Source organism: Streptomyces sp. NPDC091289 (assembly GCF_044757365.1).
GTDB lineage: Bacteria > Actinomycetota > Actinomycetes > Streptomycetales > Streptomycetaceae > Streptomyces.
Window position 1 is genome coordinate 1 of sequence record NZ_JBIVUT010000004.1, and the last position, 56,291, is coordinate 56,291.

The 56,291-nt window shown below is 71.4% G+C and carries 53 protein-coding genes and 1 tRNA gene (1 of these 54 running past the window's edge); 28 read left to right on the plus strand and 26 right to left on the minus strand.

Features of this window, described 5'->3' with window-relative positions:
• Positions 1-171: 171 nt before the first annotated feature.
• Together ACIQPT_RS05830 and ACIQPT_RS05835 are read left to right on the plus strand one after the other, a co-directional pair.
• Positions 172-1,410 carry an MFS transporter gene (locus ACIQPT_RS05830; RefSeq protein ID WP_401153069.1) on the plus strand — a complete coding sequence of 413 codons (1,239 nt, stop codon included), beginning with the start codon at positions 172-174 and terminating at the stop codon, positions 1,408-1,410.
• A 525-nt stretch (positions 1,411-1,935) separates the two neighbouring features.
• Positions 1,936-2,520, plus strand: a complete 585-nt coding sequence (locus tag ACIQPT_RS05835) for a TerD family protein (RefSeq protein ID WP_401153071.1) — start codon at positions 1,936-1,938, stop codon at positions 2,518-2,520.
• A gap of 100 nt (positions 2,521-2,620) precedes the next feature.
• Here ACIQPT_RS05835 and ACIQPT_RS05840 read toward each other — a convergent pair whose 3' ends face one another.
• Positions 2,621-3,346, minus strand: a complete 726-nt coding sequence (locus ACIQPT_RS05840; protein ID WP_401153073.1) for a DUF5324 family protein — start codon at positions 3,344-3,346, stop codon at positions 2,621-2,623.
• A gap of 281 nt (positions 3,347-3,627) precedes the next feature.
• Between ACIQPT_RS05840 and ACIQPT_RS05845 the strand changes: the two genes are divergently transcribed.
• The gene (locus tag ACIQPT_RS05845; RefSeq protein ID WP_401153074.1) at positions 3,628-4,155 is read left to right on the plus strand and encodes a peptidylprolyl isomerase; all 528 of its coding nucleotides are present in this window, start codon (positions 3,628-3,630) and stop codon (positions 4,153-4,155) included.
• A gap of 143 nt (positions 4,156-4,298) precedes the next feature.
• Positions 4,299-5,201 carry a rhomboid family intramembrane serine protease gene (locus ACIQPT_RS05850; protein ID WP_401153076.1) on the plus strand — a complete coding sequence of 301 codons (903 nt, stop codon included), beginning with the start codon at positions 4,299-4,301 and terminating at the stop codon, positions 5,199-5,201.
• Positions 5,202-5,470: 269 nt separating this feature from the next.
• Here the strand turns inward: ACIQPT_RS05850 and crgA are convergent, their stop codons facing one another.
• Positions 5,471-5,725 carry a cell division protein CrgA gene (gene crgA, locus ACIQPT_RS05855; RefSeq protein WP_030575908.1) on the minus strand — a complete coding sequence of 85 codons (255 nt, stop codon included), beginning with the start codon at positions 5,723-5,725 and terminating at the stop codon, positions 5,471-5,473.
• A 142-nt stretch (positions 5,726-5,867) separates the two neighbouring features.
• On the opposite strand from crgA, the gene ACIQPT_RS05860 reads away from it, so the two are divergent.
• The 6 genes from ACIQPT_RS05860 (at position 5,868) to ACIQPT_RS05885 (ending at position 10,408) form a co-directional block, all read left to right on the plus strand.
• A complete protein-coding gene (locus ACIQPT_RS05860; protein ID WP_401153078.1) occupies positions 5,868-6,635 on the plus strand; it encodes a DUF881 domain-containing protein in 768 nt (255 codons plus the stop codon).
• Positions 6,636-6,665: 30 nt separating this feature from the next.
• Complete coding sequence (locus ACIQPT_RS05865) at positions 6,666-7,376, plus strand: class E sortase (protein ID WP_401153079.1); 711 nt, start codon at positions 6,666-6,668, stop codon at positions 7,374-7,376.
• Between the two features lie 78 nt (positions 7,377-7,454).
• Positions 7,455-7,643, plus strand: a complete 189-nt coding sequence (locus ACIQPT_RS05870) for a hypothetical protein (RefSeq protein WP_164612545.1) — start codon at positions 7,455-7,457, stop codon at positions 7,641-7,643.
• Positions 7,640-8,278, plus strand: a complete 639-nt coding sequence (locus ACIQPT_RS05875; RefSeq protein WP_401153081.1) for an aminodeoxychorismate/anthranilate synthase component II — start codon at positions 7,640-7,642, stop codon at positions 8,276-8,278. The genes ACIQPT_RS05870 and ACIQPT_RS05875 overlap by 4 nt, the downstream gene beginning before the upstream one ends.
• Entirely contained in the window at positions 8,275-9,648 is a 1,374-nt protein-coding gene (locus ACIQPT_RS05880; protein WP_401153082.1) for a class E sortase, read from the plus strand. Before ACIQPT_RS05875 ends, ACIQPT_RS05880 begins: the two co-directional genes overlap by 4 nt.
• A gap of 25 nt (positions 9,649-9,673) precedes the next feature.
• Entirely contained in the window at positions 9,674-10,408 is a 735-nt protein-coding gene (locus ACIQPT_RS05885; RefSeq protein WP_401153084.1) for a class E sortase, read from the plus strand.
• A gap of 105 nt (positions 10,409-10,513) precedes the next feature.
• On the opposite strand, the gene pknB is transcribed toward ACIQPT_RS05885, so the two are convergent.
• The 6 genes from pknB to ACIQPT_RS05915 form a co-directional block, all read right to left on the minus strand.
• Entirely contained in the window at positions 10,514-12,490 is a 1,977-nt protein-coding gene (gene pknB / locus ACIQPT_RS05890; protein ID WP_401153085.1) for a Stk1 family PASTA domain-containing Ser/Thr kinase, read from the minus strand.
• Positions 12,491-12,661: 171 nt separating this feature from the next.
• The gene (locus ACIQPT_RS05895; protein ID WP_401153087.1) at positions 12,662-14,119 is read right to left on the minus strand and encodes a peptidoglycan D,D-transpeptidase FtsI family protein; all 1,458 of its coding nucleotides are present in this window, start codon (positions 14,117-14,119) and stop codon (positions 12,662-12,664) included.
• Positions 14,116-15,525, minus strand: coding sequence for an FtsW/RodA/SpoVE family cell cycle protein (locus ACIQPT_RS05900; protein ID WP_401153089.1), 1,410 nt, complete (start codon positions 15,523-15,525; stop codon positions 14,116-14,118). Before ACIQPT_RS05900 ends, ACIQPT_RS05895 begins: the two co-directional genes overlap by 4 nt.
• A gap of 22 nt (positions 15,526-15,547) precedes the next feature.
• The gene (locus ACIQPT_RS05905; protein ID WP_401153540.1) at positions 15,548-17,047 is read right to left on the minus strand and encodes a PP2C family protein-serine/threonine phosphatase; all 1,500 of its coding nucleotides are present in this window, start codon (positions 17,045-17,047) and stop codon (positions 15,548-15,550) included.
• 129 nt (positions 17,048-17,176) lie between these two features.
• Positions 17,177-17,692, minus strand: coding sequence for an FHA domain-containing protein (locus ACIQPT_RS05910; protein ID WP_401153090.1), 516 nt, complete (start codon positions 17,690-17,692; stop codon positions 17,177-17,179).
• Positions 17,693-17,702: 10 nt separating this feature from the next.
• Complete coding sequence (locus ACIQPT_RS05915; protein WP_401153091.1) at positions 17,703-18,557, minus strand: FhaA domain-containing protein; 855 nt, start codon at positions 18,555-18,557, stop codon at positions 17,703-17,705.
• Positions 18,558-18,869: 312 nt separating this feature from the next.
• Here ACIQPT_RS05915 and ACIQPT_RS05920 point away from each other — a divergent pair.
• Both ACIQPT_RS05920 and ACIQPT_RS05925 read left to right on the plus strand, forming a co-directional pair.
• Positions 18,870-18,952, plus strand: a tRNA-Leu gene (locus tag ACIQPT_RS05920).
• A 302-nt stretch (positions 18,953-19,254) separates the two neighbouring features.
• On the plus strand, positions 19,255-20,058 hold the full coding sequence (locus ACIQPT_RS05925) for a ScbR family autoregulator-binding transcription factor (RefSeq protein ID WP_401153092.1): 804 nt from the start codon (positions 19,255-19,257) through the stop codon (positions 20,056-20,058).
• Positions 20,059-20,198: 140 nt separating this feature from the next.
• Here the strand turns inward: ACIQPT_RS05925 and ACIQPT_RS05930 are convergent, their stop codons facing one another.
• Positions 20,199-20,810 (minus strand): FMN-dependent NADH-azoreductase, encoded by a 612-nt coding sequence (locus ACIQPT_RS05930; RefSeq protein WP_401153094.1) that lies wholly within the window; start codon positions 20,808-20,810, stop codon positions 20,199-20,201.
• Between the two features lie 157 nt (positions 20,811-20,967).
• Here ACIQPT_RS05930 and ACIQPT_RS05935 point away from each other — a divergent pair, with 157 nt between their 5' ends.
• The 4 genes from ACIQPT_RS05935 (at position 20,968) to ACIQPT_RS05950 (ending at position 24,394) form a co-directional block, all read left to right on the plus strand.
• Complete coding sequence (locus tag ACIQPT_RS05935) at positions 20,968-21,318, plus strand: winged helix-turn-helix transcriptional regulator (RefSeq protein ID WP_401153096.1); 351 nt, start codon at positions 20,968-20,970, stop codon at positions 21,316-21,318.
• Positions 21,319-21,419: 101 nt separating this feature from the next.
• The gene (locus tag ACIQPT_RS05940) at positions 21,420-22,871 is read left to right on the plus strand and encodes a DUF2252 domain-containing protein (RefSeq protein ID WP_401153097.1); all 1,452 of its coding nucleotides are present in this window, start codon (positions 21,420-21,422) and stop codon (positions 22,869-22,871) included.
• 102 nt (positions 22,872-22,973) lie between these two features.
• Entirely contained in the window at positions 22,974-23,909 is a 936-nt protein-coding gene (locus tag ACIQPT_RS05945; RefSeq protein ID WP_401153099.1) for a J domain-containing protein, read from the plus strand.
• Positions 23,910-24,049: 140 nt separating this feature from the next.
• Positions 24,050-24,394, plus strand: coding sequence for a rhodanese-like domain-containing protein (locus tag ACIQPT_RS05950; RefSeq protein ID WP_010071374.1), 345 nt, complete (start codon positions 24,050-24,052; stop codon positions 24,392-24,394).
• 39 nt (positions 24,395-24,433) lie between these two features.
• Here the strand turns inward: ACIQPT_RS05950 and ACIQPT_RS05955 are convergent, their stop codons facing one another.
• From ACIQPT_RS05955 to paaA, 6 genes are all read right to left on the minus strand, one after another.
• Positions 24,434-25,618, minus strand: a complete 1,185-nt coding sequence (locus ACIQPT_RS05955; protein ID WP_401153100.1) for an acyl-CoA dehydrogenase family protein — start codon at positions 25,616-25,618, stop codon at positions 24,434-24,436.
• Positions 25,619-25,713: 95 nt separating this feature from the next.
• Positions 25,714-26,772, minus strand: coding sequence for a 2Fe-2S iron-sulfur cluster-binding protein (locus ACIQPT_RS05960; protein WP_401153102.1), 1,059 nt, complete (start codon positions 26,770-26,772; stop codon positions 25,714-25,716).
• Positions 26,773-27,270 carry a 1,2-phenylacetyl-CoA epoxidase subunit PaaD gene (gene paaD / locus ACIQPT_RS05965; RefSeq protein WP_401153104.1) on the minus strand — a complete coding sequence of 166 codons (498 nt, stop codon included), beginning with the start codon at positions 27,268-27,270 and terminating at the stop codon, positions 26,773-26,775. It abuts the gene before it with no gap.
• Positions 27,264-27,980, minus strand: a complete 717-nt coding sequence (paaC, locus tag ACIQPT_RS05970) for a 1,2-phenylacetyl-CoA epoxidase subunit PaaC (protein ID WP_401153105.1) — start codon at positions 27,978-27,980, stop codon at positions 27,264-27,266. The genes paaD and paaC overlap by 7 nt, the downstream gene beginning before the upstream one ends.
• On the minus strand, positions 27,977-28,267 hold the full coding sequence (gene paaB, locus ACIQPT_RS05975; protein ID WP_010060350.1) for a 1,2-phenylacetyl-CoA epoxidase subunit PaaB: 291 nt from the start codon (positions 28,265-28,267) through the stop codon (positions 27,977-27,979). The genes paaC and paaB overlap by 4 nt, the downstream gene beginning before the upstream one ends.
• On the minus strand, positions 28,264-29,382 hold the full coding sequence (gene paaA / locus ACIQPT_RS05980; RefSeq protein ID WP_401153107.1) for a 1,2-phenylacetyl-CoA epoxidase subunit PaaA: 1,119 nt from the start codon (positions 29,380-29,382) through the stop codon (positions 28,264-28,266). The genes paaB and paaA overlap by 4 nt, the downstream gene beginning before the upstream one ends.
• Before the next feature lie 115 nt (positions 29,383-29,497).
• Between paaA and ACIQPT_RS05985 the strand changes: the two genes are divergently transcribed.
• The 3 genes from ACIQPT_RS05985 to ACIQPT_RS05995 are packed head-to-tail and all read left to right on the plus strand — an operon-like array spanning position 29,498 to position 32,450.
• The gene (locus ACIQPT_RS05985) at positions 29,498-30,340 is read left to right on the plus strand and encodes a DUF5819 family protein (RefSeq protein WP_401153541.1); all 843 of its coding nucleotides are present in this window, start codon (positions 29,498-29,500) and stop codon (positions 30,338-30,340) included.
• Positions 30,337-31,734, plus strand: a complete 1,398-nt coding sequence (locus ACIQPT_RS05990; RefSeq protein WP_401153109.1) for an HTTM domain-containing protein — start codon at positions 30,337-30,339, stop codon at positions 31,732-31,734. The genes ACIQPT_RS05985 and ACIQPT_RS05990 overlap by 4 nt, the downstream gene beginning before the upstream one ends.
• Positions 31,731-32,450 carry a TrmH family RNA methyltransferase gene (locus ACIQPT_RS05995; RefSeq protein ID WP_401153110.1) on the plus strand — a complete coding sequence of 240 codons (720 nt, stop codon included), beginning with the start codon at positions 31,731-31,733 and terminating at the stop codon, positions 32,448-32,450. Before ACIQPT_RS05990 ends, ACIQPT_RS05995 begins: the two co-directional genes overlap by 4 nt.
• Positions 32,451-32,464: 14 nt before the next feature.
• Here the strand turns inward: ACIQPT_RS05995 and paaN are convergent, their stop codons facing one another.
• Complete coding sequence (paaN, locus tag ACIQPT_RS06000) at positions 32,465-34,165, minus strand: phenylacetic acid degradation protein PaaN (RefSeq protein ID WP_401153112.1); 1,701 nt, start codon at positions 34,163-34,165, stop codon at positions 32,465-32,467.
• 156 nt (positions 34,166-34,321) lie between these two features.
• On the opposite strand from paaN, the gene ACIQPT_RS06005 reads away from it, so the two are divergent.
• Positions 34,322-34,918: a TetR/AcrR family transcriptional regulator gene (locus ACIQPT_RS06005; RefSeq protein ID WP_401153114.1), complete on the plus strand. Its 597-nt coding sequence runs from the start codon at positions 34,322-34,324 to the stop codon at positions 34,916-34,918.
• A gap of 78 nt (positions 34,919-34,996) precedes the next feature.
• Here ACIQPT_RS06005 and ACIQPT_RS06010 read toward each other — a convergent pair whose 3' ends face one another.
• Positions 34,997-35,653: an Lrp/AsnC family transcriptional regulator gene (locus ACIQPT_RS06010; protein WP_401153116.1), complete on the minus strand. Its 657-nt coding sequence runs from the start codon at positions 35,651-35,653 to the stop codon at positions 34,997-34,999.
• Positions 35,654-35,876: 223 nt separating this feature from the next.
• On the opposite strand from ACIQPT_RS06010, the gene pdhA reads away from it, so the two are divergent.
• The 7 genes from pdhA to ACIQPT_RS06045 all read left to right on the plus strand — a co-directional run bounded on the left by pdhA (position 35,877) and on the right by ACIQPT_RS06045 (position 44,350).
• The gene (gene pdhA / locus ACIQPT_RS06015) at positions 35,877-37,037 is read left to right on the plus strand and encodes a pyruvate dehydrogenase (acetyl-transferring) E1 component subunit alpha (protein ID WP_401153118.1); all 1,161 of its coding nucleotides are present in this window, start codon (positions 35,877-35,879) and stop codon (positions 37,035-37,037) included.
• Complete coding sequence (locus ACIQPT_RS06020; protein ID WP_401153120.1) at positions 37,034-38,065, plus strand: alpha-ketoacid dehydrogenase subunit beta; 1,032 nt, start codon at positions 37,034-37,036, stop codon at positions 38,063-38,065. Before pdhA ends, ACIQPT_RS06020 begins: the two co-directional genes overlap by 4 nt.
• Positions 38,065-39,540, plus strand: coding sequence for a dihydrolipoamide acetyltransferase family protein (locus tag ACIQPT_RS06025; protein WP_401153121.1), 1,476 nt, complete (start codon positions 38,065-38,067; stop codon positions 39,538-39,540). The genes ACIQPT_RS06020 and ACIQPT_RS06025 overlap by 1 nt, the downstream gene beginning before the upstream one ends.
• Positions 39,541-39,656: 116 nt before the next feature.
• Entirely contained in the window at positions 39,657-40,583 is a 927-nt protein-coding gene (locus tag ACIQPT_RS06030; RefSeq protein ID WP_401153123.1) for a DUF6457 domain-containing protein, read from the plus strand.
• Complete coding sequence (locus ACIQPT_RS06035; protein ID WP_401153124.1) at positions 40,580-42,232, plus strand: molybdopterin-binding protein; 1,653 nt, start codon at positions 40,580-40,582, stop codon at positions 42,230-42,232. Before ACIQPT_RS06030 ends, ACIQPT_RS06035 begins: the two co-directional genes overlap by 4 nt.
• Positions 42,190-43,326, plus strand: coding sequence for a potassium channel family protein (locus ACIQPT_RS06040; protein WP_401153126.1), 1,137 nt, complete (start codon positions 42,190-42,192; stop codon positions 43,324-43,326). Before ACIQPT_RS06035 ends, ACIQPT_RS06040 begins: the two co-directional genes overlap by 43 nt.
• A gap of 31 nt (positions 43,327-43,357) precedes the next feature.
• Positions 43,358-44,350, plus strand: coding sequence for an NAD(P)H-quinone oxidoreductase (locus ACIQPT_RS06045; protein ID WP_401153128.1), 993 nt, complete (start codon positions 43,358-43,360; stop codon positions 44,348-44,350).
• Between the two features lie 149 nt (positions 44,351-44,499).
• Here ACIQPT_RS06045 and ACIQPT_RS06050 read toward each other — a convergent pair whose 3' ends face one another.
• The 6 genes from ACIQPT_RS06050 to ACIQPT_RS06075 form a co-directional block, all read right to left on the minus strand.
• On the minus strand, positions 44,500-45,048 hold the full coding sequence (locus tag ACIQPT_RS06050) for a bacterial proteasome activator family protein (protein ID WP_401153130.1): 549 nt from the start codon (positions 45,046-45,048) through the stop codon (positions 44,500-44,502).
• A 110-nt stretch (positions 45,049-45,158) separates the two neighbouring features.
• On the minus strand, positions 45,159-48,020 hold the full coding sequence (locus tag ACIQPT_RS06055) for an FtsX-like permease family protein (protein WP_401153132.1): 2,862 nt from the start codon (positions 48,018-48,020) through the stop codon (positions 45,159-45,161).
• The gene (locus ACIQPT_RS06060) at positions 48,017-48,817 is read right to left on the minus strand and encodes an ABC transporter ATP-binding protein (RefSeq protein ID WP_401153133.1); all 801 of its coding nucleotides are present in this window, start codon (positions 48,815-48,817) and stop codon (positions 48,017-48,019) included. Before ACIQPT_RS06060 ends, ACIQPT_RS06055 begins: the two co-directional genes overlap by 4 nt.
• 59 nt (positions 48,818-48,876) lie before the next feature.
• A complete protein-coding gene (locus ACIQPT_RS06065; protein WP_401153135.1) occupies positions 48,877-49,500 on the minus strand; it encodes a PadR family transcriptional regulator in 624 nt (207 codons plus the stop codon).
• A 70-nt stretch (positions 49,501-49,570) separates the two neighbouring features.
• Entirely contained in the window at positions 49,571-50,347 is a 777-nt protein-coding gene (locus ACIQPT_RS06070; RefSeq protein ID WP_401153137.1) for a hypothetical protein, read from the minus strand.
• Positions 50,348-50,513: 166 nt separating this feature from the next.
• Positions 50,514-52,157, minus strand: coding sequence for a protein kinase (locus tag ACIQPT_RS06075; protein ID WP_401153139.1), 1,644 nt, complete (start codon positions 52,155-52,157; stop codon positions 50,514-50,516).
• A gap of 360 nt (positions 52,158-52,517) precedes the next feature.
• On the opposite strand from ACIQPT_RS06075, the gene ACIQPT_RS06080 reads away from it, so the two are divergent.
• Positions 52,518-54,122 carry a protein kinase gene (locus ACIQPT_RS06080; RefSeq protein ID WP_401153141.1) on the plus strand — a complete coding sequence of 535 codons (1,605 nt, stop codon included), beginning with the start codon at positions 52,518-52,520 and terminating at the stop codon, positions 54,120-54,122.
• Between the two features lie 71 nt (positions 54,123-54,193).
• On the opposite strand, the gene ACIQPT_RS06085 is transcribed toward ACIQPT_RS06080, so the two are convergent.
• The 3 genes from ACIQPT_RS06085 to ACIQPT_RS06095 all read right to left on the minus strand — a co-directional run.
• Positions 54,194-55,225 (minus strand): phosphotransferase, encoded by a 1,032-nt coding sequence (locus ACIQPT_RS06085; protein ID WP_401153542.1) that lies wholly within the window; start codon positions 55,223-55,225, stop codon positions 54,194-54,196.
• A 139-nt stretch (positions 55,226-55,364) separates the two neighbouring features.
• A complete protein-coding gene (locus ACIQPT_RS06090; protein ID WP_401153142.1) occupies positions 55,365-55,817 on the minus strand; it encodes a pyridoxamine 5'-phosphate oxidase family protein in 453 nt (150 codons plus the stop codon).
• A gap of 88 nt (positions 55,818-55,905) precedes the next feature.
• Positions 55,906-56,291 carry the 3' portion of a response regulator transcription factor gene (locus ACIQPT_RS06095; protein WP_103532177.1) on the minus strand. Its footprint extends 274 nt past the window's final position, so the window shows 386 of its 660 coding nt (coding positions 275-660); the start codon falls outside the window, past its right edge; the stop codon is at positions 55,906-55,908.

Below are 56,291 nucleotides of genomic sequence, written 5' to 3' on the forward strand. Positions count from 1 at the left end.
TCGGGCAGCTGCTGGAGCTTCGTCGGGCCCATGCTCGTGGCCGTGAACCGGGCGTGGGGCGGGCCCCCCCCGGCCGGCCGCGCCCCGGCCGGGGGGGGGGGGGGGGGGGGGGGGGGGGGGGGGGGGGCGGGGCCCCCCCCCCCCCCCCCCCCCCCCCCGCCCCGGGCGGGGTTGCTGCGGGAGCGGGGGTTCCGGCTGTACTGGAGTGCCCAGAGCGTCTCGCTGGTCGGCGACGAGATCAATATCCTGGCGATCCCGTTGGCCGCCGTGCTGTTGCTGGACGTGGGTGCGGCCGAGATGGGGTGGCTCACGGCGGCGGCGCTGCTGCCCTCGTTGCTGCTGTCGATACCCGGCGGGGCGTGGGCGGACCGGCAGGCCGACCGGCGCAGAGCGATGATCGTTGCGGACATCGGGCGGTTCGCCGCGGTCGCCTCCGTACCGCTGGCGTATGCGTGCGGGGCGCTGACGCTGGCGCATCTGTATGTGACGGAGCTCGTCGTCGGGGCGCTCACCGTCCTGTTCCGGGTCTCCAAGCATCACGTGTACGCGTCCGTGGTCGCGGCCGATCGGTACGTGGACGGCAACGCGCTGCTATCCGGGAGCAGGTCCGTGGCCTCGGTCGCCGGGCCGAGCGCGGGTGGAGCGCTGGTTCAGGCACTGTCCGCGCCGTTCGCCCTGCTGATGGACGCCCTGACCTATCTGGTTTCGGCGGCGTGCCTGGGACGTATCAGGGGAGCCCGGGAGGCGCCGCCCGCGCCGCGTGGGCAGGGCGGGACGGCGGACGGGCTGCGCTGGGTGAGGGCGCACCGCGCTCCGGCCCTGCTGCTCGCCGGGGTCGCCATGTTGAGCTTGTTCCAGACCCTCACGGCAACGCTGTTCGTGCTGTACGGAACCACCGAGCTGGGACTGACCCCCGGGTGGATCGGGGCGGTGTTCGCCGTGTTCGGGCTCGGCGGCCTGGCCGGTGCGTACGCCGCGCCCCGTGCGGTGCGGCGGATCGGCATCGGCCCGGCCATCGTCACCGGCTTCCTGGGCCTCAGTCTGCCCCTGCTGCTGGTGCCTCTGGCCGACGGGCCGGCGCCGTTGGTGATCGCGACGCTGGTCGCCGCGCACCTCGGCGCCGGCTGCGGGGTCGCGGTCCTGGACATCTCGACCAACAGCTATCTGATCGCCGTCATCCCGCAGACGCTGCGCTCCCGCGTGATGGGCGTGGTGCAGACGGCCAACTTCGGGGTGCGCCCGGTCGGCGCGGTGCTCGCCGGCCTGCTGGGCACCGCGCTCGGCCTGCGGACCACTCTGTGGATCGGCACGGCCGGTGCCGTGTTGAGCGTGTTGTGGGTCACCGCGTCCGGGTTGGCACGCCTCAGGGATCTGCCCGAAAGCTCCGTGCAACGTACTGAGACGGAGTGAGGGTTCGCCTGAGTGCTCATGCTCTGTCCGTTGTGATCGCTCGATTTGGCGGGCGCTGCGCGGGACGATGTATGCGGGTTCATGGCATGGCTGCAACGGATGGCGGGTCCGTACTGACATGTCAGTACGAGGGCCGGACCGGGCAGCGCGTGGCCCCGGGGCCGTACGGATCAACTGCCGTCGGCGAAGGGCGCTCTTGAGGTTCTCGAGGTCGGCACCGAGCCCGCTGCGAGCGGGCGGGGAGCGGGCGACGAGCGATGACGCAGCCATGGTTTCCCTTCGCTGTTCCTCCCGGCTCCGTCCTCCGGGGCTGAAAACAGCGTGCGGGGGCCGCTTCCTCCTCGGTCCCGTCTGCTTCCCCCGCCTTCCCCCGCCGGAACTGAGCGAGCCCGCGGCACGTCGCCGGGGCCATGGAACGTCTGGATGCCAGGAGTCGTTTCCAGACAGGCCGCCTCCGGGCACCGAGTACCGGGGGCACCAGGCACACTCATACGTAAAACAGTCGAGCCACCAAAGGACTCAGGCATGATCACGTTGACGAAGGAAGACGGCCCGGCGGACCTCGGTGGGGTGACCCACCTGTCCATCGGGGCGTCCTGGGACCCGACCGTCGGGAGCAGCGGTGGCCTGATGGGGAAGATCAAGCAGAAGGCCGGCACGGACCTCGACCTGATCGCCATCGCGCTGCAGGGCGGGGACCCGGTGCGGCTGGCCGGCCTGGACTCCCTGGACCCGCTGGGCAACGGCTCGCTGGTGCACAGCGGCGACAACCAGACCGGTCACGGGGACGGTGACGACGAGACGGTGACCGTCGAGTTCGCGAAGATCCCTTCGAACATCACGTCGATCGTCTTCATCGCCGCCGCGTACAAGAAGCGCAGCGCGTTCAAGAACGCGCGCAACATCAGCTTCAAGGTGTACGACGCGACGGGCGGCAGCACGCAGCAGGTCGCCGACATCTGGCCGAGCATGCTCACCCAGGACAACGGCGTCGCCGTGGCCAAGGCGGTCCGTGAGGGTGCGGGCTGGAAGCTCCAGGTGATCAACGAGACCGGGAAGATCAAGCAGGGCGACGAGCAGGCCCTGATGCGCTTCGCCGTGAGCCGGTAACGACCGGACGAACATGCGGCTGCGGTGACCGCCCGGGCGGTCACCGCAGCCGCGTTCGTTCTTTCAGGGGCCGGACCCGGGTTTCAGGGGCCGGACCCGGTCAGGGTCGGTCGTCGAGGCCCGGGGTGTCCCCGTTGCCCGGTTCGGCCTCGGCCTCGGCCTGCTTGGCCTGGACCTCCGGGTCGAGGTCGGCCCGGCGGCTGCCGTCGACCGAGCTGAGCGGCGAACGCTCGTCGCCCACCTCGGTGGCGACGGGCGGCTCGACCAGCCAGTCCGGGTTGGCCTGCTTGTCCCACCAGCGCCAGGCGGCGTACGCGCCGCCCGCCAGGACGCCCAGCACCAGGAACCCCTTCGCGGCCCGGCCGGCCTTGGCCCGACGCTGGTGCTTCCTGGCCAGCTTCTGGATCTCCTTGGCCGTCACCTGGGTGCGCAGCGCCGCCAGGGCGGCCGCGCTGCGGGCGGACGCCTGCTCGGCGACGGGCAGGGCCACCGACCGGGCGTGCTCGACGCGGGGCGCGGTGTAGTCGGCGGCGCTCCGTGCGGCCTTTCGGGTGGAGACCGCGGCGCGGTGCGCGGCCTCGTCGACCCGGGGCGGCACGTGCGTGCGGGCCTGTTCGAGGCGCGGTGCGAGATGGGACGCGTACTGGACACGGGCCTGCTGGGCCGCCTTCGTCACCTTCGGCGCGAGTCGTACGCGCGCCTCGTGCGCGTAGTGGGCCGCCTGCTCCTTGGCCGTGTCGGCGTAGGGCGCCACCACTTCCGCGGCGTGCTGCGCGCTGTCCTTCGCCGAGTCGGTTGCGGCGCGCACGCTGTCGATGCGGGTCACGGGATCCTCCTCCTTGGTGGCGGGTAGGTACTCCGCCTGTCCGCCCAGTTCGAAATCATGCCTGTTACGGCCATGCCCGGCATGCGGGACAGGCATCCGGGTCATGATCGTCATTTGCGGTCAAAACGGTTCATGTGAAGTGTGCCGACGACAATGCCATGGTTCGGTGGCGAACGCGCCGTTTCGCCCGGCATCCGGCCGTACATTTCCCGGTCCGTGGGAGGATCGGCGGACGCCGGCGAAGGATTTGACGGCAGGCGAAGGACGAAGGAAGGCAGATCGTGGCCGAGCAGCTTTACGCCACCTTGAAGACCAGTCAGGGCGACATCGAGATCCGGCTCCTGCCGAACCACGCCCCCAAGACGGTCCGGAACTTCGTCGAGCTGGCCACCGGGCAGCGCGAGTGGGTCAATCCGGAGACCGGTGAGAAGTCCACGGACCGGCTGTACGACGGCACCGTCTTCCACCGGGTCATCAGCGGGTTCATGATCCAGGGCGGCGATCCGCTGGGCAACGGCACCGGTGGCCCCGGCTACAAGTTCGCCGACGAGTTCCACCCGGAGCTGGGCTTCACCCAGCCGTATCTGCTGGCCATGGCGAACGCGGGCCCGGGGACGAACGGCTCGCAGTTCTTCCTGACCGTGTCCCCCACCGCCTGGCTGACCGGCAAGCACACCATCTTCGGCGAGGTGGCCGACGAGGCCGGGCGCAAGGTCGTCGACGCCATCGCGGCCGTCCCGACCAATCCGCGCACCGACCGTCCGCTGACCGACGTGGTGATCGAGTCCGTGGTCGTCGAGACCCGCTGACGGACCGCTTCCCGGCGGGCCTTGCGGGAGACCTCCATGGGAACCAACCGCCCTGCCCGTCCGTACTTCTTACCGAGCGGACCAGCGGGGCGGCCCCGTCCGTGCCGCCCGAGCGACGAGGACCGAGAGGCAGGCCAGGACCGATGGACCAGCAGCCGCCGGGAGGCCGTGAGGCCGCGGGAAGCGGTGTGCCGACGCCGACCTGCTACCGCCATCCCGACCGCGAGACCGGCATCAGCTGTACGCGCTGCGAGCGCCCGATCTGCCCCGAGTGCATGGTCAGCGCCTCGGTCGGCTTCCAGTGCCCCGACTGCGTACGCCAGGGCTCGGGCACCGGACACCACCCGGCGGCCAGTCGGCCGCGCACGCTGGCGGGCGGCGCGGTGGCCGCCGATCCGCGCCTGGTCACCAAGATCCTGCTCGGCATCAATCTCGCCGTCTTCCTCCTGGTCAGTATCCGCCCCGAGCTGGTCAACGATCTGACGCTGCTCGGGCGGGCCTGGGACCCGAGCCCGCCGCCGGGATCCATCGAAGGCGTCGCCGAGGGCCAGTGGTACCGCCTGGTGACCTCGATGTTCCTGCACCAGGAAGTGGTGCACATCGGGTTCAACATGCTGGGGCTGTGGTGGCTCGGCGGACAGCTGGAGGCCGCGCTCGGCCGGTCCCGCTATCTCGCGCTCTATCTGCTGTCCGGCCTCGCGGGCAGCGCCCTGACGTATCTGATCGCCGCGCCCAACCAGGGGTCGCTCGGCGCGTCCGGCGCGGTCTACGGGCTGTTCGGCGCGACCGCCGTCCTGATGCGCCGGATGAACTACGACATGCGTCCGGTGCTGGTGCTGCTGGCGCTCAACATGGTCTTCACCTTCACCTGGGGCGGCATCGCCTGGGAGGCGCACGTCGGCGGTCTGATCGCGGGCGTCGCCATCGCCGTCGCCATGGTCCACGCCCCGCGCGAACGCCGTACGGCGGTGCAGGCCGGCACCTGCGCGCTCGTCCTGCTGGTGACCGTCGGCATGATCGTCGCCCGGACGATGGCGCTCACCTGAGCGGAATGGGGCCCTCCACCCCCAGGCGGACCAAAGTTGTCCACAGTGTGCGCAGAATCTTGTGCATGGCAAGAGGAACAGTCGTTCCCCTTGTCGCTGAGCTGGGTCTTTCCGCCCGGACAACGGGGTGCAGCCCCCCTCGATGAGGGAGGCTGCAGTCACACCGGCGTCAACTTGAGTGGAGGTTATCCACAGATCGTCTGACCTTTTCCCCCGACTGTGGATAACTCTGTGGGTAACTCAGGGCAAGGCTTGCGCGGAGGTGGTCGTCACTTCCACTGCGTCGACACGGCGAAGCCGCCGGCGATGAAGCCGAAGCCGACCACGATGTTCCAGTTGCCCAGGGCGTCGACCGGCAGATCACCTTCGGTCACGTAGAACACCACGATCCAGGCCAGCCCGATGAGGAACAGGGCCAGCATCACCGGAGCGACCCAACTGCGGTTGGTCAGCTTGATGGACGTTGCCTGCTTCGCCGGGGGCGGCGTGAAGTCGGCCTTCTTGCGGATACGTGACTTCGGCACGAGGGACTCTCCTGTCGATGCGCTGCGTGACCGCGCAGGGATCTGTGGCGGGCGCCGGGGGCGGGATGCCAGGGGGAATGCTGCCTCCCCCGAGCGTCCGTTAGCGTAGTGCTTCTCTGGCGCCTGATGAGATAAGGGTACGTTGAGCAATTCTGCCGACTCCCCAGAAGGCCCGGCCCGGCGCACCTCCGCGTGGGCGGTCCGGGGGCTCACCGCTGCGGTATTCGCCCTGGCCGGACTCATCTTCGTCACCAGCGCCAACACCGCCAAGGGCACCAATCTGCGCAGTGACTCCTCCCTGCTCAAGCTCTCCGACCTGATCAGGGAGCGCAGCGAGAAGAACGGCGAGCTGAACGACTCGGTCGCCGGCGCCCGCGCGGACATCGACGCGCTCGCCCAGCGCGACGACGGCTCCACCGAGGCCGAGGACGCCCGGCTGAAGGCCCTGGAGAAGGCGGCCGGCACCACGAAGATCACCGGCGACTCCGTCAGCGTGACCCTCGACGACGCGCCCCCCGACGCCACCGCAAACCCCGGCTACCCCGAGCCCCAGCCCAACGACCTGGTCATCCACCAGCAGGATCTGCAGGCCGTGGTGAACGCGCTGTGGCAGGGCGGGGCGCGCGGAATCCAGGTGATGGACCAGCGGCTGATCTCCACCAGCGCCGTCCGCTGCGTGGGCAACACCCTGATCCTCCAGGGCCGCGTCTACTCCCCGCCGTACAAGGTCACCGCGGTCGGCGACCCGGGCAGGCTCAAGCGGGCGATCGACGACTCCACCGCGATCCAGAACTACCTGTTGTACGTGAAGGCGTACGGGCTGGGCTGGAAAGTCGACGAGAACGAGGCAGTGACTCTTCCCGGGTACTCGGGCACAGTGGATCTCCACTACGCACAGCCTGTGGAGTGAGCCCGAGGCGATCCCCGGGGAGGCCGTCCGGTGTCGGTGCGACTCGTCGTCAGAACCTTCAGCGAGCTCTGCATCACCGTGGGCGCGCTGATCGTGCTCTTCGTCGCCTACGTCCTGTTGTGGACGGGGGTGAAGGCGGCCGACGCGGCCGAGGGCGAGATGGACACGCTCCGGAGCCAATGGGCCCGTGAACCCGTGACGCCGGCCCCGCCGCCCGCCTCCTCCGAGCCCTCCTCCGAGCCCTCCGCCCCGGCGGCCCCGGTCCCGTACCGCGACGGGAAACCCTTCGCGACGCTGCACATCCCCCGCCTCGGCGCCGACTGGGAGTGGCCCGTCCTGGAGAACACCGAGGCCAGGACCTTGCAGAAGGGGCTCGGGCACTACCGCGGAACCGCCCGCCCCGGTGACACGGGCAACTTCGCGGTGGCCGGGCACCGGCGGACGTACGGCGACCCCTTCAAGGACTTCCCGAAGCTGCGCCCCGGGGACGCGGTGGTCGTCAACGACGGAACGACCTGGTTCACGTACCGCATCGTGAAGAAGCCGTACCGGACCGTGCCCACCGACACCGCCGTCGTCGACCCGGTGCCCCGCGGCTCCGGCTTCGAGGGCGCCGGACGCTATCTGACGCTCACCACGTGCGAGCCGGAGTGGGGCAGCAGCCACCGGCTGATCGCCTGGGCCCATCTGGACGCGACGCGGCCGGTGAGCGACGGGAGACCACCGGCTCTCTCCCGCTGACCCGGGCTTTTCCACAGCTGACCCACTCCCCGGCCGCGGCCCTCTAGTCTGGTGCGGGTACCGAATGGAGGGGTCAGCATGTACGGCTGGATCTGGCGGCATCTGCCGGGCAACGCATGGGTGCGGAGCGTCATCTCGCTCGTGCTGGTTCTGGCGGTCGTCTACGCGCTGTTCCAGTACGTCTTCCCGTGGGCGGAACCGCTGCTTCCGTTCGGTGACGTGACCGTCGACGGCGCGAGCGCCGGTGGAGCAGGGGCAGGCCAGTGAGCGCACGCATCCTCGTCGTGGACAACTACGACAGTTTCGTCTTCAACCTCGTCCAGTACCTGTACCAGCTCGGCGCCGAGTGCGAGGTGCTGCGCAACGACGAGGTGACCACCGCCCACGCCGAGGACGGCTTCGACGGCGTCCTGCTCTCGCCGGGACCCGGCACGCCCGAGCAGGCCGGGGTCTGCGTCGAGATGGTCCGCCACTGCGCGGACACCGGCGTTCCGGTCTTCGGCGTCTGCCTGGGGATGCAGTCGATGGCGGTCGCGTACGGCGGGGTCGTCGACCGGGCCCCCGAGCTGCTGCACGGCAAGACCTCCCCCGTGACCCACGAGGGCAAGGGCGTCTTCGCCGGGCTGCCGTCGCCCTTCACCGCGACGCGCTACCACTCGCTCGCCGCCGAACCCGGCGCGCTGCCCCCGGAGCTGGAGGTCACCGCCCGCACGGCGGACGGCATCATCATGGGGCTGCGCCACCGCGACCGGGCGGTGGAGGGCGTGCAGTTCCACCCCGAGTCGGTGCTCACCGAGCACGGCCATCTGATGCTCGCCAACTGGCTGGAGCAGTGCGGGGACCAGGGGGCCGTCGCGCGGTCGGCGGGGCTCGCGCCGGTGGTGGGCAAGGCCGCCGCGTGACCGCAGGCCGCCCCGGACCCGGCGCCGGACCGGAGGGCCCCGACGCGCAGGGGGCCTACGGGGCCGACGGCGCGTTCGTGGCGGCGGTGGACGGCCTCGCGGATCCGCTCAACGATCCCCTGCCCGGCGGGCACGCCTCGCCGTGGTTCCGGGCGGACAACATCCCGGCGGCGGAACCCGCGTACGGGGACGGGCACGCGATCGGGCACGAGACCGGACACGCGACCGGACACGAGGCCGGGTACGCGCCCCACCAAGGGCCTCAGCAGCCCCAGGGAGCCCCGAACGAGTGGTACGACCCCGTCGGGTACCAACGCGACTGGTACGGCTCCCAGGAGCCGTCTGCGCGAATAGCTCCGGCAGCGGCTTCCACCCCGGCCGCTCCGGCGGTTCCTTCTTCTCCGGCGGTTCCGGCTGCTCCGGCTGCTCCGGCCGAGGAGCGGGCCCCGGCCCCGGATCTCCTCGACGAACCCCGCACCGAAGTCATCGCCCGCATCCCGGCCGAGCCCGCTCCCGAGCCGGTCGCCGATCCCGCTCCCGAGCCGGCCCCCGCGCCTCCCTCCGGCGGGCGGGCCGAAAGACGGCGGGCGGCCAAGCGGGGCGGCCGTCGGCACCCGGAACCGGTCGCGGAGCGGCCCGCCGCGGCCGCCGCCCCGATGTCCCGTGTGGAGGCCCGGCGCGCGGCGAAGGCGGCGAAGGACAGCCCGGCGGTCGTCGCCAGCCGGGCGGTCGGCGAGGTGTTCATCTCGCTGGGCGTTCTGATGCTGCTGTTCGTCACCTACCAGCTCTGGTGGACCAACGTCCGGGCCGAGCAGATCGCCGGCAGGGAGACCAACCGGATCCAGGACGAATGGGCCAAGGGCGACCGGAAGCCCGGCGCGTTCGCGCCCGGCCAGGGCTTCGCGATCATGCACATCCCCAAGCTGGACGTCGTCGCCCCGATCGCCGAGGGCATCGACAAGGAGAAGGTCCTCGACCGGGGGATGATCGGCCACTACGGCGAGGGCAAGCTCAAGACGGCGATGCCCTCCGACAAGCAGGGCAACTTCGCGGTGGCCGGCCACCGCAACACCCACGGCGAACCGTTCCGCTACATCAACAAGCTCAGCCCCGGCGACCCGATCGTGGTCGAGACGCGGGACACGTACTACACGTACGAGATGGCCGGCATCCTTCCGCAGACCTCGCCTTCCAACATCTCCGTGATCGAGCCGGTCCCGGTCGGTTCAGGGTTCAAGGGGCCGGGCAAATACCTCACGCTGACGACCTGCACCCCGGAATTCACGAGTACCTACCGGCTGATCGTCTGGGGCAAGATAGTCGACGAACGGCCGCGCAGCGAGGGAAAGCCCGACGCGCTCCTCGGCTGAACATCCTCACGACAGGGACGGTGCGGTGGCAGCGAGGACCGAGCACGACGAGCGGACCGACACGTCCGCGTCCCCGCCCCCGGCACGCCGGCGCGGCCGCCACCCCGTCGCGACGGCCGTCAGCGTCTTCGGCGAACTGCTGATCACCGCGGGCCTGGTGCTCGCGCTGTTCGTCGCGTACTCCCTGTGGTGGACCAACGTCCTCGCCGACCGTGAGGCCGACCGGCAGGGCGACACGGTCCGCAGCAAGTGGGCGGACGGGCCGGGCGCCCTGGACACCAAGGACGGCATCGGCTTCCTGCACGTGCCCGCCATGAAGAACGGCGAGGTGCTGGTCAAGAAGGGAACCGACCCCAAGACGCTGAACAACGGCATCGCGGGCTACTACACCGACCCCGTCGAGTCGGCCCTCCCCTGGGACGACGAGGGCAACTTCACGCTGGCCGCGCACCGCGACGGGCACGGCGCGAAGTTCCACAACATCCACAAGCTGAAGAACGGTGATCCGGTCGTCTTCGAGACCAAGGACACCTGGTACGTCTACAAGGTCTACAAGGCGCTTCCCGAGACCTCGAAGTTCAACGTCGACGTGATCCAGCCGGTTCCGGAGGAGTCGGGCGTGAAGGAGCCCGGCCGCTACATCACGCTGACGACCTGCACCCCGGTCTACACCTCGAAGTACCGGTACATCGTGTGGGGCGAGCTGGAGCGTACGGAGAAGGTCGACAAGGACCGCACGAAGCCGGCCGAGCTGCGCTGAGTCACCGCGCGGGCGTTCGCGCGGGCGTTCGCGCAGACGGGAAGGGCCCCGGTCACCATCGCGGTGACCGGGGCCCTTCGCCGTACGGGGCGGGTGTGCGGGGGCTCAGTCGCCCCGGCCTCCGAAGAGGCCGCCCCCGCCGTCCTCGATGGTCACGAGCATGACGGTGCTGCCCTTGTCCGCCTGGGTGTTCGGAGCCGGGTTGCTGGTGATCACCTTGGCTTCCGGCTTGTCGACCGAACCCGGGGCGAGCTGGACCACGAAGCCGAGCCCTTCGAGCTGGCCCTTCGCGTCCTGGTACGACTTGCCGGCGATGTCACCGGGGATCTGGACCTGCTCCGGCTGCGCCGGGCCCTTGGAGACCTTCAAGACGATCTGCGCGTCCTTGGCCTGCTTGCTCGGGCCCGCGGGGGTCTGCTCGACCACCTCTCCGGCCGGCTTGTCCGAGTCCACGTCGGTCCGCGAGACGTTGGTGAACCCGAGCTGGTTGAGCTGGGCCACGGCGGCGTCGTACTGACGGGTGCGCACGTCCGGCATCGGGTCGGTCGTCTGCACGGCCACGGTGATGGTGATCTCGGCCCCGGCCTCGGCCTTGTCGCCGCCCTTGGGGTCCTGTTCGATCACGGTGCCCTCGGTCTTCTCGGACTCCTCCGTGGTGACGTTGACCGTGAAGCCCTTGTCCTCCAGGACCTGGCGTGCGCCGTCCTCGGATTTCTCCAGGACGTTGGGGACCTCGGTCTTCGGCGCTCCGGTGGAGACGACGACCGTGACGGTGCCGTCCTTGTCCATCATCGCGTCGGCCGACGGATCCTGTGAGCAGATCTCGCCCTTCTCCTGGTCCTCGCACGGCTCCTCGGCGCCGACCTTCACGGTGACGCCGGCGTTGGACGCGAGACTCTCCGCCTTCTTGAAGGTGGAGCCCACCAGGTTCGGGGTCTTGATCCGGCCGTCGTCGCTGTTCGGGGCGAAGACCACCCGGCCGATCAGGATCGCGCCGACGAGCACCAGGATGCCCGCGACGACCAGCAGGATCGTCGAGGTGTTGCTCTTCTTCTGCTGGCGCCGGCGGCCCTGGCGGTCGTCGTAGCCGTAGCCGCCGTCGTCCGGGTTGACCGGGGGCAGCATCGAGGTCTGGGCGTTGTTCGGGTCGGCCGGGCGCAGGGCGGTGGTGGGCTGGTCGCTGTTGTAGCCGTCGTAGCCCCCGTACCCCGCGGCGCCCATCGCCGCCGTCGCCGCGACCGGCTGGCCGTCGAGGCAGGCCTCGATGTCGGCCCGCATCTCGTCGGCGGACTGGTAGCGGTAGTCCGGGTCCTTGGTGAGGGCCTTCAACACGATCGCGTCCATCTCGGGCGTGATCTCGGGGTCGAAGTTGCTCGGCGGCTGCGGCTCCTCGCGGACGTGCTGGTAGGCCACCGCGACGGGCGAGTCCCCGACGAACGGGGGCCGCACGGCGAGCAGCTCGTACAGCAGACAGCCGGTGGAGTACAGGTCGGAGCGTGCGTCGACCTGCTCGCCCTTGGCCTGTTCCGGGGAGAGGTACTGGGCGGTGCCGATGACCGCGGCGGTCTGCGTCATCGTCATGCCGGAGTCGCCCATGGCGCGGGCGATGCCGAAGTCCATGACCTTGACCTGACCGGTGCGCGTCAGCATGACGTTCGCCGGTTTGATGTCGCGGTGGACGATCTGGGCGCGGTGGGAGTACTCCAGGGCCTGGAGGATGCCGACCGTCATCTCCAGCGTGCGCTCGGGGAGCAGCCTGCGACCGGAGTGCAGCAGTTCCCTCAGCGTCGACCCGTCGACGTACTCCATCACGATGTACGGGATGGAGACCCCGTCGACGTAGTCCTCGCCGGTGTCGTAGACGGCGACGATCGCGGGGTGGTTGAGCGAGGCGGCCGACTGGGCCTCACGGCGGAACCGGGCCTGGAACGACGGGTCACGGGCCAGATCGGCCCGGAGCGTCTTCACAGCTACGGTGCGGCCGAGCCGGGTGTCGTGCGCGAGGTAGACCTCGGCCATGCCACCACGACCGAGCACCGAGCCCAGCTCGTACCGGCCGCCGAGGCGACGCGGCTCTTCCATAACTGTTCCAGCCCTCTCCGTCAGTCCCGACCGCACCCGTGTGTGGTCCGCGGCGGTGCGCTGTTCGCGCATACGCTACCGGGCACGGGTGACGTGATCAGCCCGCACCCGTCAGCCGATATCCGACCGGTATCCGATGTCCGGTATGACGGGCGGCCGCCGTGACAGGTCTCACTTCTTGCTGTCGATGACCGCTTTCATCACGTCGCGCGCGATGGGGGCGGCCAGGCCGCCACCGGAGATGTCGTCCCGGTTGGCGTTGCCGTCCTCGACCACGACGGCGACGGCGACCGGGGAGCCGTTGTCGGTCTTCGCGTACGAGATGAACCAGGCGTAAGGCTTCTCGCTGTTGTTCAGACCGTGCTGTGCGGTACCGGTCTTGCCGCCCACTGTGACGCCGGGGATCTGCGCGTTGGTTCCCGTGCCGTCCTTGACGACGGTCTCCATCATCTGCTGGACCTTCTGGGCGTTCTCGCCGGAGAGCGCGCGGCTGAGCTCCTTGGGTTCGTGCGTGTAGACGGGGTCCAGGTCGGGGGCCTGGCGCTGGGCGACCATGTACGGCTCCATCAGCTTGCCGTCGTTGGCGATCGCGGAGGCCACCATGGCCATCTGGAGCGGGGTGGTCCGGTTGGACGCCTGGCCGATGCCGGCCATGGCGTTCTGCGGCCTGTTGTCCTCGGGGTAGATGCTCGCGTCGGCGCGGACGGGCGTGAAGACTTCCTTGTTGAAGCCGAACTTGTCCGTCTGCTCGATCATCTTCTTGTTGCCGAGGTCGTCGCTCATCTTCCCGAAGACGGTGTTGCACGACACCCTCAGGGCCTCGCGCAGCGTGGCGTTCTCGCAGGGGATGTTGCCCTCGTTCTGGAGCGGCGTGGTGGACTGCGGCAGCGTCCAGGGCAGCGGCGACTGCGTCTTGGCGTCGATGTCGTCGTAGAGCCCGTTCTCCAGGGCGGCGGCGGCGGTGACGACCTTGAAGGTGGAGCCCGGGGGGTAGGTCTCGCGCAATGCCCGGTTGAGCATCGGCTTGTCCTTGTCCTTCAGGAGCTTCTGCCGGGCCTTGGAGTCCTTGTCGGAATTGCCTGCGAAGACCGAGGGGTCGTACGAGGGGGTGCTCGCCAGCGCCAGGATGGCACCGCTCTCCGGATCGAGGGCGACGACGGCGCCCTTCTTCTCGCCGAGCCCCTTGAAGGCGGCCTTCTGGGCGTCGCCGTTCAGGGTGGTGACGACGTTGCCACCCCGCTTCTTGTCCCCGTTGAACATGGAGAGCGTGCGGTTGAAGAACAGCTGGTCGTCGTTGCCGGTGAGGATGCCGTCCTCAAGGCTCTCCAGCTGCGAGGAGTCGAAGGCCTGTGAGGAGTAGCCGGTCACGGGGGCCCACAGGGGCCCGTCCTTCCAGACCCGCTTGTACTTGAAGTCGCTGCCGTCGGTCTCGACGGAACCGGTGACCGCCTTGCCGTCCACGATGATGTCGCCGCGCTCGTGGGCGTACCGCTCGATGCGGATGCGGCGGTTCTCGTCGCGGGAGTTGAGATCGTCGGCGCGGACGTACTGGATGTAGTTGGTCCGCACCATCAGCGCCAGCATGAGGATGCCGCAGAAGATGGCGATCCGGCGCAGCGGCTTGTTCACGGTCGGACCACCTGGGTCATCTCGGCGTCGGTGGACGGTGCGGGATCGGGCGCCGGCCTGCGGGCGGTGTCGCTGATCCGGATCAGGATGGCGATCAGCGCCCAGTTGGCGAGCACGGACGAACCACCGTACGCGAGGAACGGCATCGTCATACCGCTGAGCGGGATAAGGCCCATCACGCCGCCGGCGACCACGAAGATCTGGATCGCGAACGCTCCGGAGAGGCCGATGGCGAGCAGCTTCCCGAACGGGTCGCGGGCGGCCAGAGACGTACGGACGCCGCGCTCGATGATCAGGCCATAGACCATCAGGACGGCCATCATCCCGGCCAGGCCCAGCTCCTCGCCGACCGTGGAGAGGATGAAGTCGGCGTTGGCGGCGAACATGATCAGGTCGGAGTGGCCCTGGCCAAGACCGGTGCCGAGAGTGCCGCCGGAGCCGAAGGACATCAGGGACTGGGCGATCTGGTCGCTCTGCGCCAGCGTCGCCTTGGAGAACGGATCCAGCCAGGCGTTCACGCGCTGCTGTACGTGGGACTCGAAGGATGCCACACCGACCGCGCCGACCGCCGACATCAGCAGACCGAAGACGATCCAGCTGGTCCGCTCGGTGGCGACGTAGAGCATCACCACGAAGAGGCCGAAGAAGAGCAGCGAGGTGCCGAGGTCGGTCTCGAAGACCAGGATGAGAATCGACAGGGCCCAGATCGTGATGATCGGCCCGAGGTCCCGTCCACGCGGCAGATACATCCCCATGAAGCGGCGGCTGGCCAGCGCCAGCGCGTCGCGCTTCACCATGAGATAGCCGGAGAAGAAGATCGCGATGAGGATCTTGGCGAACTCCCCCGGCTGGATCGAGAACGGACCCAGGCTGATCCAGATCTTTGCGCCGTTCACGGCGGGGAAGAACATCGGGATGATCAGCAGGATCAGCGCGACCACCATGGAGATGTAGGTGTAGCGCTGCAGGATGCGGTGGTCCTTCAGGATCACCAGCACCGCGACGAAGAACGCGACGCCGATCGCCGAGTACAGCAACTGCTTGGGGGCGTCGGGGCTGTACGAGCCGTACAGGAACTCCGCCCGCTGGATCAGCCGGGGCGACTGGTCCAGCCGCCAGATCAGCACCAGGCCCAGTCCGTTGAGCAGGGTGGCAAGCGGCAGCAGCAGTGGGTCCGCGTACGGCGCGAACTTGCGCACCACGAGGTGGGCCACGCCGCCGAGCAGGATGAGCCCGGCTCCGTAGCCGAACATGCCCGACGGCAGTGAACCGTCCAGGGCAAGCCCGACGTTGGCGTAGGCGAACACCGAGATGGCGACGGCGAAAACCAGCATCAGCAGCTCGGTGTTGCGACGGCTCGGTGCGTCGATCGCGCCGATGGTGGTCGTGTTGGTGACAACGCTCATGGTGCTGAAGGCCCCCTACGGCTTACTGCTTACCGCACTGCGGGACCAGCTTCTTCTCTTCCTCCGAGAGGCTGGGGCCGGGAGTGGGAGCGGTGGTCGGCTTGGTCCCCTTGGCGGAGGACGTGGCGGAAGTCCTGGTGGCGGGGGCCCCGGCGGTGCCGCCGGCCTCGCCCTCGCCCGTACGGGCCCGGTTCTCGGCGTCGGCCGCGCGGCGCTGCGCGTCCTTCTTGCAGGCGGAGGCCTGGGCGGCGAGCTCGGCGATCTTCTCGCGGGCGTCGGTGATGTTGCCCTCGGCGATGGTCGACTCGACCTGCTTGCGCTGGTACGGCGGCAGGTACTTGAGCTCGATCTCGGGGTGGTTCTTCTCGACCTTCGAGAGCGAGACCCAGGCGAGGTCCTGGCTGATGCCCTGGAACAGCGCGACGTTCTCGTCCTTCGCGCCGACGTAGTACTGCGTCTGCGTCCAGCGGTAGCCGCCGTACAGACCGCCGCCGATCACGGCCAGCGCGAGCACGATGTAGACGGAACGCTTCAGCCATTTACGACCGCCGCGCGGTTTGACGAAGTCGTCGTCCGTATAGGCGTCGTAGGAGCCGTCCGGCATGCCGCCGTAGCCGACGTCGCCGCTGCCGGGCGGGCCGAAGCCGCCGGCGGGCGGGGGCACGGGGCGGCCGAGACCGGCCGCGCGGCCGGCGGGCGTCTGCATGGCCCCGCCGTCGCCCAGCTGGGCCTGGTTCTCCGCGACCGCGCCGACGACGACCGGGGTGTCGTTGAGCTGCCCGGCCAGGGTGTCGTTGCTGTCGACGTCCAGGACGTCGGCCACGATGCAGGTGATGTTGTCCGGGCCGCCGCCGCGCAGGGCGAGCTGGATCAGCTCCTGGATGGTCTCCTGCGGGCCCTGGTAGCTGGCGAGGGTCTCTTCCATCGTCTGGTGCGAGACCACGCCGGAGAGGCCGTCGGAGCAGATCAAGTAGCGGTCGCCGGCGCGGACTTCGCGGATGGAGAGGTCCGGTTCGACATGGTCGCCGCTGCCCAGCGCCCGCATCAGCAGGGAGCGCTGCGGGTGGGTGGTGGCCTCTTCCTCGGTGATCCGGCCCTCGTCGACGAGGCGCTGCACCCAGGTGTGGTCCTGGGTGATCTGCGTCAGGACGCCGTCGCGCAGCAGATACGCGCGGGAGTCGCCGACGTGCACCAGGCCGAGGCGCTGACCGGTCCAGAGCAGGGCGGTGAGCGTGGTGCCCATGCCCTCCAGCTGGGGGTCCTCCTCGACCATGACGCGCAGCTGGTCGTTCGCCTGCTGCACGGCGGTGCCGAGCGAGGTCAGGAGATCGGATCCCGGTACGTCGTCGTCGAGCGGGACGAGCGTGGAGATCACCTCGGAGCTGGCGACCTCACCGGCCGCCTGACCGCCCATGCCGTCGGCGATGGCGAGGAGCCGGGGACCGGCGTAGCCGGAGTCCTCGTTGCCCTCCCGGATCATGCCCTTGTGCGACCCGGCGGCGAAGCGCAGCGACAGACTCATGCGCACCTCGCCCGTCGGCTCGGGGTACAGCCTGTCTCGAGCCACACTGCCCACCCTCCGGTCGGGAACCGGGCAGCGTCCGCCGTCGGGACCGCCGCGGCTCGCTCGCTCCGCTCGCTCATTGTCGTACTACTTCCGCAGCTCGATGACGGTCTTGCCGATACGGATCGGCGCGCCCAGCGGAACTGGTGTCGGGGTGGTGAGCCGGGTCCGTTCCAGATACGTGCCGTTGGTGGACCCGAGATCCTCGACGATCCACTGGCCGTCACGGTCCGGGTAGATCCTGGCATGCCTGCTGGACGCGTAGTCGTCGTCCAGCACGATCGTTGAATCGTGGGCCCGGCCCAGGGTGATGGTCTGGCCCTGGAGCGCGACCGTGGTTCCCGTGAGGGTGCCCTCGGACACGACCAGCTTGGTGGGCGCCCCGCGGCGCTGCCGGCCGGGCGTCTGGCGCTGCTGGGGCGGCGCCGCTTGTTGTTGGCGGCCCTGCTGCGGGCGCGGGTCGGCGGCAGTGCGGCGTGAGCCGCGCTGCGTGACGCGCGTTCCGAACAGGTCGCTGCGGATGACCTGTACGGCCACGATGACGAACAGCCACAGAACAGCCAGGAAACCTAGCCGCATGACCGTCAGGGTCAGCTCTGACATTGCCCCCGCTTCACCCTTCGGCTTGCCGGTAAACGATGGTGGTGCTGCCCACGACGATCCGCGAGCCGTCGCGGAGCGTAGCGCGGGTGGTGTGCTGCCCGTCTACCACGATGCCGTTGGTAGACCCGAGATCCTGGATCGTCGAGGGCGTTCCGGTCCGGATCTCACAGTGCCGGCGCGATACGCCGGGGTCGTCGATCCGCACGTCGGCGTCGGTGGATCGTCCCATCACCAACGTCGGGCGGGAAATCTGATGGCGGGTGCCGTTGATCTCGATCCAGCGCCGCGTCCGGGCGTCCGGCAGGGGGCCGGGCGTGGCCGGCGGGCGCCGGTCGTTCGTGGGGGCCGGGGGCCGTCCGGTGCCGGGCGGCGGGGCCGCGGGCATCGGCGGAGCGGCGCTCGGGGGGTAGCCGTAGCCGCCGGGAGCCTGGGGGGCGGCGGGCCGCCCGGCCGCGGGCTGGGACGGGGCCGACGGGTCCTGCTGTGACGAACTCGACGCCAGGGTGCGGCTGCGGACCCGGTAGAGCCCGGTGTCGAGGTCGTCGGCCTTCTCCAGGTGGACCTTGATCGGTCCCATGAAGGTGTAGCGCTGCTGCTTGGCGTAGTCGCGCACCAGGCCCGAGAGCTCGTCGCCCAGTTGACCGGAGTACGGGCTGAGCCGCTCGTAGTCGGGTGTGCTGAGCTCGACGATGAAGTCGTTGGGGACAACGGTCCGCTCGCGGTTCCAGATTGTCGCGTTGTTGTCGCACTCCCGCTGGAGGGCGCCGGCGATCTCGACGGGCTGCACCTCGGACTTGAAGACCTTGGCGAAGGTGCCGTTGACCAGCCCCTCGAGGCGCTGCTCGAAACGCTTCATGACCCCCATGGGGCACCTCCTCCGTTGTCATCGTCCCTGTACTGCTTACTGATCGTATCCACGCGTCGGGAAATCGGCTGGTTCCCCTTGTCTGGCCTGTGGATGAGTGTCACCCCTCACACGGATCGTAGAGGGGGCCTCCTCACAGTGTCCCGCACCCGGGACGCACTCTGGAGGAGTGGGGGCGAAGGTTCGGGGTTCCCGCTTCCCCTCCCGGAGGCGGCGAAACAACGGATGTGAATCCACCCTGTCCACCGTGCTAATCTTCCGTTTGTCGCCAGGCGCTCGCCCCACACGGTGAGGGTCTGAAACACCACTTATGCGCGAGTGGCGGAACGGCAGACGCGCTGGCTTCAGGTGCCAGTGTCCTTAGGGACGTGGGGGTTCAAATCCCCCCTCGCGCACAACGGCAGTTGCTCGCAACTGCCGGAGTTGAATCGAGAGAACCCCCGCTTCGGAGAGATCCGGAGCGGGGGTTCTTCGTTGTTGCTCTGTGTTTTTGACGGACGGGCGGGGTACTGACAGGCGGGTGAGGAGGAGGCGGCAGCGGTTGCCCGCGGGCGGTGATCCACCGGGTGCGGGCGCGGTTTCCGGACAGACCGATGGCCGGTGCGACGGCGCACTTGCATACGCTGGCCGCAGAGGTTGGATCGACGGCGGCTCGGCGGTGAAGGGCTGAGCGCACAGAACGTCCCGGAGGCAGGAAATGGCGAAGCAGGCTCGCGCGGTCCAGACGTGGCGGTCGATCGTGGATGCCGCGGCGAGTGTCTTCGACGACTACGGCTACGAGCGCGCCGCCATCTCGGAGATTCTCCGCCGCGCCAAGGTCACCAAGGGGGCCTTGTACTTCCACTTCGCCTCCAAGGAGGCCATCGCGCAGGCGATCATGGACGAGCAGACCTCCACGGTCGAGTTCGAGCAGGACGGATCGCCGCTGCAGTCCCTGGTCGACGGTGGTCAGCAGTTCGCGTTCGCCCTGCGCCACAACGCGATGGCCCGGGCCGGTACGAGGCTCTCCATCGAGGGCGTCTTCCTCGGCGGGCCGCACCCGTGGGGCGACTGGATCGACGCGACGGCCCGGATGCTGGAGCTGGGCCAGGAGCGCGGTGAGGTGTTCCCGCAGATCGACCCGATGGTGTCGGCCAAAATCATCGTCGCCTCGTTCACCGGTATTCAGCTGGTCTCGGAGGCCGACTCCGGCCGCGCCGATCTGCGCGAGCAGGTGGCGGAGATGTGGCGCCACATCCTGCCGTCGATCGCTCACCCCGGTGTCATCGCGCACATCAAGCCGGAGGGCCGGGTGGACCTGGCGGCCCAGGCGCGCGAGAAGGCGGAGCGTGAGGAGCAGGAGGCCCGGATCGCCGCGGAGGCCAAGGACGCTGCCGCCCGGCCGGGCGAGGCGGGTCCGCGGGGCGGTGGTGCCGGGCGCGGTACGAGGGCCGGGCAGGCGGCCGACGAGGCCGACGAGGAGCCGGCGGGTGCGGGCGTGGCGGTCGGCGGGACTGCCTGAGCGACGCCCGGGGCTTGCCATGTTTCACGTGAAACGCCCGATTCATCAGCGTCATCATCATCTTCATGCGGCAGGGCCGCGGAGCTTGTAGAAGCTCCGCGGCCCTGTCGGTGTTTCCGGGGTTCGCGGTCCTGGGCGTCTCAGGCGGCGAGGCGGGTGGCGAGGGCCTTCGCCTTCTGTCGGGCGTCGTCGAACGCCTGGGCGCGGGAGGCCTCGGCGAGCGGGATCAGTTCGGCCATCGACGGCTGCGAGTGGGCGAGGGTCAGCTCCGGAACGATGAAGTCCACCTCGGCGGAGAACATGCCCGTGAGCAGCTTCTCCAAGTAATTCTGGACAAATTCGAAGCTCTCGCGCGGGGTGCCCGGAGCGTACGAACCGCCCCGGCTGGCGACGACGGTCATCGGGGTTCCTGCGATGGGGGAGTCCGGTCCCGCGTTGTACCCGACGATGATCACCTGGTCCAGCCAGGCCTTGAGGGTGGACGGGATCGTGAAGTTGTACATCGGTGCGCCGATCAGGACGGCGTCCGCCGCGGCCAGTTCGTCGGCCAGTTCCCGGCGCAGCGGGTCGTCGGCGCCCGCGGCCGTGGCACCGGCGTCCAGGTGGGGCAGTGGATCGGCGGCGAGGTCGCGATGGACGACGGTGCCGTCCGGGTGCTGCTCGAGCCAGGCCTCGACGAAGGCCGCGGTGACATCGCGGGAGGTGGAGCCCTGGGGGAAGACGGCGGAGTCGAGGTGCAGAAGCGTGGCCATGGTGATCTCCACGAGAGGGGAAACGGAGAGGGGAAGAGGGCGCGGGCGGGTGACAGGTCTCGCGGGCGTCCAGGTGGATCTATTTCGTTCGTAACTACTAATAGCATAGCTACTTATTTTTAGTAAGCCACTCGTGGTGGCGCAGTACTCTAGGGGCATGGCGGATCACAGCGAGCAGGCCTGTCGGCGGGTCGATGTGGGGATCAGTCGCGTCTTCGAGTTGTTCGGCAAACGCTGGACCGGCCCGATCGTCTCGGTGCTGCTGCAACGACCGGTGCACTTCGCCGAGCTGCGCCGGGCGATTCCCGGAATCAGCGAGCGCATGCTCTCGGACCGGCTGACCGAACTCGGCGCGGCCGGACTGGTGATCCGCGAGGTCGACGAGGGGCCGCCGCTGCGCGTCGCGTACCGGCTCACCGAGGCCGGCGCCGCGATGGAGCCCGCGCTCAAGGAGCTCGGTCAGTGGGCGGACACCTATCTGGCGCCGGACTCCGGTACCGGCTGCTGAATCGGCGGTACCGTCGTGCTCGGCCGCTGGTGGACAGGGCCGCCGGCCCGGCACACAGCCGGGCGGCCGAGCGGGTACGAGGGTGGGGGAGGCGACGCTCCATGGGCGGAACCGGGACGACGATGCCTGAACAGCGTGGTGCGGGAGCAGCCGGAGCCGCGGAGCCGGATCCGCGTATTCCGGTCGTGCCCGGGTTCGCCCGGCGTGGGGCCGCGAGTTCACCGAAGGCCGCGGGCAAGGCTCTCCGCGACCGGGTGCCACGGTCCTCGCACGCCTCGCTGGTCCTGCCGCCGGGACGGCCGGACGCGGTGCGGGCCGTCGAGGAGTCGAACCGGGGCCGGGTGCCCGGACTGACGCCGATACGGGTGGGCCGGATGGCGGCCACACCGTTCGCCTTCCTGCGGGGTGCGGCCGGGCTGATGGCCCACGACCTGACGGGCAGCCCGGTCACCGGTGTGGGCGCCCAGCTCTGCGGCGACGCGCACGCGGCCAACTTCGGCCTCTACGGCGATGCCCGGGGCAGCCTGGTCATCGATCTGAACGACTTCGACGAGACCGTGTTCGGGCCGTGGGAGTGGGACCTCAAGCGGCTCGCCACCTCGCTGGTGCTCGCGGGCCGGGCCGCCGGGGCCGACGAGGACACCTGCCGTCGGGGCGCGTACGACGCTGTCGGCGCCTACCGGCGCACGATGCGGCTGCTGGCCCGGCTGCCCGCCCTCGATGCCTGGAACGCGATCGCGGACGAGGAGCTCGTCTCGCACACGGACGCACGTGACCTGGTCGGCACCCTGGAGCGGGTCTCGGAGAAGGCCCGCAACAACACCAGCGCCCGCTTCGCCGCCCGGTCCACGGAGGAGTGCCCCGACGGCGGCCGGCGCTTCGTCGACGCCCGGCCCGTGCTGCGCCGGGTGCCGGACGCCGAGGCCGCGGCCGTGGCCGCCGGACTCGCCGGCTATCTCTCCACCGTCTCCGAGGACCGGGTGCCGCTGCTGGCCCGGTACGCGATCCACGACGTGGCGTTCCGGGTGGTCGGCACCGGCAGCGTGGGGACCCGGTCGTACGTGGTGCTGCTGCTCGACCACCGGGGTGAGCCGCTGGTCCTCCAGGTGAAGGAGGCGCGCCCCTCGGTGCTCGCCCCCTATCTGCCCGCGGTCGGCTTCGACGTGCAGGAGGTGGCGCACGAGGGCCGCCGCGTGGTGCTCGGGCAGAAGCGGATGCAGGTCGTCAGCGACATCCTCCTCGGCTGGGCGGACGTCGACGGCAGGCCGTACCAGGTCCGGCAGTTCCGGAACCGCAAGGGCAGCGTGGACCCCGCGGCGCTCGCCGCCGACCAGGTGGACGACTACGGGCGGATGACCGGCGCGCTGCTCGCCCGGGCGCACGCGCACAGCGCCGACCCCCGCCTGCTGGCGGGCTACTGCGGCAAGAACGACGAGCTCGACACGGCCGTGGCCGCGTTCGCGGTGACGTACGCCGACCGTACGGAAGCGGATCACGCCGAGCTGGTGCGGGCGATCAAGGCGGGCAGGCTGGCCGCCGAGTTCGGTATCTGACGGGCCCGTGAGGCGGAGGGCCCGGCCCCTGAGGGGGTAACCCCGGGGGCCGGGGCCCACCGTGTGTGCGGTGCCGCCGGGCCGTGGCCATACGCTGGACGGGTGACCCACGAAGCCGCCGGGGTGCCGACCACCCGGAACGATGAAGACCGGCAGGACAACGACCGGCCTGACGAGCCCCGGCCCGTCCCGGAGGCGGCGGACGCTTCCGGTGCCGCGGACGCCGCCGCTGCCGGGGAGCCCGCCGGCCCCGAGGACGCCGCGCCGCGCCCCGAGGCGCGGCTGGCCAGGGCGGTGCAGGCCGCCGAGCAGGCGTTGATCGAGTTCGAGATCGCGGTGGAGACCTTCCGGGTGGAGGTCGAGAACTTCTCCCGGCTGCACCACCAGAAGCTCGGCCCGATGTACGCCCGCCTCGACGAGCTGGACGCGCTGATCGCGGAGGCGAAGGCCGCCCGGACCGGGGATCCGGAGGACGAGCGCAAGGCGCGGGAGGCGCGGGCGGTCGTCATGCCGATGCCCGGGGTCGACGAGCTGTTCCACGACTGGATGGACGCCGACGGGCTGTCCCCCGAGGCCGCGGCCATGCTCACCGAGCAGCCGGTCAGGCCGCCGAAGCGGGTCCGGCCGAGCGATGAGGCCCGCAAGCTCTACCGGGACCTGGCCCGCAAGGCGCACCCCGACCTCGCCCAGGACGAGCCGGAGCGCCAGCGCCGGGACGAGTTCATCGCCCGGGTGAACGCCGCCTACGGGCGCGGTGACGTCGAGCTGCTCAAGGAGCTCGTGGCGGAGTGGGCGGCGGGCCCGGTGCAGCAGCCGGCCCCGCTCAGCGAGAGCGAGGAGCTCTACGCCCGGCTGGAGTGGCTCAGCCGGCGCAAGGAGCTGCTGACGGTGCTGGCCAAGGAGCTGGAGGAGGGGGCGATCGGCTCGATGCTGCGGATGGCCCCGGACGACCCGGACCAGCTGCTGGAGGACATCGCGGAGCAGCTGCTCGGCGAGGTGTCCCGGCGTGAGGCCGAGCTCGCGGAGATGGTGCAGTAGCGTTCCGGGTGACTCTGCCGCGTATGCGCGTATGCCTGTGTGCGCGTATGTACGAAGCCCGCGTATGAGGCTCCCGTACGAGGCTCATGTACGAGGCCCCTTTACGAGGCCCCAAGATCGCACGAGAGAAGGCATGACCCATGAATTTCGCCCCGCTGCCCTCGGTGGACGCCGCGGCGGTGCCGTCGGACGGCTTCGTTCTGGACGTCCGTGAGAACGACGAGTGGGCGGCCGGTCACGTCGAGGGTGCGCTGCACATTCCGATGAGCGACTTCGTGGGCCGGTTCGGTGAGCTGACCGAGGCCGCCGAGGACGGCCGTCGCGTGCATGTGATGTGCCGGGTCGGCGGCCGGTCGGCCCAGGTCACCCAGTACCTGGTCCAGCAGGGCATCGACGCGGTGAACATCGACGGCGGCATGCAGGCCTGGGACGGCGCCGGGCGCCCGATGGTCACGGACAACGGGACGCCCGCTTTCGTCCTCTGAGGCCGGTACGGGCCTACGGGTTCAGCCGGTTCAGCCGGTTCAGCCGAGGGGGTGGGCGGCCAGCAGGTCGCCCAGGGCCTCCTCATGGGCCGCGGCCGGGCCGAGGGAGAGCTCGATCTGCTTCGCCCAGGCGTGGAAGCGGTGCAGCGGGTAATCGGTGTCCGCGCCGAACCCGCCGTGCAGGTGCTGGGCGGTCTGCACGACACGGCGGACGCCGTCGGAGGCCCAGATCTTCGCCACGGCGACATCGCCCGCAGGGGGCAGCGGTCCCCCGGCGTCGGTGGAGATCCGCCAGGCGGCCTGCCAGAGGGTGGCCTCCATCGCCCGGAGATCGATGTACCGGTCGGCGGCCTGGACCGCCACCGCCTGGAACGTGGCGACCGGGAATCCGAACTGCTCGCGCTTGCCGGTGTATGCGGCGGTCATCGTGAGCACCCGCTCGCCCAGCCCGAGCGCGAGCGCGCAGGTCCCCGTGGTGAGCAGGGACCGCAGCCACTCCCAGCACTCCGCCGCGTCGATCAGCTCGCGGGCCGCCACGCGCACGGCGTCGAGCCGGACCTCGGCGAGGCGTTCACCGCTGGTGGAGACTTGGTCGGCCAGGGTGACGCCGTCGCGGGTACGCGGCACGAGAGCCAGGACCGGCCGGCCCCCGGCGGTGTGCGCGGGGACGGCGATCCAGTCGGCCACCTGGGCCCAGGGAACCGCGGACTGCACCCCGTCGAGCACCCAGCCGGAGTCCCCGGCCGATGCCCCGTTCTCGCTGTTCTCGCTGTTCTCGCCGTTCTCGCCGTACGGCCGTGCGGTGACGGCGAGTTCGGCCGGATCATGGCCGCTGCGGCCGTTGGCGCCGACGGTCAGGATCAGTTCGCCCCGGCCCGCCCGGGGCAGCAGCTCCGCCGCGAGGGTGCTGTCGCCGTACCGCTGGAGGGCCATCGCGACCGCGCAGCTCTCCAGCAGCGGGACCCTGGCCAGCACCTTGGCCGACTCCCGCAGGACCAGGCAGAGCGCGATCGGGTCGAGGCCCGCGCCCCCGTGGTCCGGCGACAGAGTGAGCCCGAGCAGGTCCGTGCGCGCCAGCTCGTTCCACAGCTGCCGGTCGATGTCCTCCGCCACGGCACCCGGCGTCAGGGCGGGGCTGGGCGCGCGGTCGGGCGCGACATCCGAGAAGACGGACCTGGCCGCCTCGACGGCCGCCTGCTGTTCCTCGGTGAAGGTGAAGTCCACTGTCCCGGCCTCCCGCTAACCGTTGACGATCTGACGGGACGTCAAGATAGAACAGGTTCTATGGGAAGGGAACAGTGCGGAGGTGTACGCGCGACTCAGCGGTCGAAGTCCAGCTCCACCTCCGGGGTGAGCGGATGCGACTGACAGGCCAGCACGAAGCCCGCCCCGGTCTCCTCCGGTTCCAGCGCGAAGTTGCGGTCCATCCGGACCTCGCCCGATACGAGGAACGCCCGGCAGGTCCCGCACACCCCGCCCTTGCAGGCGTACGGAGCGTCCGAACGGCTCCGCAGCACCGTCTCCAGCAGGGATTCGGCGTCCTGCACGGGCCAGCTGCCCGAGCGGCCGTGGAGCGTGGCCGTCAGCACGGCGTCGGACGGGGCGGCGACCTTGACCACCGTCACATCGGCGGGGCCTTCGTCGACGTGGAAGATCTCCTGGTGGACCCGCGTGCGGTCGACGCCGAGGGCTTTCAGCGCTGTCTCCGTGCCCCGTACGAGACCGAGCGGCCCGCACAGGAACCAGCCGTCCACCTCCGGCACCGGAAGCACGGCGGGCAGCAGGCCGGTGAGCCGTTCGGCGTCCAGCCGTCCGGAGGGGAGCCCGGCCGACTGCTCCTCCCGGGAGAGCGCGGTGATCAGCTGGAAGCGGTCCGGATAGCGGTCCTTGAGGTCGGCCACCTCGTCGAGGAACATCGTCGAGGCCGCCGTGCGGTCACTGCGGATCAGGCAGAACCGGGCCGTCGGCTCCCGGTCGAGCAGGGTGGCCGCCATCGACAGCACCGGGGTGATGCCGCTGCCGCCGACCACCGCCGCGAACAGACCCGGGCGCGGCTCCAGCACGAAGCGGCCCATCGGAGGCATGGCCTCCACCTGGTCGCCGACGGCCAGTTCCTTCAGGGCGTACGTGGAGAACGTCCCGCCCTCGACCATGCGGATGCCCACGCGCAGCACCGGTTCGCCGGGCTGCTCAGTGGCGGGTGCGCAGATCGAGTACGAGCGGCGGATCTCCTGGCCGTCCACGGTGTAGCGCACGTTCAGATGCTGGCCGGGGGTGTGGCGGAAGGTCTCGCGCAGCTCGGCGGGCACGGCGAGGGTCACGGCCACCGCGTCGTCCGTGATCCGTTCGATCGCGCTGACCCGGAGCGGATGGAACATCTACAACTCCTTGAAGTGGTCGAACGGTTCGCGGCAGGCGACGCAGCGGCGCAGGGCCTTGCACGCCGTGGAGGAGAACCGGCTGAGCAGTTCCGTGTCCGTGGACCCGCAGTGCGGGCAGCGCACCGAGAGCGTCAGGGGCACGGGGCCCCCGTCGGCGCTGTGGGCGCGCGGCGGGGCGATGCCGAACTCGGCGAGCTTGCGGCGGCCTTCGGCGCTGATGTCGTCCGTCGACCAGGCCGGCGCCAGGACCGTGACCACGGAGACGTCCGGGACGCCGTGGTCGTGCAGCACCCGCTCGATGTCGGCGGACATCGCCTCGATCGCCGGGCAGCCGGTGTAGGTCGGGGTGAGATGGACGGTCACGCAGCCGGGGCCGTCCACCCGCACGTCCCGCAGGACGCCGAGCTCCGCCAGGGTCAGCACCGGCAGCTCGGGGTCGGGCACGGAGCCGGCGAGGTCGCGCAGCTCCGCCTCCAGCCGGGTGTCGGTCACCATGACGCCCCCGGATGACTGCGGTGCAGGTGCTGCATCTCGGCGATCATGCGGCCGAACGGCTCGGTGTGCAGGCCCTGCCGGCCCGCGCCCGCCGCCCAGCCCCCGGACTGCGCGCCCGCCGGGAGGGTCAGGCCGGCCCGCTCGACGACATCGGTGACAACGGCGAGCCAACCGCTCCGCAGCGCCTGCCAGTCGACACCGGAGTCGGGGGAGTCGAGTCCTTCGACCGGCTGGAACATCTCGCCGGTGAACCGCCACAGCGCGTCCAGGCCGCTCTGCATCCGGCCGTGGCTCTCCTCGGTGCCGTCGCCGAGCCGCAGGACCCACTGCTCGGCGTGGTCACGGTGGTAGGCCACTTCCTTGACGGCCTTGGCCGCCAGGCCGGTGAACTCGCCGTCCCCGGCCGCCAGCCGCTCGTACAGCAGGTGCTGGTACACCGAGAAGTAGAACTGCCGGGCGATCGTGTGGGCGAAGTCCCCGTTCGGCTGCTCGACCAGTTGGAGGTTGCGGAAGGCGCGCTCCTCGCGGAGGTAGGCGAGCTCGTCCTCGTCGCCGACGAGGGAGAGCAGCACCCGCGCCTGTCCCAGCAGGTCCAGGGCGATGTTGGCGAGAGCCACCTCCTCCTCCAGGACGGGGGCGTGACCGGCCCACTCCCCCAGCCGGTGCGAGAGCACCAGCGCGTCGTCGCCGAGGGCGAGTGCGGCGCTCACAGGTGCTTCACCCCGTCCGGGATCTCGTAGAACGTCGGGTGGCGGTAGGGCTTGTCGCCGGCCGGTTCGAAGAAGGAGTCCTTCTCGTCGGGCGAGGAGGCCGTGATCGCGGTGGACGGGACCACCCAGATCGAGACGCCCTCCGAGCGGCGGGTGTAGAGATCGCGGGCGTTGCGCAGGGCCATCTCGGCGTCCGGTGCGTGCAGGCTGCCCGCATGGGTGTGGGACAGTCCGCGCCGCGAGCGCACGAACACCTCCCACAGGGGCCAGTCGGTCGAGCTGCTCATGCCGTCTCCTCCACATGCCGCGCGGGTGCGCTGTTCTGTGCCTGTGCCTGTGCCTGTGCCGATGCCAGCGCCGATTCCTGGGCCGATTCCTGGGCTCGGGCCTGGGGCGACGACGGGGCCGGGGCGTGCTTGGCGGCGTACGCGGCCGCCGCGTCCCGGACCCAGGCGCCTTCCTCATGGGCCCTGCGCCGCTGGGTGATCCGCTCTTCGTTGCAGGGGCCGTTGCCCTTGAGGACCGCCTGGAACTCGGCCCAGTCGATCGCGCCGAAGTCGTGCCGGCCGAGCTCCTCGTTCCACCGGATGTCGGGGTCCGGGAGCTCCAGGCCCAGCGCTTCGGCCTGGGGCACGCAGATGTCCACGAAGCGCCGGCGCAGCTCGTCGTTGGAGTGTCGCTTGATCTTCCAGGCCATGGACTGCTCGGAGTGCGACGAGGCGTCGTCGGGCGGGCCGAACATCATCAGGGAGGGCCACCACCAGCGGTTCACCGCGTCCTGGGCCATGGCGTGCTGGGCCTCGGTGCCACGGCTGAGGGCGAGCAGCAGCTCATACCCCTGGCGCTGGTGGAACGACTCCTCCTTGCAGATGCGGACCATCGCGCGGGCGTAGGGGCCGTAGGAGCAGCGGCAGAGCGGGACCTGGTTGGTGATCGCCGCGCCGTCCACCAGCCACCCGATCGCGCCGACGTCGGCCCAGGTCAGCGTGGGGTAGTTGAAGATCGACGAATAGCGCTGGCGGCCCGCGTGGAGCTTGTCGAGCAGCTCCTCGCGGCTGGTGCCCAGGGTCTCGGCGGCGCTGTAGAGATACAGGCCGTGGCCCGCCTCGTCCTGCACCTTGGCCATGAGGATCGCCTTGCGGCGCAGCGAGGGCGCCCGGGTGATCCAGTTGGCCTCGGGCTGCATGCCGATGATCTCCGAGTGGGCGTGCTGGGCCATCTGGCGGACCAGCGTCGCCCGGTAGGCGTCGGGCATCCAGTCGCGCGGCTCGATCCGCTCGTCCGCCGCGACGGTCGCGTCGAAGGCGGCGATGCGGTCCGCGCTCGCCGCGTCCACCACATCCGCCGCATTCGCCGTGCCGAGGGTCTTCTGCGTCGTCTGGTCCGCAGTCACTGCCGCCATCCCGGGCTCCCTACCGACCGATCGTTCGGTTCCTTGACTTCAATGGTGAGTCGGAGGCCCGTAGGGTGTCAACCCTGTGGATAACTGAGTGGTGATCGACGGTGAGCGGGGCGGGATGGATTCGGACCACGACAGGAGCTCTGCGGACGGGGGGAAGGACGCCTGGCCGCAGGCGTTGAACCGGCCCCCGGAAGCGCGGGACACCCCCGAAGCCATACCGTCGGCGCCCTCGGCCCCGGTGGCGGAGCCCTTGGTCCCGGTGGCGGATCCCTTGGCCACCGGCCGGGGCATAGCCGGGCTCTCCTTTCCGTACCAGGTGGTCGCGGCCCTGGCGCTGTCCCTGATCGGACTGCTCGCCTGCACCCAGGTGGCCATGGTGTTCCTGCACGTCGCCCCGTCCAACACGCTGACCAAGCAGCACGGGAAGACGATCGACCGCTGGATCTACCCGGAGTTCGAGCAGAACTGGAAGCTCTTCGCGCCCAATCCGCTCCAGCAGAACGTCGCCGTCCATGTGCGGGCCGATGTGGTGGGGGCCGACGGCCGCCGCACCACGAGGTGGATGAACCTGACCCACGAGGACGGCGAAGCGATACGCGGCAGCTTCTTCCCCAGCCATGTGAACCAGAACGAGCTCCGCCGGGGCTGGGACTTCTACGTCAATTCCCACGACAGCGAGAACCGCCCCAACGGCCTGCGCGGGGACCTCTCCGAGCGCTACATCCGGCGGATCACGATGCTGCGGCTGAGCGAGCGCGACTACGGCGGCACGATCGAACGCATCCAGCTCCGCTCCGCCACCAGCTCCATCGCCCCGCCCCCGTGGAGCAACGAGAAGATCAGCACCCGGCCCGTCTACCGCGTACTCCCCTGGTGGACCGTGAACCCGGACGATCTTCCCGCCCGTGACGCGGAGCAGAGCCGGGACGAGGCGCACGGCGGGGAGGAGAACCGGTGACCATCCCCTCGCCCGCGGACCCGCAGGACACGAGCCCGCAGGACACGGCAACCCAGCCGTCCGGCCCCCGCCCGGACGGCCCCCGCCCCGGAGGCCCCGGCAACCCCGGTGGCGGTCCGGCCCGCGCCCTTCAGCGCGTCACGGCCTCGGCCCTCGGCCCGTACCAGAGTGCCGTCGTCCGGATCGGCTTCGCCGCCACCTACCTCTTCTTCCTGCTGCGCGAGCTGCCGCACCGCCATGAGCTGTACGGCCCCGACAGCCCGTGGCACTGGGAGCTGGCCCGCCGGCTCACGGACGGCAACGAGGCCTTCTCCGTCCTGATGTGGACCGACAGCACGGTCTGGTTCGAGGCCGTGTACGTCCTCACGCTGCTGTCCGCCACGGCGCTGCTGCTCGGGTGGCGGACCCGGACCATGTCCGTCCTCTTCATGGTCGGCGTGCTCTCCGTGCAGAACCGCAGCATCTTCATGGGCGACGGCGGCGACAACGTCGTCCACCTCATGGCGATCTACCTGGTGCTGACGCGCTGCGCCCAGGTCTGGTCGCTGGACGCCCGGCGCGCGGCGCGCGGCGCACAGCGTGCGGCGGCGGGCCTGCCGCCGCTGCGGGACATCGTGGGCCCGGTGCTCTGGACGCTCCTCGGCCCCGTCCTCGTGGCGGCCACGCTGATGGGCGGGCTCGGCGGCACCTGGTGGCTCCCGGCACTGCTCTGGACGATCTGGATCTCGGCCGCCGCCTGGTGGGCCGTGAACCGCTACCTGCCGCACGGCGAGCCCCGCACCCTGCTCGATGTGCTGGCCAACCTCGCGCACAACGCCACCCTCGCCGTGATCATGGCCGAGGTCTGCCTGATCTACGCGACCGCCGGCTGGTACAAGATCCAGGGGTCGCGCTGGCAGGACGGCACCGCGCTCTACTACCCGCTCAACCTCGACTACTTCACCCCGTGGCCCGCCCTGTCGGACATCCTGGGCGCCAGCGGACTGATGGTGATGGTGCTGACGTACGGCACGGTCATCGTCCAGGTCGCCTTTCCGTTCACGCTGTTCAACCGGCGGGTCAAGAACGTCCTGCTGGTCGTGATGATCTGCGAGCACGCGGGGATCGCCCTGCTGCTCGGGCTGCCGTTCTTCTCCATGGCGATGATCGCGGCCGACGCGGTGTTCCTGCCGACGGCCTTCCTCGTGTGGCTGGGCGCCCGGGTCACGATGGGTCGGCGGCGGCTGTTCCCCGGGCTGCCCGGCCGGTCCCGTACGCAGGAGAAGCCCGGGACGGCCGGCGCCGCGGACGGGCCCGCCGGCCCGCCGGGGGCCGGTCCGGCGAAGGACGGCCACGACGGTACGGAGGAGCCCCGGCTCCAGGGCGGCGGCGGGGGCCATACGCTCGTCGGGTGAGCAGTGAGACCGGCAGAACCCATGAGCCCCCGACGGAGCCCCTCCCGACGGATCCCCTTCCGACGGAACCCCTCCAGTACGACGACGGCTACGGCCAGACGATCGGTGTCGGGCCGCACCCGCTGCCCTGGCCCGAGGGCGACCGCTACGACCCCGAGCTGCTGGCCGACGGCGACCGGCGCAACGTCGGTGACGCGTACCGCTACTGGACGCGGGAGGCGATCGTCGCCGATCTCGACCTGCGGCGGCACGACTTCCACGTGGCCGTGGAGAACTGGGGCCACGACTTCAACATCGGCTCGGTGGTGCGAACCGCCAACGCCTTCCTGGCCAAGGAGATCCACATCGTGGGCCGGCGGCGCTGGAACCGGCGCGGCGCCATGGTCACCGACCGCTACCAGCATGTGCGCCACCACCCGGACACGGCCGACCTGACCGCGTGGGCGGCTGCCGAGGGGCTGCCGATCATCGGGATCGACAACCTCCCCGGTGCCGTACCGCTGGAGCGCACCGAGCTGCCGCGCCGGTGCGTCCTGCTGTTCGGGCAGGAGGGGCCGGGCCTGACCGAGGAGGCGCGGAAGCACGCTTCGATGGTGTGCTCGATCGCGCAGTTCGGCTCGACCCGGTCCATCAACGCCGGCGCCGCCGCGGCCATCGCGATGCACGCGTGGGTACAGCGCCACGCCGACGTCCCGGACCCGTTGGAGACCCCCTAGTCACGCCTGGCGGTTCAGGCCTGGCGGCGCACCTCCACCACGCGGAAGCGGTTGGCGACGAAGGCTCCGTCGCACAGCGCCGCGTTCGCGGCGGGGTTGCCGCCGGAGCCGTGGAAGTCGGAGAAGGCCGCGGTCTGGTTGACGTAGACCCCTCCGGTCAGGTTCAGCGAGAGCTGGGCCGACTCGTCCAGGCAGACGTCCTCGATCGCCCGCTCCACCTCGGGGGAGGCGGTGTAGGCGCCGACCGTCATCGCCCCCTTGTCGCGGATCGTGCGGCGGAGCAGGTCGAGGGCGGCGGACGTCGACTCGACGGCGACGGCGAAGGACACCGGCCCGAAGCACTCCGAGAGGTAGGCCGCGTCGTCGTCGGCCTTGGTGCCGTCGAGCTTCACGAGGACCGGCGTACGGACGGCCGCGTCGGGGAATTCGGGGTTCGCGACCGTGCGCGAGTCCAGTGCCACCTCGCCGATCTCTCCGGCGGCCTCCACCCGGGCCCTGACGTCCGGGTTGACCAGCGCGCCGAGCAGGGCGGACGCGCGGGCGTCGTCGCCGAGCAGGGCGGTGACGGCCGCCGCGAGGTCGGCGACCACGTCGTCGTAGGACTTGGCGCCGTCGTCGGTGGCGATGCCGTCCCGGGGAATCAGCAGGTTCTGCGGGGTGGTGCACATCTGGCCGCTGTACAGCGAGAGGGAGAACGCCAGGTTGGCGAGCATGCCCCGGTAGTCGTCGGTGGAGTCGACGACGATCGTGTTGACGCCTGCCTTCTCCGTGTAGACCTGGGCCTGGCGGGCGTTCTCCTCCAGCCAGTCGCCGAAGGCGGTGGAGCCGGTGTAGTCGATGATCCGGGTCTCGGGACGGACCGCGAGGGTCTTGGCGATGCCCTCACCGGGCCGCTCGGCGGCCAGCGCGACCAGATTCGGGTCGAAGCCCGCCTCGGTCAGCACCTCGCGGGCGATGGACACCGTGAGGGCCAGCGGGAGCACGGCGCGCGGGTGCGGCTTGACCAGCACCGGGTTGCCCGTGGCGAGGGAGGCGAAGAGGCCGGGGTAGCCGTTCCACGTGGGGAACGTGTTGCAGCCGATGAGCAGCGAGACGCCACGGCCGGATGTGATGAACGACTTGTGCAGCTTCAGCGGATCGCGCTTGCCCTGCGGCTTGGCCCAGTCGGCGGTCTCCGGGGTGCGGACCTGCTCCCGGTAGGCGTACGCCACGGCCTCCAGGCCGCGGTCCTGGGCGTGCGGGCCGCCCGCCTGGAACGCCATCATGAAGGCCTGGCCGCTCGTGTGCATCACGGCGTGGGCCAGCTCGTGGGTGCGGGCGCTGATCCGCGACAGGATCTCCAGACAGACCAGGGCCCGGATCTCCGGTCCCGCCGCCCGCCAGGCGCCCGTGCCGGCCTTCATCGCCGGCAGCAGGACGTCCGGGTCGGCGTGCGGATACTCGACGCCGAGCGCCGGCCCGTACGGCGAGACCTCGCCGCCGGTCCAGCCGTCGGTGCCGGGCTGGCCCAGGTCGAGGCGGGTGTTCAGGACCGCGTCGAAGGCGGCCTTGCCCTCGGCCGCACCGAGACTGCCCGGGGCGCCGCCCTCTCCGTAGGCCTTCGGGTGCTCGGGGTGCGGCGACCAGTACGCGCGGGTACTGATCACGTCGAGGGCCTGGTCGAGCGTGGGCCGGTGGGTCTCGGACAGCTGCTGGGGGGTGAGCGCGGCGGCCATGGCGGACCAACTCCTCATCGAGCCGGGCGGGGACGTACGGACGGAGTTAGAGTAACCGAACGATCGGTCGGGACAAGAGGCCCCAGGAAACCTGTGGACAACTTCGATGGTCCCCGCCTGCGCGGGGCTGATCCCTCATGGGGGAGGATCGCGGACATGACCACGGCCAAGCGGGACACGTACACACCGGAGACCCTGCTCACCGTCGCCGTCCGTGTCTTCAACGAGCGCGGCTACGACGGCACCTCCATGGAGCATCTCTCCCGGGCGGCGGGCATCTCGAAATCCTCCATCTACCACCATGTGGCGGGCAAGGAGGAGCTGCTGCGCCGGGCCGTCAGCCGGGCGCTCGACGGGCTCTTCGGCATCCTCGACGAGCCGGGGGCGCAGCGCGGGCGCGCGGTCGAGCGGGTCGAGTACGTCACGCGCCGGACCGTCGACGTGCTGATGGCCGAAGTTCCCTACGTCACCCTGCTGCTGCGCGTACGCGGCAACACGAAGACGGAGCGCTGGGCGCTGGAGCGGCGTCGCGAGTTCGACCAGCGGGTGTCGGAGCTGCTCAAGGCGGCGGTCGCCGAGGGCGACCTCCGGGCGGACGTGGACATACGGCTGGCGACCCGGCTGCTGTTCGGCATGGTGAACTCGCTGGTCGAGTGGTACCGGCCGCAGCCGGACGGTTCCCCGGGGGAGGAGCAGCTCGCGGACACGGTCGTCCAGCTGGCCTTCGAAGGGATGCGGGCGAACGGCCGCTGAGCCCGCCCGGCGGCTGAGCCCGCCCGGCGCCGGTCGTCGTTCTGTCTCCGTCGGCGCCGGTCGGGCGAGTTCGCGTGGTCAGGCGAGTTCGGCCGGCCGGTCCGGGCGCGGGCCGAGGTCCGTCTCCTCGAACACCAGCAGGGTGCGCGTCGAGAGCACCTCGGGGATGGACTGGATCCGGGTGAGGACCAGCTCGCGCAGCGCCCGGTTGTCCGGCGTGTGCACCAGGAGCAGTACGTCGAAATCACCGCTGACCAGGGCGATGTGCGTGGCCCCCGGCAGCGCTTGGAGCTGCTCGCGCACGGTGCGCCAGGAATTCTGCACGATCTTGAGCGTGATGTACGCGGACGCCCCCTGGCCCGCCCGCTCGTGGTCGACCCGGGCGCCGAAGCCGCGGATCACGCCGTCCTCGACGAGCCGGTTGATACGGGCGTAGGCGTTGGCGCGCGAGACGTGGACCCGTTCGGCCACGGACCGTATCGATGCGCGGCCGTCCGTCTGGAGGATGCGCAGGATGTCGCGGTCGATGGCGTCCAGCGGCCGCGCGGGCGGAACCGGGGGCTCCGTCGCCGGGACTGTCGGGCCCGCCTGGCCCACAGGGGCAGCCGGAGCAGCCGGAGCGGTCGGCGGTACGGCGGCCGGGGGTGTGGCGGCCAGAGGTGCGGCCGACGGTGTGGCCGCGGGCGCGGTCTGGCCCGGCTCCCTGCCCCTGTCGGCCATTTGTTCAGCTGCCATCGGCCCGCGCCTCCCTGTTGTGGACGACCTGTCCCTATCCCAGGCTGTGGAGAACCGTTTGTCCACAGGCTGGCGGCGCCTGTAGCCAAAATGCGCTCGCGACCGAACAATCGGTAGGTGAGGCACACCACATCCGTGCCTCGCCTACCCCTCGACATCTCGCTCCCTATCGACACCCCCGATCGACACCCTCGATCTCCCTCGATGCCAGGAGGTGCTTTTTATGACGGTCCAAGAGCTGCCCGGCGCGGCCGCCTACCGGCCCACGCCGCCCCCGGCCTGGAAGCCGATCACCGACCCCGCCCCGCTGCTCCCGGACCCGGAGCCCTACCGGGTGCTCGGTACGGACGCGGTCGCCGATGTCGATCCCGAGCTGCTGCTCCGGCTGCACGCCGAGCTGGTCCGCGGGCGCCGCTACAACGCCCAGGCCACCGCGCTGACGAAGCAGGGCCGGCTGGCGGTCTACCCGTCGAGCACCGGCCAGGAGGCGTGCGAGATCGCCGCGGCCCTGGTCCTGGAGGAGCGCGACTGGCTCTTCCCCAGCTACCGCGACACGCTGGCGGCCGTCGCGCGCGGCCTGGACCCGGTCGAGGCGCTGACCCTGCTGCGCGGCGACCGGCACACCGGTTACGACCCGCGCGAGCACCGCATCGCCCCGCTGTGCACCCCGCTGGCCACCCAGCTCCCGCACGCCGTGGGCCTGGCGCACGCCGCCCGGCTCAAGGGCGACGACGTGGTGGCGCTCGCCATGGTCGGCGACGGCGGCACCAGCGAGGGCGACTTCCACGAGGCGCTGAACTTCGCGGCCGTCTGGAAGGCCCCGGTCGTCTTCTTCGTCCAGAACAACGGCTTCGCGATCTCCGTGCCGCTGGCCAAGCAGACCGCCGCCCCCTCCCTCGCCCACAAGGCCGTGGGATACGGGATGCCGGGCCGCCTCGTCGACGGCAACGACGCCGCCGCGGTGCACCAGGTGCTGAGCGAGGCCGTGGCCCGGGCCCGGCGCGGCGAGGGCCCGACCCTGGTCGAGGCCGTCACCTATCGCATGGAGGCCCACACCAACGCCGACGACGCCACCCGCTACCGGGTCGACAGCGAGGTCGAGGCCTGGAAGGCACACGACCCGGTGCGGCTGCTGGAGCGCGAGCTGACGGGGCGCGGGCTGCTGGACGACGCGGGCATCGAGCGGGCGAAGGAGGCCGCCGAACGGATGGCCGCCGCCCTGCGCGACCGGATGAACGCGGATCCGGAGCTGGCCCCGATGGACCTGTTCGCCCATGTCTACGCCGAGCAGACCGGCCAGCTCCGGGAGCAGGCCGCGGCCCTGCGCGCCGAGCTGGACGCCGAGCAGGACCACGACGAGCACGGCGCGGAGGCAGGACGATGACCACCGCGGCAGCGACGGCCGGCGGACGTACGGCAAAGGCGAAACCGGCCACGATGGCCCAGGCACTCGGGCGCGCGCTGCGTGACTCGATGGCCGAGGACCCCACCGTCCATGTGCTCGGTGAGGACGTGGGCACGCTCGGCGGGGTCTTCCGGATCACCGACGGGCTGGCGAAGGAGTTCGGCGACGACCGCTGCACCGACACACCGCTGGCCGAGGCGGGCATCCTCGGCGCGGCCGTCGGCATGGCGATGTACGGGCTGCGGCCCGTGGTGGAGATGCAGTTCGACGCGTTCGCCTACCCGGCGTTCGAGCAGCTGATGAGCCATGTCGCCAAGATGCGCAACCGCACCGGCGGGGCCATGCCGCTGCCCATCACCGTGCGGGTGCCGTACGGCGGTGGGATCGGCGGGGTCGAGCACCACAGCGACTCCTCCGAGGCGTACTACATGGCCACCCCCGGCCTGCACGTCGTCACACCGGCCACGGTCGACGACGCGTACGGGCTGCTGCGGGAGTCGATCGCCTCGGACGACCCGGTGATCTTCCTGGAGCCGAAGCGGCTCTACTGGTCCAAGGCCGACTGGTCGCCCGAGGCCCCCGCCCCGGTCGAGCCGATCGGCAAGGCCGTGGTGCGCCGCTCCGGGCGCAGTGCCACGCTGATCACGTACGGGCCCTCCCTACCGGTCTGCATGGAGGCCGCCGAAGCGGCGGTCGCCGAGGGCTGGGACCTCGAAGTGGTGGACCTGCGTTCGCTGGTGCCGTTCGACGACGAGACGGTGGCCGCGTCGGTGCGGCGCACCGGGCGCGCGGTCGTCGTCCATGAATCCCCCGGATTCGGCGGACCCGGAGGCGAGATCGCGGCGCGGATCACCGAGCGGTGCTTCCACCATCTGGAGGCCCCGGTGCTGCGGGTGGCCGGGTTCGACATCCCTTACCCGCCGCCCATGCTGGAGCGGCACCATCTGCCGGGAGTGGACCGGGTCCTCGACGCGGTGGCCCGGTTGCAGTGGGAGGCGGACAGCTGATGGCCCAGGTGCTCGAATTCAAGCTGCCGGACCTCGGCGAGGGACTGACCGAGGCGGAGATCGTCCGCTGGCTGGTGGAGGTCGGCGATGTCGTCGCCATCGACCAGCCCGTCGTCGAGGTCGAGACGGCCAAGGCCATGGTGGAGGTGCCCTGCCCCTACGGGGGTGTGGTGACCGCGCGATTCGGCGAGGAGGGCGCGGAACTTCCCGTCGGCGCACCGCTGCTGACGGTCGCGGTCGGGGCGCCGGAGGGGCTGGACCTCTCCGGGGCGTCGCCGTCGTCCGCCGATTCCGCCGCCCCTGCCCCCTCTGCCGCTTCCGCCGGCTCCGATGCGGAGGCCTCGGGCGGGTCGGGGAACGTGCTCGTGGGGTACGGGACCGGCGCACCGGCCGCGCGTCGTCGGCGTATCCGGCCGGACCGGCTCGACCGGGCGGTGGCCGACGTCGTCGTGACCGCCCCGGCCGCGTCACCCGTTTCGGCTCCCGTTTCAGCCCCCGTTTCGGCTGCCGCTGCCGCTCCTGCGGCTGTGGTGAACGGGCAGGGCCCCGTGCCGGTGGTCTCTCCGCTGGTACGCCGGCTGGCCCGGCAGCACGACATCGATCTGCGGCGGCTGGCGGGTTCGGGCCCCGACGGGCTGATCCTGCGCGCCGACGTCGACCGGGCGATCCGGACGGCGGAGACCACAGCGGCGGAGACCGCGGTGGCTGAGACCGCGCCGACGGCAGGTGCGGCCCAGGCGCCCGCGGCAGCGGCAGCACCTGCCGCTGCTCCGGCCGCCGAACGGATTCCGCTGCGCGGGGTGCGCGGAGCGGTCGCCGACAAGCTGTCGCGCAGCCGGACCGAGATCCCGGACGCCACCTGCTGGGTCGATGCCGACGCCACCGAACTGATGGCGGTCCGGGCCGCGATGAACGCGGCCACGGGCCCGTCCGCCGGGCCGAAGGTGTCGGTCCTGGCCCTGCTGGCGAGGATCTGCACAGCGGCGCTGGCCCGGTATCCCGAGCTCAACTCCACCGTGGACACGGCGGCCCGAGAGATCGTCCGGCTGCCCGGCGTGCACCTCGGGTTCGCGGCCCAGACCGAGCGGGGCCTCGTCGTTCCGGTCGTCCGGGACGCGCACACCCGTAACGCCGAGTCGATCGGGGCCGAGATCGCCCGGCTGACCGAGCTGGCCCGGACCGGGAAGCTCAGCCCGGCCCAGCTGACCGGGGGCACGTTCACGCTGAACAACTACGGGGTGTTCGGGGTCGACGGTTCGACGCCGATCATCAACCACCCGGAAGCGGCGATGCTCGGCGTCGGCCGGATCATGCCCAAGCCCTGGGTGCACCGGGGCGAACTGGCCGTACGTCAGGTCGTCCAGCTGTCCCTCACCTTCGACCACCGGGTGTGCGACGGCGGAACGGCGGGCGGCTTCCTCCGGTATGTGGCGGACTGCGTGGAGCAGCCGGCGGTGCTGCTGCGCACCTTGTAGCCGGCCGGGTATCCGGCCTCTTCCGGACGCGCCCCTCCGGACGCGCCCCTCCGGGCCCGGGTCATCCACCGACCCCGGCGGGGGCGTCGCTCCGGGGCGCCGCCCATACTCGACGTATGACCGCCTATGACGTGATCGTCCTTGCCGGCGGGGCCGCGAAGCGGCTCGACGGCGCCGACAAGCCGGGAGTCCGGGTGGGCGGCCGGGCGCTGCTCGACCGGGTCCTCGCGGCCTGCGCCGACGCGGCCCTCACCGTTGTGGTGGGCGGTCGCCGTGCCACCGTCCGGCCGGTCGTCTGGACCCGGGAAGTGCCCCAGGGCGGCGGCCCGTTGGCGGCCCTGGGCGCGGGGCTGCGGATGACGACGGCGGAGCGCGTTCTCGTCCTCTCCGCCGACCTTCCGTTCCTCGGCCCGGGGACGGTCGACGCGCTGCTCGACGCCGCCGGCCGGCCCGGCCGGGAAGGGGCCCTGTGCACCGACCCCGACGGGCGCGACCAGCCGCTCGTGGCCGCCTATCGCGCCGAACCGCTCCGCCGGGAGCTGGCCCTGATCGCCACCGAGTACGGCGGCCTCGCCGGGCTGCCGCTCCGGCTCCTGACGGCGGAGCTGGACCTCGCCCGGGTCGACGCGGGTCCCGACGCCGCGTTCGACTGCGACACTTGGGACGACATCGCCGCCGCCAGAGCCCGGATCAGGGAGCATGGGGCCGTGCTGGACGAATGGATCACCTCGGTCAAGAACGAACTGGGAATCGACCTCGACGTCGACACCGGTGTCCTGCTCGACCTCGCCCGTGACGCCGCGCACGGAGTCGCCCGGCCCGCCGCTCCGCTCACGACCTTCCTGGTCGGGTACGCGGCGGCCAGGGCGAGCGCCGGCGCGGGGCCCGACGAGGCCGCCGCAGCGGTCGCGGAGGCCGCTCGCAAGGCCACCGCCCTCGCCCTGCGCTGGGAGGCGGAGGCGAGCGCGGGGGGCGATGCGGCGGGCGGTACCGCGGGCGGGGCGAAGCCAGACGCGGGCCGCGAGGGGACCGGGACACCATGACCGGCTCCGACCGGCCCCGCTCCGACCGGCCCCGCCCAGACCAACCCCACCCCGACCGGCCCCGCTCCGCCGGACCCGGGAGCGACCTCGCGCGCGAGGAAGAACGCGCCATCGAGCAGGCGCTCGCCCTGGTCGGCGGGGCGAGCCGGCGTCCGAGCCGCAGTCAGGATGCCCCTGCCACCCCCCAGGCGTCCGAAAGCGGCCGGGCGTCCGAAGGTGGCCGGGCGTCTGAAGGTGACCGGGCATCCGGAAGCGATGGGGCGCACGGAAGTGATCATCGACCCCGGCCCGATCGGCCCGCCCCGGGGGATTCCACGGAGGCCCCGCCGGGCACCCCGCCGGACGCCCCCACACCCAAGGCCGAGTCGGCCACACCGAAGTCCCTGCCCCTGGCCTGGGGCCGGGCGCGGGCGGTCGCGGCGAGGGCCGGGCGGGGCAGTCCGCCCGCGACGATCCGGTTGCCGCTCGACCGTGCACCGGGGCATGTGCTGGCCGAGGCGCTCGGCGCGCTCACCGATCTGCCGTCCTTCGACACCTCGGCCATGGACGGCTGGGCGGTCGCCGGACCCGGGCCCTGGGCGTTCGAGGCCGGGGCGGGGCTCCTCGCCGGACGCGGTCCGGCCGCCCCGCTGCCCGACGGGACCGCCGTACGGATCGCCACCGGCGCCCGCGTCCCGCCCGACACCACGGCGGTCATCCGCAGCGAGCACGCGCAGGCCGACCGGGACAAGGGGCTGCTGCACGCCCGGCGGCCCGTGGTCACCGGGCAGGACATCAGGCCCCGGGGCCAGGAGTGCCGTTCGGGCGAGCAGCTCGTCCCGGCCGGGACGGTCGTGACCCCGGCCGTGCTCGGCCTCGCCGCCGCCGCCGGGTACGACGCGCTGCCCGTCGTGCCCCGCCCGCGCGTCGACATCCTCGTCCTCGGCGACGAACTGCTCGCCGCCGGGCTGCCGCACGACGGGCTGATCCGTGACGCCCTGGGACCCATGCTCGGCCCCTGGCTGCGGGCGCTGGGCGCCGAGGTCTCCGGGCCCGTCCGCCTCGGGGACGACGCCGGGGCGCTCCGCGAGGCCCTCGCCTCCTCCGACGCCGACCTGATCGTCACCACCGGCGGCACCGCCTCCGGCCCGGTCGACCATGTGCACCCGGTCCTCGAAGCCCTCGGGGCCGAACTGCTGGTGGACGGGGTGGCCGTCCGCCCCGGCCACCCCATGCTGCTGGCACGGCTCCTGGCCCCCGGACGTATGAAGGGGCAGGCGGATGGACCGCCGGACGGGCCGTATCTGGTCGGGCTGCCCGGGAATCCGCTCGCGGCCGTATCGGGTCTGCTGACGCTCGCGGAACCACTGCTCGCGGGCATCGCGGGCAGCCCCGCCCAGGACCCGTACCGTGCCCTCGTCCATGCCGACGTGCACGGGCATCCGCACGACACCCGCCTCGTCCCCGTGGTGCATCGCGCGGGCCGGGCGGGCGGCCGGGACCATGTCGCGCCGCTGCGCTACAACGGGCCCGCGATGCTGCGGGGGATCGCCGCGGCGGACGGGTTGGCCGTCGTGCCGCCGGGCGGGGTACGGTCCGGCACCGAGGTGGAGATTCTGGATCTGCCATGGGCCCCGGCGACGCCGTGGACGGAAGGGTGTTTCACGTGAAACTTCCCGGCCACGACGCGATGGCCAGGCGAGCCGACGAACTGGTCGTGCCGACCCGGGTGATGCTCCCCCGCCGGGTCGTCGACGGCCCGGCCCGCCAGGTCGGGAAGCGTCTGCTGATGGCGCTGCTCGTGCTGGCCGCGACCGTGCTGATCGTCTGGCTCGACCGCGACGGCTACAACGACACCGCCGACGGCAGGGTCGATCTGCTCGACGCGGTCTACTACGCGACGGTCACCCTCTCCACCACCGGGTACGGCGACATCACACCGTTCAGCGACGGGGCCAGGCTGATCAACGTGGTGCTCGTGACACCGCTGCGCGTGCTCTTCCTGATCATCCTGGTCGGTACCACTCTCGAAGTCCTCACGGAACGGACCCGGGAGGACTTCCGGCTGAAGCGTTGGAGATCCAACTTGCGTGACCACACCGTCGTCGTCGGCTTCGGCACGAAGGGCCGCTCGGCGATCCTGACCCTCTGCGCCACCGGCCTGCGGAAGGACCAGATCGTCATCGTCGACCCGGCCTCCAAGGTGATCGAGGCGGCCAACGCCGAGGGCTTCACCGGTGTGCTCGGCGACGCCACCCGCAGCGATGTCCTGCTGCGCGCCGAGCTCCAGAAGGCGCGTCAGGTCATCATCGCCACCCAGCGCGACGACACCGCCGTCCTGGTGGCCCTGACCGCACGTCAGCTGAACCGCGGGGCGAAGATCGTGGCGACGGTGCGCGAGGAGGAGAACGCGCCCCTTCTGCGGCAGTCCGGCGCCGACGCCGTCATCACCAGCGCCAGTGCCGCCGGGCGGCTGCTCGGCCTCTCCGTCCTCAGCCCCAGCGCGGGCACGGTGATGGAAGACCTGATCCAGCAGGGCAGCGGCCTCGACCTGGTGGAACGGCCGGTCATAAAGGCCGAGGTGGGCAAGAACGTACGGGAGACGGACGACCTCGTCGTCAGTGTTCTGCGCGGGCACCGGCTGCTCGGTTACGACGACCCGGCGGCCAGCCCCTTGCAGCTGACGGACCGGGTCATCACCATCGTGCGGAAGAGCCCCAGCACGCCCTCCGTGCCGTACAACTCGGCGCCGCCGCGCCCCTGAACGCACGCTCGGCCGGAGTAGCCTCGCGGCCATGCATGCGATCACGATTCCCGAACCCGGCGGCCCCGAGGCGCTCGTGTGGGCCGAGGTGCCCGATCCCGTACCCGGCGACGGCGAGGTCCTCGTCGAGGTCGTCTCCAGCGCAGTGAACCGCGCCGACGTGCTCCAGCGGCAGGGCTTCTACAACCCGCCGTCCGGCGCGTCCCCCTACCCCGGCCTGGAGTGCGCGGGCCGCATCCTCGCCCTCGGTCCCGGGGTGACCGGCTGGGCGATCGGCGACTCCGTGTGCGCGCTGCTGGCGGGCGGCGGTTACGCGGAGAAGGTCGCCGTGCCGGCGGGCCAGCTCCTGCCCGTACCGGAGGGCGTCGACCTGGTGGAGGCCGCGGCGCTGCCCGAGGTCACCGCGACGGTGTGGTCCAACGTCTTCATGGTGTCCCACCTCCGCCCCGGCGAGACCTTCCTGGTGCACGGCGGCTCCAGCGGCATCGGCACGATGGCGATCCAGCTGGCGAAGGCGGTCGGGGCCCGGGTCGCGGTCACGGCGGGCAGCCCGGAGAAGCTCGCCCGGTGCGCCGAGCTGGGGGCGGACATCCTCATCAACTACCGCGAGCAGGACTTCGTCGAGGAGCTGCGCGAGAACACCGCCGGGGCGGGGGCCGACGTCATCCTGGACCTCATCGGCGCCAAGTACCTCGACCGGAACGTGCAGGCGCTCGCCGTCAACGGACGCCTCGCGATCATCGGGCTCCAGGGCGGTGCCAAGGGCGAGCTGAACCTCGGCGCCCTGCTGACCAAGCGGGCCGCCGTCACCGCGACCTCCCTGCGGGGCCGCCCGCTCCACGAGAAGGCCGCCATCGTCGCCGCCGTACGCGAGCACGTGTGGCCCTTGATCGGCGGCGGGGTGGTCCGGCCCGTGGTGGACCGGGCGCTGCCGATGGCGGACGCCGCCGAGGCGCATCGGGTGCTGGAGTCCAGCGCGCACATCGGGAAGGTCCTGCTGGTCGCCCCGTCGGCCGGTGCCTGACCCGTGGACGGATACCTGATTCCGTAAACGGCCGTACACACGACGAGGGGCCCGGCGCACACCGTGATGTGCGCCGGGCCCCACTCGGTCCTCTGTTCGCTGTCCTCGGTCCCCAGCGGCGGATATCCGTGGATATCCGTGGATATCCGTTACAGATACGGCCCCGAACGGATCGGGCCGTGCGGGTCCGCGTCGCCTTCCTCGTCCTCGTGACCCGTGCCGGGCGGCAGGGCGCGGCGCATCTGCTCCAGCTGGGCGCGGGCCGCCATCTGCTGGGCGAACAGCGCCGTCTGGATGCCGTGGAAGAGCCCCTCCAGCCAGCCCACGAGCTGTGCCTGGGCGATCCGGAGCTCGGCCTCGGAGGGCACCGACTCCTCGGTGAACGGCAGGGAGAGCCGCTCCAGCTCCTCGACCAGCTCGGGCGCCAGGCCGTCCTCCAGCTCCTTCACGGAGCTGGCGTGGATCTCCTTGAGCCTGACCCGGCTCGCCTCGTCGAGAGGAGCCGCCCTGACCTCCTCCAGAAGCTGCTTGATCATGCTGCCGATGCGCATGACCTTCGCGGGCTGTTCCACCATTTCCGTCACCGGGACCTCGCGCGACTCGTCGTCACTGGCACCGCCGCCGATAGCCATTCCGTCCTGGCCCACGACAAGGACCTGCGGGTGCTCCTGCGACCGGTCATTCCTCGGCATTTCCATGCCGCCATTGTCTCGCACACATGCCGTACCCCACGTTGGTGCCCCCGAAAACGGATGATCCACCGTCTTCGGGGGCACCGGAACCCGTCAGGGAGCGCCGTAAGGTCCGGTCACCCCGCGCGCCGGGCCAGCGTCAGCCGGGAGCTGGTGAGGCCGGCGGCGAGCAGTCCGGCGAGGACCGGAACGACCAGGGCCAGCAGCCCGATCGTCTCCCACGGCATCACGATCGGCGTGTAGGCCGACTCCATCGGGTCCTCCCGCATGGCCTCCAGCGCCGCGCGCAGGTCGGTCAGCCGCAGTGCGACCGCGGGTACGAGCCCCGCCACCGTTCCCAGGAGTACGCCGGTCAGGGCGACGACCAGGCACTGGAAGCCGGACAGCGAACGCCGTACGCCCGGGGGCGCGCCCACCGCGCTGAGGGTGGTGAGGTCGGCCTCCGCGTCGGCCTTGGACAGTCCGGTGGTGATGGCCGCCGCGCCCAGGGTCACCACTCCGGCGAAGAGGGCGAGGATCAGCAGGATCGTGTCGTCCTCCGTCCGGTACCTCTCGTTCGAGGTCATGAGGTACCCGTGGTCCCCGGCCCGTTGGAGGGCCGAGTAGGCCGCCTGGCGCTCGGCGTCCGTGGGGTCGCGGTTGAGCGAGTAGAAGCTGCCGTGGTCCTCGACATGGAGGCCGAGCCGCTCCGCGGTCTTCTTCGGCATGACCATCCGGATGCCGGGCGTCGCCGCGAAGCGGTCCTCCGCGACGTAGACCTTCAGCCGGTCCGTCGTGGTGCGGGCCTTGCCGGGGTGCAGGGCCCGGTTCTTCTTGTCGCGGTCGTTGTAGATGTGCGCGGCCTTGAGGGTGACCTCGCCGTTCTTCGCGTACGCCGAGTTCAGCAGGACGGGGGTGCCGTCGGCCAGGGCCTTCGCCGCCGCCGGGTCGTCGAGCTTGACGTACGAGTCGAGCACGTCCGCGCCCCCGACGATGATCTTGTGCTCGTCGGAGCCGAACGCGATCGTGGTGTAGTTCTCGTCCATACAGGCCGGGGAGTTCATCAGCCGCTTGTGCTCGTCGGCCGAGATCCGCAGGGCGAGCTCCTTGGCGCCCTTGCCCTTCAGCGGGCACGCGTGGCCCTTGCCGGTGGGCTTGACGAGCTCGAGGGTGCCGCAGCCGGCCTCCTCCTCCTCGTAATACTCCATGCAGTCGCTGCCGGCCCAGACCCGTCCGATGTCGGCGCGCCCGCCGCTGATGGGGAAGGTCTGCTCGACGGCGGCCCGGGAGAGCGCCAGATCGGCCTTCTCGTCGCCGCCGGAGTCCATCAGCGCGACGGTGCCCGAGGTCATGTCGGGTACGAAGTCGTACTCCTGCTCGGCGGCGTTGCTGCTGGTGTACGTGGCGATGGCGATGCTGCCCGCGACGGCCGCCATCACGGCGGCGACGGCGGGTGCGGTACGGCCCCGGTTGCGGGCCGCGTCGCGCAGGGCGATGCGGGGTGTCAGCGGGAGCCGCCGGCCGAGCCGGCCGAGGAAGCCGACGATCACCGGAATGCAGCCGAGGACGCCGAGTTCGGCGAGGACGGATCCGCCGGCGACGAGATTGGTGCTGCCGCTGATCCCGCCGTAGACGGCGACGGCGACGCCGAGGGCGAGCGCGATGACACCGATGACGGGCAGCACGCGGGAGCTGCGGCGGGTGCCGCGGCGGCCGGTGAGCGACTCCAGGACCGACTGGCGGCCCGCGACGATCGCCGGGGCGAGCGCGGCGAGGACGCCGGTGACCAGGCCGAGCACGGCGATGCCGAGGATCTCCCAGGGCCGTACGGTCAGTTCGCCGAAGCGGTTGCCCGTGTAGTCCTCGATCATCGGGCGGAACAGGGCGGTCAGGCCGAACCCGGCGACGACTCCGGCCACCGCGCCGACCGCGCCGAGCACCGCGCCGCCCGCGAGCACCACGGCCCGGATCTGGCTCCGGCTGCCGCCGCACGAGCCGACCAGGCCCAGCTGCCGACGCGAACGGCGGGCGCCCACGGCGAACGCCGGACCGGCCAGCAGCACGATCTCCAGGACGGCCATGGCGGCAACGGTGAGAGCGGCCGCGGTCAGCGCGGCTTCCGTGTCGAACGAGCTGCCCATGCTCGCCGCCATCGGGACCTCGGAGTCCGGCGGCGGATTCAGGACGACCTGGCGGGACTTGACCACCACGCCCTTCTCGTTGGCGGCGAGGATGTCCTGCCAGGTCACACCCGCTCCGGGCGGGCCCTGGACCAGCCACCTCGGGTCGGTCGCCTGGGGCGGCAGGATGTTCTTGTCACCGTCGGCGGTCTTCTGCCAGGGGGCGATGACCGAGCCGGGGAGCGCGTACAGGCCCTCCGCCCGCAGATCGGCGGGGAGTTCGACCGCGCCGGTGAGCTTGTAGGTCTGGTCGGGGCCGCGCACGGTGATGCGGTCGCCGATGGACAGCCCGGACGCCTCGATGAAGTCCTCGGTCGCCGCGATCTCGTCCTTGGCCCGGGGGTAGCTGCCGTCGGTCAGCTCGAACCGGCCGCGCAGCATCGGGTCGGCGATGCGCAGTTCGGTGATCTCGGTGTCGGTGATGCCGTGGCGGGTGGTCACCGACACGGGGACGCTGCGCTCGGTGAGGTGGCGCGAGCCCTCGGGGAAGGTCGCGGTCACGTCGACCGGCCTCGCCTGCTCCTCGGGCGTCGGGTCCTCGGCGCCCTCGGGCGGGTTCCAGCTGATGCCGTCGGGCAGCTGCTGGAGCTTCGTCGGGCCCATGCTCGTGGCCGTGAACCGGGCGTCGGCCGAGCCCAGCTCGGCCGTCAGCTCCTCGGCCTGGGTGGGCAGGGCGCTGCGGTAGGTGAGGTCGGCGGCGGTCACACCGAGGACCGGCAGGGCGATCATCGCGACGACCAGGGCGCTGCGGCCCTTGGACCGTGCGGCGTCGCGCCGGGCTATGCGGAAGGCGGCGCGCCAACCGGGGAAGGGGCTCACGTGGCGGCCTCGGCGGTTCCTGCGGTTCCGGCTATGCCGGCGGCGAGGAGGGATTCGGCTCCGGTGGTCAGCGTCTGGTCGACGATCGAGCCGTCCCGGAGGAAGACGACCCGGTCGGCCCAGGCCGCGTACCGGGGCTCATGGGTGACCATGACACCGGCCGCGCCCTGGTCGCAGCGGGTGCGCAGCAGGGCGAGCACGGTCTCGCCGGTCTCGGAGTCGAGCGCTCCGGTCGGCTCGTCGGCGAGCACGAGGCGCCGGTCGCCGACGAGGGCGCGGGCGATGGCGACGCGCTGCTGCTGGCCGCCGGACATCTCGTCGGGGAAGCGGTCGGCGATCTCCTCCAGCTTCATCTCGGCCAGCGTGGCGAGGGCCTCCTTGCGGGCCTTGCGCACGGAGACGCCGTCGAGTTCGCGGGGCAGCGCGATGTTCTCGGCGGCGGTCAGGGCGGGGATGAGGTTGTAGTCCTGGAAGACGTAGCCGACGCTGCGGCGGCGCAGGGCGGCCATCCCCTTGGGGCCGAGGGCGGCGATGTCCTGGCCCTCGATGACCACCTGGCCGCTCGTGGCGGTGTCGAGCCCGCCGGCCAGGGTCAGCAGGGTGGACTTGCCGGAGCCGGAGGGGCCCATCACGGCGACCAGTTCGCCCGGGTACACGGCGAGGTGGATCCCGCGCAGGGCGTGCACCTCGGCGATGCCGGAGCCATGGGTACGGGTCAGCGCCCGCAGCTCGAGTACGGGGCTGCCGCCGGACGTCCCGGAGGACGGCGGGGGCGGAGGTGTGGCGGACGAGGGCATGGCGGGTGGTTCCCCCTAGGAACGGACTGGGTCAGGTGTGGGCGGTGGTGGCACCGGTGTCAGCGCTTGGAGCGGGTCCGGCCGGCCAGTGCGCGGGCCGGACCGCGGGTGGCCGCGGGGCCGGGTTCGTCGGCGGGCTCGGTGGCGGCGGCCTCGGCGAGGCGGACGAGCCGGGCCTCGCAGTGGTCGAGCCAGCGGGCCTCGGCCTCCGCCTGGAAGATCAGCTGCTCCACGACGAGCAGCCAGGCGACCTCGTCCCGGTTGGCCGGGACGTCGGCCAGGGCCTGGGCCTTGAGCCGGGTGTAGTCCTGCATCGCCTTGAGCGTGTGGTGACGCTGGGACTGGATGACGTCCCGGATGTCGACACCGGGCGCCCCGACGGCCATGGCGAGCTTGATGGCCAGTTCGTCGCGGGGCGGACTGGTGCGGTCCACGGGCGTCCCGAACCAGGTGCGCAGCTCGGTGCGGCCGTCATCGGTGATCGCGTACAGGTCGTGCCCGGCGTCGTCCGAACCGTCCTGGACGATCATGCCGTCGCGCTCCAGGCGGCTGAGCGTCGTGTAGACCTGCCCGACGTTCAGGGGCCAGGTGGAGCCGGTGCGCGACTCGAACTCGGTGCGGAGCTGGGACCCGTAGCGAGGGCCCCGTTCCAGCAGGGCCAGCAGGCCGTGGCGAATGGACATACTGAGTATGTATACCGAGTATGTTCGTCCTGGCAAGTTTCTGCGGGGCGGGAGCCGCGGACCGCGACGCTCAGTTCGTACGGCGCATACGGAACGCGAGGAAACCGAGCCCGAGGCCGACCAGGGCGATGCCCGTACCGAGCGAGACCTGCTGCACCCGCTGTACGGCCGCGGCGTCCAGTGCCTGTCCGGCCCGTCGCCCCGGATCGGTGAAGGCGCTGGGCGGCGGGGTGGAAACGGGCAGGTCCACGGCGTCCACGAGGGCCTCATCGGCCTCCTCGGGCTCGTCCTCCTCGACGGGATCCTCGGCCCGCGCCAGCTCCAGCGGCGACAGCGAACGGCCGGGACGCGCCTTCCCGGCCCCGGCCTCGCGCCCGGCCAGGGGGGCGGTCGACCCGGAGACGTCGGGGGAAGCGGAAGCGGAGGAGGAGGGTTCCGACGCGTCGGCCCCGGGCTCTGCGGGGTCCTGCTCCCCGGGTCCGGCGGGGGCCTGTGCCCCGGGCTCGGTCGCGGCCGGGGAGGACAGGACCGGAACGGCCCCCGAGGCTCCGGAGACCGGGACGCCGGACGGCAGGGGCAGGGGCAGGGCTGAAGGGACCGCCGACGGGGACGCGGAGCCCGACAGGGCGGGCGGCGAAGAAGGCTGGGAGGACGGAAGGGACGGGGCGGTGGCGGACGCGGTGGCGGCGGGGCCCGACGCGCCGGGGGGCATCGCGGTGAGGGACGGACCGTCGGGGGCCGAAGACCCGTGGGCGGAGCCGCCCAGCGGCCCCAGCGCCGCCCCGGCCGCCGCCAGCAGACAGACCGCACACCTCGACGACCACACGGCCGGAAGTCCTGGAGCCATGAGATCAGCGTCACACGGGCCCCTGTATCCGGCATCCCGGACGCGGTATCCGGAACTCCGGGGCCCGTTATCGGTCCACACCGGTCCACGACGAAGATCCGGCGAGATCCGCAGACCCGTAACGATCACCTTCGAACACGGCCGGGCGGAGGATCCCGACCGGCGATCAGGAGGGCTTGCCGGTGGAGACCTTCAGCTCGAAGTGGGCGCCGCGCTCGTCGACCGCCGCACCGGGCGACGGGAACTGGCCGACGACCTGGTCCTCGGCGTAGGTGTTGCCCGGCTCCTCGATCACCTTGACCGTCCAGCCCGCGGCGGCCGCGCACGACCTCGCCGACTGGATGTCCTTGTAGACGAAGTTCGGCGCGCGGACCTTCTTCGGGTCGTTGGTGTCCTCGGAGGCGGCCGAGCACTCCGTTTCCTTCATCGTCCGGTTGCGCTCCGGCGGGCGGTACCCCTCCACCGACTCGCTGGAGCCCGGGTCGCCGCCCTTGCCCGTGTCGTCGTCCTTGCCGCCCTGGAGGGCGATCGCGGTGATCAGGCCGCCGACCGCCAGCAGCGCGACGACGATCGAGCCGACGACGACCGGCATGTTCCGCTTCGAGCCGCCGCGGTCGGTGGTGCCGACGGCCGTGGAGTGCTGCGGGCTGATCGAGTACGGCGGCGGGGTCTGGTGGGACAGCGGGCCCGGGGTCGGATAGCCCTGGGACTGCGGGTAGCCGTAGCTCGGCGTGGGCGCCGGGGTCGGCTGGCTGTACGGGCCCGGCTGGTGGGGCTGCTGGTGCTGCGGATGCGGCTGGTACGGCGTCTGGACGCTCTGCGGCGCCGAGGTGCTCTGGTCGACCGGCGGGAACACCGCCGAACCGACACCGGAGCCGCTGTTGGCGGGCCCGCCGCCGGCCACGATCATCGGGGCGCCGGTCTGTCCGCCGGAGGCGTTCAGCACACGGGCGATCTCGTCGCGCATCGCGGCGGCGCTGGGGAAGCGCTCGTTCGGGTTCTTCTTGAGCGCGCGGGCGACGAGGGCGTCCATCGCCGGAGTGACCGACCGGTTGATGCTGGAGGGCGCGACCGGCTCCTCCTGCACATGCGCGTACGCGATGGCCAGCGGCGAGTCCGCGTCGAACGGGATCCGGCCGGTGAGCAGCTGGAAGAGCATGATGCCGACCGAATACAGGTCGGACCGGGCGTCGACGCCACGGCCGAGCGCCTGCTCGGGGGAGAGGTACTGCGGGGTGCCGACGACCATGCCGGTCTGCGTCATCGAGGTGACACCGGACTGCATGGCACGGGCGATGCCGAAGTCCATGACCTTGACGATGCCGCGCTTGGTCATCATCACGTTGCCGGGCTTGATGTCCCGGTGGACCAGGCCCATCTCGTGGCTGGTCTCCAGGGCGGCGAGCACGTCCGCCGTCACCTTGAGGGCCTTGTCGGCCGGCATCGCGCCGTGGCTGTGGATGTCGGCGGCCAGCACCGAGCCGAGCGGCTGCCCCTCGACGTACTCCATGACGATGTACGGCATCAGCGCACCGCCGAGCTCGTCCTCGCCGGTGTCGAAGACGGAGACGATGTTGGTGTGCTGGAGCTTGGCGACGGCCTGCGCCTCACGCCGGAAGCGCTCGCGGAAGGACTGCTCGCGGCCGAGCTCGGTGTGCAGGGTCTTGATCGCGACCTGACGGTCCAGCGCGGAGTCGTAGGCCAGGTAGACGGACGCCATCCCGCCCTCGCCGAGCAGGTCGCGCAGCTGATAGCGGCCGCCCGCGACCGCCCCGCCCGCATAGCGGCCCTGTGCGCCGTCCTGGCTCATGACTTGCATCCCCCTCGGCGGCGCGCGGGCGCACGCGGTGTTTCTGTCTGACGGTTTCTGTCTGACGTGATGGCGTGCGACGCGGTTCCGTACAACGCGATTACGCGCCAAGTCTGCCGTAGGGGTACGACACGTCAAGCCGGGTGCCCGTTCCGTGACCCTACGCACAAGAAGCGTCTCGGAAGCGTTACAGGAAACGCATCAAACTCAGGTGTAGGACGCGCCGGGCGGTCCGATGATCCTGCCGCAGCGGAACCGTGGTGTCCGGCGGAGGCTGTAGCGTGACGTGGCAATGCAGCAAGTGCAGCAAGGCACCGTGAGAACCCGCGGACGCGCGGACAGATACGACGGCGAGGACTGATGGCACCCGATTCCGAAGCAAACGGCGGCGGAGTATCGGATGGCTCCGACGCCTGGGGCGTCGGCGGCGTCGTCGGTGACGGACGTTACCGGATGACCTACCGGCTCGGCCGGGGCGGCATGGCAGAGGTCTACGCGGCGGAGGACGTCCGGCTCGGACGGACGGTCGCGGTGAAGCTGCTCCGCTCCGACCTGGCCGAGGACCCGGTCTCCAAGGCCCGCTTCACCCGCGAGGCACAGTCCGTCGCGGGCCTCAACCACCACGCGATCGTCGCCGTGTACGACTCCGGCGAGGACGTCGTGGGCGGCCAGACCGTCCCGTACATCGTGATGGAGCTGGTCGAGGGCCGCACCATCCGCGATCTGCTCCTGACCGCCGAGGCCCCGCCGCCCGAGCAGGCGCTGATCATCGTCTCGGGCGTGCTGGAAGCCCTCGCGTACTCGCACCAGCACGGCATCGTGCACCGCGACATCAAGCCCGCCAACGTGATCATCACGGACTCCGGCGCGGTCAAGGTGATGGACTTCGGCATCGCCCGCGCGCTGCACGGCGCGCAGTCGACGATGACCCAGACCGGCATGGTCATGGGCACCCCGCAGTACCTCTCCCCCGAGCAGGCGCTCGGCAAGGCCGTCGACCACCGGTCCGACCTGTACGCCACCGGCTGTCTGCTCTACGAACTGCTCGCGCTGCGGCCCCCGTTCACCGGTGAGACCCCGCTCTCGGTGGTCTACCAGCACGTCCAGGACATCCCGGTGCCGCCGTCCGAGGTCTCGGACGTGGTGCCGCCGGAGCTGGACGGGATGGCCATGCGGGCCCTGGCGAAGGACCCGGACGACCGGTTCCAGAGCGCCGAGGAGATGCGCGGGCTCGTCCAGTACAGCCTGCAGATGCTCCAGGTGCAGGGCGGTCACACGGGTACGTGGAACACCGGTCCGGTCGCCCTGCACGAGGGGGGCCAGACCCCGCCGCACGGGATGTCCGGCTCCACGCGTGCGATGGGCCACCCGATGCACGGGGACACCTCGCAGGGCCCGATCCTGCCGCCGTACAACCCGGACGACGGGGGTTACGACGGTGGCGGCGGGCAGCGGCGGGCCGGCTCCGGGCGCGGCAAGATGTGGCTCTTCGTCCTGCTCGCGCTGGTCGCGATCGGTGCGGGGGTCGCCTTCGCCGTCAACGCCGCGAAGGACGACGGCGGGGAGAAGGACCCGGTCACGCCGAGCACCTCGGTCAGCCAGTCCGAGGAGGAGCCCTCGGAGGAGCCGTCCGAGGAGGAGAGCGACGAGCCGGACGAGCCGGACACGTCCACCGGCGGTCAGACGCAGCCCAACCCGCCGCCGTACACCCCTCCCCCGACCCAGAGCCAGCCCTCGTTCACCCCGGACCCGACCCCGACCGACACGGACCCCGGTACGTCGGACGGCAACACCAACGAGGGCGGCAGCGGGGAGCCCACGGGAGACCCCACCGACCCGACCACCGACCCCGGCACCCCGGGCGGAGCCGGCGGTGACGACGGCGGGGCCGGCGGGGTCGGCGGGAACGACGGCGGTTCGGGCACCACGCCCGGCGACCCGACCGCAGGCAACGCCACGTCGTAACGCACCACCACGCAGGAGCCCGGCGTGCGCCCTCGTGGCGCGCGCCGGGCTCCTGCGTGTCGCACCACTCCTCACTCCGTGAAGGCCGCGCACACCGCCTCGTACTCCCGCGTCCACCACACCGCCAGGGCCGACACCGCGGGGAACTGCGGGTCGGCCCTGCGGTCGTCGAGGCGGTAGCGCCAGCGGAGTATCCAGAAGTCGTTGAGCCGCTCCCACCACACCCGGTGCACCGCCGCCGCCAGCTCCGCGGCCCCCGCCCCGGCGGCCCGCCGGTACGCGCGGGCGTACGCCCGTACCTTCGCGAGGTCCAGCTCCCCGTCCGGCCGGACGAAGAAGATCGCCGCCGCCCGTACCGCCTCCTCGGCGCGCGGCTGTACGTCCAGCCGGTCCCAGTCCACGATCGCGACCGGGTCGGCGCCCCGGTAGAGCAGGTTCAGCGGGTGGAAGTCCCCGTGCACCCAGCCGGTGGCGGGCCCCTCCGGGGTGGGCGGGCGGCGGTGGGCGTGCTGTTCGAGCAGGGCGCGGCGCTCCACGAGCCGGTGCACGGCCAGTTCGTCGAAGGCGTCCCGGGGGGTGTCCCGGCCGCCCTGCCCGCGCGCGGCGGCCAGCAGGTCGTCGATCAGCGCGAAGGTGTCGGCGGCGTCCGGGCTGCGGTGTCCCGGCCGGGCGGGCGGGCTCGCCGGACGCGGGCCGTCGCGCGGTGCCATCACCTGCTCCAGACCGGTGTGCACGGCGCCCAGGAGGGCGCCGAGCCGGCGCGATTGGACGGGGGTCAGCTGGGCGCCGACCCGGTGGAGGCCGTCGACCCAGGGGTGCAGGGCGTAGCACCGTTCGCCGATCACGGTGACGGTGTCGCCCCGGGTGTCCGCCAGGGGCGGGACGACGGGCACGCCCAGCGACTGCAGGCGCTGGGTGGCGCGGTGCTGGCGCACGATCGCGGCGCGTTCGCCGCTGGTGTCGTCCAGGTGCTTCTTGTCGAGATGGTGCTTGAGGAAGTAGGAGCCGCTCGTGGTGGAGACGCGGTATCCGTGGTTCAGCAGGCCCTTGGTGATCGGCTCGCAGGCGAGCGGCTCGCCCACGCCCGGGTAACGGCGCAGCACCTTGCCGACCGGGGGAACAGGTGGACGAGTGACATATGAGCGCGGCACTTACCAGATGTTAGATCACTCTGCGTGGTCGCTCTGCGGACTTGCGGTGACACCCGCAGGTGAGCTAAGGGGGCGCCCGGGGAGCGTCCGTCTAGGCGAAGTCGAGGACGTGCTCCGTGACGAAGTGCGGGTCGACCCGGAGATAGGCCGGCGCGTAGGGCTCCCCGTTGACGGAGACGGGTGCGGCGCCGAACAGTTCCTCCTGCTCGGGGCAGAGGTGCACGATCTCGGCGGGGCCGGTGAACTGCACCGACCACAGGTTGCCGCCGTCGCCGGACGCCGCGTCGTTGTAGTTGTCCGCCCCGTACGCGACGACGCTTCCGTTGCACGCCTCGTGGTGGCCGAAGCCGCTGTGCATCCGCAGCAGGATGCGGCCGTCGCTCACGATGTGCCGGGCCACCGCCAGGAACGGCAGCGCCCGCATGCTGGTCGCGAGGCGGCCGTACGGGACCCGGCCGAGCAGCTCGATCGGCTCGATCCGCTCGGCCGTCGCGGTCGCTGCGCGCCGAACCGTCGCGGTCGCGGGGAGTGCGTCGAAGGACATGGCTTCCACTGTCCCCCGACCGTAGGGGCCGCGTAAGAGTCGCCGGCCCCGGCCGGCCCGGGACCAAAGTCCCGGGCCGGGGGCGGTCTCAGCGGCGCTCGGCCTGGAGCCGCGCGACATACGCGGCCGCCTGCGAGCGGCGCTCCATGCCCAGCTTGGACAGCAGGCTGGAGACGTAGTTCTTGATGGTCTTCTCGGCGAGGTGCAGGCGCTCCCCGATGACCCGGTTGGTCAGCCCCTCGCCGATCAGGTCCAGGATCTTGCGTTCCTGTTCGGTGAGGCCGGCCAGCTTGTCGTCGCCCTTGCCGTTGCCACCGTCGCGCAGCCGCTCCAGCACCCGGGCGGTCGCCACCGGGTCCAGCAGCGATTTTCCGGCGGCCACGTCCCGTACCGCATTCAGCAGTTCATTGCCGCGGATCGCCTTCAGCACATATCCCGACGCGCCCGCCATGATCGCGTCGAAAAGTGCCTCGT

Coding starts and splice junctions, on each gene's coding strand:
- ACIQPT_RS06080 (WP_401153141.1), top strand. CDS start 52,518: ATGGCACCCGATTCCGAAGCAAACGGCGGCGGAGTATCGGATGGCTCC.
- ACIQPT_RS05940 (WP_401153097.1), top strand. CDS start 21,420: ATGGGCGGAACCGGGACGACGATGCCTGAACAGCGTGGTGCGGGAGCA.
- paaN (WP_401153112.1), bottom strand. CDS start 34,165: ATGGCCGCCGCGCTCACCCCCCAGCAGCTGTCCGAGACCCACCGGCCC.
- paaA (WP_401153107.1), bottom strand. CDS start 29,382: ATGGCGGCAGTGACTGCGGACCAGACGACGCAGAAGACCCTCGGCACG.
- ACIQPT_RS05910 (WP_401153090.1), bottom strand. CDS start 17,692: ATGTCAGAGCTGACCCTGACGGTCATGCGGCTAGGTTTCCTGGCTGTT.
- ACIQPT_RS06040 (WP_401153126.1), top strand. CDS start 42,190: ATGGGCCCCGGCGACGCCGTGGACGGAAGGGTGTTTCACGTGAAACTT.
- ACIQPT_RS06050 (WP_401153130.1), bottom strand. CDS start 45,048: ATGGAAATGCCGAGGAATGACCGGTCGCAGGAGCACCCGCAGGTCCTT.
- ACIQPT_RS06075 (WP_401153139.1), bottom strand. CDS start 52,157: ATGAGCCAGGACGGCGCACAGGGCCGCTATGCGGGCGGGGCGGTCGCG.
- ACIQPT_RS05850 (WP_401153076.1), top strand. CDS start 4,299: ATGGACCAGCAGCCGCCGGGAGGCCGTGAGGCCGCGGGAAGCGGTGTG.
- ACIQPT_RS06045 (WP_401153128.1), top strand. CDS start 43,358: ATGCATGCGATCACGATTCCCGAACCCGGCGGCCCCGAGGCGCTCGTG.
- paaD (WP_401153104.1), bottom strand. CDS start 27,270: ATGGTGACCGACACCCGGCTGGAGGCGGAGCTGCGCGACCTCGCCGGC.
- ACIQPT_RS05905 (WP_401153540.1), bottom strand. CDS start 17,047: ATGAGTCTGTCGCTGCGCTTCGCCGCCGGGTCGCACAAGGGCATGATC.
- ACIQPT_RS06010 (WP_401153116.1), bottom strand. CDS start 35,653: ATGGCAGCTGAACAAATGGCCGACAGGGGCAGGGAGCCGGGCCAGACC.
- ACIQPT_RS05985 (WP_401153541.1), top strand. CDS start 29,498: ATGGATTCGGACCACGACAGGAGCTCTGCGGACGGGGGGAAGGACGCC.
- ACIQPT_RS05930 (WP_401153094.1), bottom strand. CDS start 20,810: ATGGCCACGCTTCTGCACCTCGACTCCGCCGTCTTCCCCCAGGGCTCC.
- ACIQPT_RS05925 (WP_401153092.1), top strand. CDS start 19,255: ATGGCGAAGCAGGCTCGCGCGGTCCAGACGTGGCGGTCGATCGTGGAT.
- ACIQPT_RS06070 (WP_401153137.1), bottom strand. CDS start 50,347: ATGGCTCCAGGACTTCCGGCCGTGTGGTCGTCGAGGTGTGCGGTCTGT.
- ACIQPT_RS05900 (WP_401153089.1), bottom strand. CDS start 15,525: ATGAGCGTTGTCACCAACACGACCACCATCGGCGCGATCGACGCACCG.
- ACIQPT_RS05870 (WP_164612545.1), top strand. CDS start 7,455: ATGTACGGCTGGATCTGGCGGCATCTGCCGGGCAACGCATGGGTGCGG.
- ACIQPT_RS06035 (WP_401153124.1), top strand. CDS start 40,580: ATGACCGGCTCCGACCGGCCCCGCTCCGACCGGCCCCGCCCAGACCAA.
- ACIQPT_RS06025 (WP_401153121.1), top strand. CDS start 38,065: ATGGCCCAGGTGCTCGAATTCAAGCTGCCGGACCTCGGCGAGGGACTG.
- ACIQPT_RS05915 (WP_401153091.1), bottom strand. CDS start 18,557: ATGGGGGTCATGAAGCGTTTCGAGCAGCGCCTCGAGGGGCTGGTCAAC.
- ACIQPT_RS06090 (WP_401153142.1), bottom strand. CDS start 55,817: ATGTCCTTCGACGCACTCCCCGCGACCGCGACGGTTCGGCGCGCAGCG.
- ACIQPT_RS06030 (WP_401153123.1), top strand. CDS start 39,657: ATGACCGCCTATGACGTGATCGTCCTTGCCGGCGGGGCCGCGAAGCGG.
- ACIQPT_RS05935 (WP_401153096.1), top strand. CDS start 20,968: ATGGCGGATCACAGCGAGCAGGCCTGTCGGCGGGTCGATGTGGGGATC.
- pknB (WP_401153085.1), bottom strand. CDS start 12,490: ATGGAAGAGCCGCGTCGCCTCGGCGGCCGGTACGAGCTGGGCTCGGTG.
- ACIQPT_RS05950 (WP_010071374.1), top strand. CDS start 24,050: ATGAATTTCGCCCCGCTGCCCTCGGTGGACGCCGCGGCGGTGCCGTCG.
- ACIQPT_RS06060 (WP_401153133.1), bottom strand. CDS start 48,817: ATGCCCTCGTCCGCCACACCTCCGCCCCCGCCGTCCTCCGGGACGTCC.
- ACIQPT_RS05960 (WP_401153102.1), bottom strand. CDS start 26,772: ATGTTCCATCCGCTCCGGGTCAGCGCGATCGAACGGATCACGGACGAC.
- pdhA (WP_401153118.1), top strand. CDS start 35,877: ATGACGGTCCAAGAGCTGCCCGGCGCGGCCGCCTACCGGCCCACGCCG.
- ACIQPT_RS06065 (WP_401153135.1), bottom strand. CDS start 49,500: ATGTCCATTCGCCACGGCCTGCTGGCCCTGCTGGAACGGGGCCCTCGC.
- ACIQPT_RS05835 (WP_401153071.1), top strand. CDS start 1,936: ATGATCACGTTGACGAAGGAAGACGGCCCGGCGGACCTCGGTGGGGTG.
- ACIQPT_RS06020 (WP_401153120.1), top strand. CDS start 37,034: ATGACCACCGCGGCAGCGACGGCCGGCGGACGTACGGCAAAGGCGAAA.
- ACIQPT_RS06005 (WP_401153114.1), top strand. CDS start 34,322: ATGACCACGGCCAAGCGGGACACGTACACACCGGAGACCCTGCTCACC.
- paaB (WP_010060350.1), bottom strand. CDS start 28,267: ATGAGCAGCTCGACCGACTGGCCCCTGTGGGAGGTGTTCGTGCGCTCG.